Raw genomic sequence first — 55,137 nt, forward strand, 5'->3', positions numbered from 1 at the left:
GATCGGCCCCGGCTTCGGCCTCTCCCGGGCGTTCGACTGGTTCCCGCTGTGGCTGCCCGCCGCGGTCATCGGCCCGCTCGGCCTGTGGTCGGTGCTGATCGCGACCCCGGCGCGCTGGCGCCGCTGGGGCTGGGCATGGACGGGGCGCGAACTCCACGTCGCGTCGGGCTGGCTCGCCCGCCGCCACACCATCGTCCCCGCCGCGCGCGTCCAGCATATCGACGTGACGGTCGGGCCGGTCGAACGCATGTTCGGCGTCGCCACGCTGGTGCTGCACACCGCCGGCACCGCCAACAGCGAAGTGCATCTCCCCGGCATCGCCCGCGAAACCGCCGAGGAGATCCGCGACGCGATCCGCGACCAGCTCACGGTCGACCCGTGGTGAGCGCGGAGCTGCCCGAAGAGCTGGGGGACCACGAACCGCGCCGCGTTCACCCGCTGACCGTGGTGATCTGGTTCCTCAGAAAGGCGCCGCAGAATGTCGTCGGCCTGCCGGCGCTGGTCGGCATCACTTCGGGCCGGGGGCTGGGCTGGATCCTGCTGGCGGCGGTGGCGGTCGGTGCGGCCAGTCTGGTCTGGACCTGGCTCAACTGGCGGCGCTTCACCTATGCCGTCGGCGACAGCGAACTGGTGATCGAACGCGGCATCCTGAACCGGACCCGCCGCTCGATCCCGCTGGAGCGGATCCAGGACGTCGGCATCGAACAGGGGCCGCTGTCCCGCATCTTCGGCCTCGCCGAAGTCCGGGTCGAAACCGGCGGCGGCGACAAGGATGAAGCGGTGCTGGACAGCGTGACCCTGTCCGAAGCCGCCCGGCTCCGCGGCGCGCTGCGCGGAGCACCGGTGAAGCGGGCGCTGGTCGGCCTCGACACCGGCGACGATGCCCCGCCGGTCGAGGACGTTCTGACCGACGTGTTCGCCATGTCGCCGGGGCGGGTGCTGCTGCTGGGGCTGTTCAGCTTCTCGCTGGTCTGGATTGCAGCGCTGGCCACCGCGATCCAGTTTCTCGGCGACGCGCTGGGCTTTGGCTGGGACGAAGTCGCCGATCTGGCGAAAAGCGCCCGGGGCGAGGTGGAGAGCCGGTTGACCTACTCCACCGGCTTCGGCCTGTTCGGACTGGTGGTGCTGCTGGGGGTTGTGACCGGGGTCGGCCGGACGGTGCTGCGCGAATGGAATTTCAGGCTGCGTGCCGGGATCGGCCGGTTCCGCCGGACCCGGGGGTTGCTGACCCGCAGCGAAGTGGTGGTGGCGATGCGCCGCATCCAGCTGGCGCTGATCCAGCGGGGTCCGTTCCGGGGTCTGTTGGGCTGGAATGCCCTGAGTGTTCAGACCCTTGGCGGCAGCAACGATCCCAGCGGCCGTCAGGTCCTGGCCCCGCTGGCCCGCGAACACGAAGTTGCCGCCATCGTCGCCAGGGCCGGTCTGCCCCCGTTCGAACGCTTGCCGCTCCGCCCTGTCGCCCCGGCCCACATCCTCCGGGCGCTGGTGCTGGCGGTGCCGCTACCGCTCGGCATCATCGCCGCCGCCCTGCTGTTGACCCCGCTGGCATGGCTGGGCCTGATCCTGACCTTGCCGCCAGTGCTCACCGCCCTGCTGCAACGCAAATTCCACCGCTACGCCCTCCGCTCGGGAAGCCTGCAGGTGATGCGCGGGGTGCTTGCGCAGCGCGACTGGATCGTCCCGGTGGAGAATGTCCAGGTGGTAACCCTGACCCAGGGACCGATTCAGCGGCTGCTGGATCTCGTCACCGTCGATGTCGACACCGCCGGCGCCGGAATGGGCAGCAGCCCCGCCGTTGTCGATGTCGCCGCCAGCGACGGCGCGACGCTGGCCCGCGATCTCGCTGCCGCGATCAGCTCGTGACCGGGCTCGCTGCCGGAGTGGGCGACGGACCCGGCTTGCGCCGCACCCCGCTTAGCCCGTCCGGCCCGACCGGCGTTGCCGTCGGGGCAGGCGCCACCGCCGCCGCGATCGGCGTCCGCCGCATGCATTGGATCGGGCTGGGCCGCTTGAATTCCCCGCAATTCCACAACGCCTTGCCGAACCCCTGTTCCTTGTCCCGCAGATAGCTGAACGACATCGCCTCGATCTGCGATGGGGTCAGCGCCGCCCCGACCGCCGGCACCTTCGTCCGATCGGTCCAGCCGAGAAACTTGCAATAGGCCCGCTCACCGCAGGTCCGGATCGCCAGCGCCGCAAAGGCATCCGCGCCCAGTGCCTTGTCCAGCGCGACATGGAAGCTGTCGCCCCCGGCAGCCACTGGCTTGGGCACCGCCGACTCCGGGATGGTTGCCGGATCGAGCATCGCTGCCGGATCGACCGCAGCGGCCAACGCGACCTCACCGCCGCCATGAAAGGGGGACAGCGCCGCGAGCTTCGCCACCACGGGCTCCGCTCCGGCATAGCCGCGGCGGAAGGCGGGCGGTGTGCCCCACCAGCCGGTCCAGCGGAAGAAGAGATGGGTGTTCACCTCCGCCACCTTGTCGAGGCTGGAGCTCCAGTACGGCACGACCCAGTCGGTGTGATAATGCGTCGAATGCCCCACCTTGGCGAACACCGCACCGGTCAGCGCCTGCCGCGCGATCGTCTGGGCCCGGCCCCAGGCGGCGGGGGAGGGGGTCCGCCGCATTGCGCCGTCACAAGTGAAGGTGAATTGGCAGCCGGTGCGCCGCTCCTGCCCCTGGAATACCACACCGCACACCGATTTGGGAAAAGCGGGGTGCCGCATCCGGTTGAGCACGACCTGCGCGACGGCGCGCTGACCGACCGGATCGTCGCCCGCCTCGTACCAGGTCGCGGCCGCGAGGCAGTCCACCGCGCGCCCGAAATCCTCGGCCCCGGCGTCCAGGACCAGCGGCCGCGCTGCCGGATTGGGCGCGGTGGAAAACGGAATCGCAGCATTGAACGCCCGCGCATCGTCCGTCGATAGTGCTGCAAGGCGTACCGGTTCGACCTCGGGCAGTTCAGCGGCGGGTACCACGCGCTTGGGGCGCGCGATCTCGGCCAGGACGGGCGATGCGGCCGGGCGCGGGGCGAGCACCACAGCGACGGTCGGAAGCACCACTGCTGCGAATGCAATGATCAGCAGCACGATCCACAAGCCGGTCGAAGGGCCGCGCAGGGTTGCCGGAGCGGAAGATGAGTTCACGGGTAGCGCGCGATCCTGAAGCGGCAGCAAGCGCCGGTCACGCCGGCGCCCCGCCATTACCCGATCTGATGCGAACCGCAAAGTGCCGCGGCGCGACGCGTGCCAGCCTGTGGCCTACCGTTGACCTCAAGGCCAGCGGGTCATGGCCAGAATCCGGTCGCCTCGCACAAGTCCCATTGATCCGCGACTTTGACCCGGCAGTTGCTGTCGATGGCGTCGCACCGCGCATATTCGCGTTCGTAGCGCTTGAAGCAGCTCTCAAGCCGCTTTGCTTGTGGCGCGGTTGCCGGCCTCACACCGGTCTGAATTGTTCGGGTCCCGGCAGCGCTTGCCGCCGGCGCGGCAACCGCCGCAACCTTGGCGCCGGCGGCACGCACCGCCGACGCCTTGTCACTGCCGAACACCATCGGCCAGGCCAGAAAGATTGCGAGCATCACGCTCGCACAGATCATTGCATTTCGCACGACTTCCCCCCGGAATCCGCGTTCCCCGACTCAGGGTAGCCTATCCATTTTGGGGCGGATTGCGAGTCTTTCAGGCCTCCGGAAGGAAGTCCGGAACACTAAGATAGCGCTCACCTGTATCATAATTGAACCCGAGCACGCGCGAGCCGGTCGGCAGGTCCCCCAGCTTCTTGGCAATCGCCGCCAGAGTCGCGCCCGAGGAAATGCCGACGAGCATCCCTTCTTCACGTGCCGCACGGCGCGCAAAGTCCTTCGCGTCAGCGGCATCGACCTGAATCGCGCCATCGATCGCATCGGTATGCAGGTTCTTGGGGACGAAGCCTGCGCCAATGCCTTGGATCGGGTGCGGGCCCGGTTGTCCCCCCGAAATGACCGGCGACAGCTCGGGCTCGACCGCGAAAACCTTCAGCGACGGCCATTGCTGCTTGAGCGTTTCGGCGACGCCGGTGATGTGTCCGCCAGTACCCACGCCGGTGATGATCACGTCCGGCGGGCTGTCGGCGAAATCGCGCAGAATCTCCTGCGCGGTGGTGCGGACATGCACGTCAATATTCGCGGAGTTCTCGAACTGCTGCGGCATCCAGGCGCCGGGGGTGGCGTCGACGATCTCGATTGCGCGCTCGATCGCGCCCTTCATCCCCTTTTCGCGCGGCGTGAGGTCGAAACTGGCACCGTAAGCGAGCATCAGGCGCCGCCGCTCGATGCTCATGCTTTCGGGCATGACAAGAATGAGCTTGTAGCCCTTCACCGCGGCCACCATGGCAAGGCCGACGCCGGTGTTGCCACTGGTCGGTTCGACGATCGTTCCGCCAGGTTTCAGGCTGCCATCTGCCTCGGCCGCTTCGATCATGGCGAGTGCGATGCGATCCTTGATCGAACCACCGGGGTTGGTCCGCTCCGACTTGATCCAAACCTCGCTGTCGGGAAACAGCCGGCTCATGCGGATATGCGGCGTGTTGCCAATCGTTTCGAGGATCGAGTTCGCTTTCATGCCTTGATCTCCTCTGGCGGGGAATTGTCCAGTTGTGCGGGCGGATCAAAGGTCCGCGCCTGTCGCAGTTCCGGAAAGATACGTGCCCACAGCGCGGTTACCAAGATGGCGGCGATCCCGCCGCCGGCTGTCGCGACAATCGGACCGATCAGCGAGGCGAGGAATCCTGAACGCGCCTCGCCCAACTCGTTCGAGCTGGATATGAACAGGGTCGACACTGACCCAACCCGGCCGCGCATCGCATCGGGCGTGTGGAGCTGGATCAGCGACGAACGGACATAGACGGAAATCATATCGAACGCGCCCAAAGCGATCAGCGCAGCGATCGACACCAGCACCGCTGGCGCCAGTTCGCTGCCGACCATCGTCGGCCCGAACCAGCGCGTCATCACCGGACCGGCCCAGCCAAAGATCGTCGTCGCGACGCCAAAGCCGATGACGGCCCATAGCATCTTCACTCCGACATTGGTCTTGAGCGGTCGCCAGGAGAGGATCAGGGCAACTGCCACGGCCCCGACCGCCGGGGCGGCGCGCAGATGGCCGAGTCCGTCCGCGCCGATCATCAGGACGTCGCGGGCGTAGATGGGGAGCATCGCGGTGGCGCCGCCGAGGAGGACGGCGAACATGTCGAGCGATATCGCGCCGAGGACCAGGCGGTTGCGTCGGACATAGCGCAGGCCTTCGACCATTTGGACCATCGGATTGCCGACGCGCGCGATGGTGCTGCGCGCCACCGGGGTGACCAGCATCATCATCAGCAGTGCAACGCCGAACAAAGCGGTGGCCACCCAATAGGGCAGCGCCGGCCCCGCCGCGTAGAGATAGCCGCCCATTGCCGGGCCGCCGATCGACCCGACCTGCCATGCCAGCGCACTCAGCGCGATTGCGGTGGGCAGCGAGGCGGCGGGGACCAGATTGGGCGCAAGTGCCTGCTGCGCCGGGCTGATGAACGCGCGCGCGACCCCGAGCAGGGCGGCGATGGCAAACAGCGCGGGCAGGGTGATCGTGTCGGTCTGGGTCAACCAAGCGAGTGCAGCCGCGCAGCCAAGTTCGAGCGCGATCGCGGCACGCACAATCCAGCGCCGGTCGAGCCGGTCAGCAACCCAGCCGGTAACCAGCGTCAGCGCGAGCAGCGGGAGGAATTGGACCAGCCCGACCAGGCCGAGCTGCAACGCCGCCTCCCGGATCCCCATCGTCTCGCGGGCAATGTCGTAGACCTGCCACCCGATAACCACGACCATCGATAGCCCGGCCAGCGTCGAAGCAAGGCGGGCGATCCAATAGGCGCGGTAGTTGTGAATGGAAAAGGGGTGAGCGGCCATGTGATCCTGTCCGGCGGCGGGTCCCGATGACCCGGCGCCGGACCGGCCTTAAGCGGTGGCAACCGCCCTGCGCAATCAACTTATCCTTGCGGTCGATTGCCGCCGGGCAGCACCGGGTCAGGCGAGCGAGACATCGGCGACCTTGTCGCGATAGTCAGCCTTGGGATCTGCGCCGAGCAGCATCTTGACGCCAGCGAACAGGCTGTTTTCGTTGAGCCAGATCTGGCCATGCTCGGCATCGAGGCGAAGCAGCTGGAGCTTGGGGTCATCCTTGCCCCCTTCATACCAAGCCGCAATGAACGGGTTCCAGAGGCGATCGATGACCGCGCGGTCATTGTCGGCGACCAGGCTGCCATGGATCGTCGCCCACAGATCATGCCCCTTCGACACGAAATGCGCCATCGCGCGATTTCCTTCCGACAGGGCGGCGACGATGCCGTTATCCTTGGTCGTGAAGAACCAGATCGGGCCGCCATCGCGGTCGGTATCGCGCAGCGCGGTCATCGGCTGGGCGTGGCCGTCGCGCACCCCGTCGAGACCGAGAAACAGGGTGCGGTCGCTATCGAGTGCGCTCCAGAATTTGGCGGCGAGTTCCTGGGGGCTGGGCATTGGCTACTCCTCGGGATGTGTATTCCCGGAAGGAACAGTCGATGCGGCGGAGCGGTTCCGTCGTGCCCCGGTCAGCCTGCCATCGCGAGCGATGGCCGCGGTCGGATCAAGGCGGTTGTCGGGGCCGTTACCGGGAATCCGGCCTGTGCGAGGCGAGCGATCAGCACGCGCGCACGACCGGCCAGCGCCATGCGTGCTGCCACTGCCGCATCATCCGCCACCGGCGCGAGATGGCCGCCATCGCGTCCGACCAGCCCGCAAGCGACCAGCGCATCGATGTTGCGCGACGCCGTGGCGTAGGGAAGATCGAGCATGCGGGCGACATCGCTTGTCCGGATGACCTGGGACGGGGATGCGTCGAGCGCGGCGCGAAGGGCGGCGCGCTCAAGCGTGAGCAGCAAGGCGAGGCGCAGCGGGGTTTCCTCGCGCTGACCATGGCATTCGAGCGCTGCAAGCAGCAGGTCGAGGGCAAGGCCGATACCGACCCGTGGGTCATAGGCGATGCCCGGATGGGGACCGGGCAGCGTGTCGCCCAGATGCTGCGCCTGATCGACCAGCGCGACCATGCGGTCATGGCAGCAATCGACCAGCGCGGCGACGCGCGGTTCCACGACGGAATCGAGTGCGACGTACAGGCCATCGGGGCTGCGCGCGATCAGACCATCCTCGACCAGCGCATTGGCGTGACGGCGAACCGTTTCGAACGGGCGCCCCAGCGACGCTGCCAGCGCGTTGATGCTGACCGGTTGACGCCGTTCGCCGTTGGTGCCGAACGGCCCGCATGCCCGTGCCGTCGCCGCAAACAGGATCGCGCTGTTGAGATTGCCGAAGGCGGTCAGCGCCGACGCGATGGTGCCGACGGTGAAATCGAGGATCGCAAGATCGAACGCGGGCCCGGATGGCTCAACGTGCCGTTCGACACGAATAGCTGCGCCATGATCAGGCATGGTCGGCCCCGAAACCACCGACTGGTACTGTCTCGCGCAACAAAATAACAATATCCCCTCGGCGGGGAGATAAAGGCGGTTCGTTTCGAGCGCGCAACGCGACTGCTACTCATTTTGCGCGTAGCAAAGCGGCTGTCTGGCGAATCCAGACAGCCGCGGCGTAAATGCAACAATATTGGCGCGACGTCCGGCGCTCCGGCCGGCCCGACGCGCGGGGTCAGCCAAATGCCGGCGCGTGACCCGGAACCGGGGGAAGCCGGTCGGCGAGGCCGCCGAGCGGCGCGATCGCCACACGCCGCATCGGCTGCCAGAAGACGGAAAGCGTCAGCAGTGCCGATCCGATCACCAGTGCGGTCAGCGCCGCGCCCAGTTCAACGGCGCCTGCCGTCTGGAGCAGCGCGTACATCGCGTAGAGAACATAGGCGAGGCTGGAGACCAGCAGCGCGCGTCGATCCACGGCGAGGGCAACCAGCGCAAAGCCGACATAGAGCAGCATGACGACCGCCGCGATTCCTGGCTGGATCGCGCCGTCAAACACGCCCAACATCTGGAAGATCGGGTGCGCGATCATCGGCGCCGCAGCAAGGTGCAGCCAGAAGGCGACATCGGAGCGACGCGTCCGGCGTTCGCGGTCGGACATGTCCCAGCGCATCGCGAACAGGAACATCAGGATACCGCCGCCCAGTACGATCGGCAGCGACCATGTCTTGGCGTCGGGGATGGCGATCAGGATCAGCGCAATCAGCACGCCGACCACCGCAACTGCCCCCGCGGCCACGGTGATCGGAACCATGAAGCGCCGCCAGTGCAGCCACGCTGCCAGTGCGGTCGCCAGTCCGACGGTGGCGGCGATCCCCGCCGCAACCTGCCGCTGAAGCGTTTCATTGTCGGTGCCGACATAGGTTTCGAGCAGCGTGACATTGTCGGCGACAATTCCGACCAGAGTCGCGGCGACGCCGCCGACAAAGGCAAGCAGCAGCAGGATGCTGGGCAGCGCCATGCGGCGAACGCGGGTGAAATACTCGGCCAGCGCCCAGCCAAGGCCGGCGACCGCGATCCCGCCGAGCCATGGCCTGATCTCGCCCCCGATCTTCGCGACCGCGACAAGGATCAGCGTCGCGGCAATCGCGACAAAGATGTCGTTGAATCCGGTCAGCAGCCGGAAATGTTCCTCGTCCGCGATCGGCGCGGCGCGCACCGTTGCGATATGTTCGCGAAAGGCGGCGGCAGCTTCGGGGCTGATCGCACCCGCCTCCACCGCGCTGTTCAGATCGACTTCACTGTACATGGCAGTCCCTCCTGTACGGAGAGACTGCCATAAGTGTATTGCTGTTGCAATACGCTCGTGCACGCCATGCGATCAGCGTGGTGCGTGTGGCGAGGGTTCAGCCCTGCAGCTTTGCCATGATGGTCATCGCCTGTTCGCCGCCGGACTTGGGCACGATCTCACCCGTACGGTCCGTGATCTGTGCCCAATGCGCAGCAACCCCTTCCGGGCTCATCTCATCGCCGGACAGCCGGACGCCCTGGGTCAGCGTGACATAGGCCGCCTGGAACACGCCCGCGCCCGCGCCGACAATGGCGTTGGTCGGGGCGTCCTCGCTGACCAGGAATAGCGCCGCGGGTGCCACGCTCTCCGGGGTGAACGCCTTGAACGCGGCTTCCGGGAAGATGTCCTCGGTCATGCGCGTCCCGGCGGTCGGGGCGAGGGTGTTGACGCGGATATTGTACTTGGCGCCCTCAAGATACAGCGTCTTGGTCAGCCCCGCGAGGCCAAGCTTGGCGGCACCGTAATTGGCCTGCCCGAAATTGCCGTACAGGCCGGTCGAAGACGCGGTCATCAGGATGCGTCCGTAATTCTGGTCGCGCATCGTCGCCCAGACCGCCTTGGTCGCATTCGCCGATCCGTTGAGGTGGACGTCGACGACGAACCGGAAATCCTCCGGCTCCATGTTCGCGAAGCTCTTGTCGCGCAACACGCCGGCATTGTTGATCAGAATGTGGACGCCGCCCCACGCTTCGGTAGCGCGCGCGACCATTTCCTGCATCTGCGCATAGTCGGTAACGCTGCCGCCGTTGGACATCGCCTCACCGCCCGCAGTCTTGATCTCTTCGACCACCTTCTCGGCTGCGTCGGAGGCACCGGTACCGTCGCGCGATCCGCCCAGATCGTTGACCACGACGCGTGCGCCGCGCCGCGCCAGTTCGAGCGCATAGGCGCGACCCAGGCCGCCACCGGCCCCGGTGACGATCGCGACGCGTCCGGCAAAACTGATGCTCATAACCCCTCCAGCTTGACGTTTCCGTCAAGCTATGCGGCGCGCGTGCGCGGTTGGCAAGTCGGGCAAGGACCAGACCGGCCGGCAATCATATCGGTCGCTCGGCCCCTATCGCTCGGCTCGCCCACCCCGCGGCGGTCGCGCAGCGTGGATCGCGGGGGTTGGGTAGGGACGCGGACACGGGCCGGAGCCCGTGCCCGCTGGCGGTCAGCCGCCGCGCTGGCGACAATTGTCGTACTGACCCTTTTTGCAGATGGGATATTGCGCCATCGGTGCCGGGGCAGGGTAGGCGACGTCCGGCGCGGGCGCCTGCTGGAACACGATCGTCGCGCCGGGCTGGGGCGGGGTCGGCATCGGCGGGGTTGCGGGCTGATAGCCCCCCACGGGATCGTCGCCCGTCGGGGTTGCGGCCGGGGCCGCCGGCGCGGCGGGCATGGGCATATCCTGGGCGGCGGCGGTACCGGCGACGGCGAGCGCGGCCGCGAATGCGATCAATTTCATCAATCGTCTCCTGAAGACAGGGGTGGGATCGGGAGCAACTGCTCGATCCACCAACGCTTCAGGGGCGAAGACTTTCCATGCTGCCCGGCGACCGGCGCGTTCAGCCGACCCGCCGGGCGGGCCGGTCGAAACGAGGTTAGTTACCCGCGTCGAGCGAATAGCCGGCGGAGCGTACCGTCCGGATGATGTCGGGCCGGTTGCCGATGTTGATCGCCTTGCGCAGCCGCCGGATATGAACGTCGACCGTGCGGCTTTCGATATCGCTGTCATGGCCCCAGACCGCGTCGAGCAGACGCTCGCGCGAGAAGACCCAGCCGGGATGCTCGAGGAAATGCTTGAGCAGGCGGAACTCGGTCGGGCCGAGCGGCACGACCTCACCTCCGCGGCGCACCTTGTGCCCGACCGTATCCATCTCGATGTCGGCATAGGTCAGTGCTTCGCCCGCCAGGGCCGGACGCACCCGGCGCAGCACTGCGCCGACCCGCGCGACCAGCTCGCGCGGCGAAAAGGGCTTGGTCACATAATCGTCCGCGCCGGTTTCGAGCCCGCGAACGCGATCCTCTTCCTCGCCGCGCGCGGTCAGCATGATGATCGGCACATTGGCCGTCTCGCTCATCCGGCGCAGGCGGCGGCACACCTCGATCCCCGACAGGCTTTCGACCATCCAGTCGAGCAGGACGATGTCGGGCGGCGATTCCTGTGCGAGCAGCAACGCTTCCTCGCCATCCGGCGTGTGGCGGACATCGAAGTCCTCGCGCCGGAAATGATAGGTCAGGAGCTCGGCCAGCGCCGCGTCATCCTCCACCAGCAACATGCGCGCGCGGCTCATGATCAGGCCTCCGGTACCTCGACCGCGTCGCGATCGGCCATGTAATTGCCGGTCGCCGCGAAATACACCATCTCGGCAACGTTGGTCGCGTGATCGCCGATCCGCTCGATATTCTTTGCCACGAACAGCAGGTGGGCGACTTCGCTGATCGTCCGCGGATTTTCGACCATGAAGGTCACCAGGGTGCGGAAGATGCTGTCGTAGAAATCGTCGAGCCGGTTGTCGCGTTCGACCACCCGGATCGCCGCTTCGGCATCGCGTGCGGAAAAGGCGTCGAGCACGTCGTGCACCATCTCGGCCGCGAGTTGCGCCATGGCGGGAAGGATCGACACCGCCTCGATCCGCTCGGCGCCCTCGACATGAATCTTGGGGACGCGCTTGGCGATGTTCTTGGCATAATCGCCGATCCGCTCGACCACTGCGGCGATCTTGAGCGCGGCGACCACTTCACGCAGGTCGTCGGCCATCGGCGCGCGCAGGGCGATGACGCGAACGGCGAGCTTCTCGACCTCGGCCTCGATCGCGTCGATAACCTTGTCCTTCCGCCGCACTTCGCGGGCGAGCGCCAGATCGTTGCGCTGCAGCGCGGTCATGGCGTCCTGGATCGCCTCTTCGGCGAGACCGCCCATTTGCGAAATCAGCGCACGCAGCTGCTTGATGTCGGTGTCGAATGCCTTGACCGTATGTTCCTGGCCGCTGACCATTAGCCGTACCTTCCGGTGATGTAATCCTTGGTGCGCTCCTGCCGGGGTGCAGTAAAGATCTGGTCGGTCTCGCCATATTCGACAAGGGTGCCGAGGTGGAAGAAGGCGGTGCGCTGGCTGACGCGGGCTGCCTGCTGCATGTTGTGCGTGACGATCACGATCGCGTAGCGGCCGCGCAGTTCGTGGATCAGTTCCTCTATCTTGGCGGTCGCGATGGGGTCGAGTGCCGAGCAGGGTTCGTCCATCAGGATCACTTCGGGATCGACCGCGATCGCGCGGGCGATGCACAGCCGCTGCTGCTGGCCGCCCGACAGCGCAGTGCCGCTGTCGTTCAGGCGATCCTTGACCTCGTCCCACAGGCCGGCGCGCTTGAGCGAACGCTCGACAATCCGGTCCATGTCCGACCGCGACCGGGCAAGGCCATGAATCCGCGGGCCATAGGCGACATTTTCGTAGATCGACTTGGGGAACGGGTTCGGCTTCTGGAACACCATGCCGACGCGCGCGCGCAACTGCACCACGTCCATCGACCTGTCGTAGATGTCCTCGCCGTCGAGCGTGATCTGCCCTTCGACGCGCGCGCTGGCGACGGTGTCGTTCATGCGGTTGAGGGTCCGCAGGAAGGTCGACTTGCCGCAGCCCGACGGGCCGATGAACGCGGTCACATTCTCCATGTCGACATCGATCGACACGTCGCGGATCGCCTGCTTCTCGCCATAGAAGACGTTGACGCCGCGGGCGGCCATCTTGGGGATGGCATCGCCTTGCGCGGGCGCAGCGCTGTCGATGGCGGTTTGTGCGTAATCGGTTTGGGTCATCACCAGCGGGTCTCGAAACGGTTGCGGAGGTAGATCGCGATGGCGTTCATCGCGAGCAGGAAGATGAGCAGGACGATAATCGCTGCGCTCGTCTTTTCGACGAAGCCGCGGCTGACCTGGTCCGACCACAGGAAGATCTGGACGGGAAGGACCGTTGCCGGATCGAACACGCCGCCGGGCGGAGTGACGATGAACGCGCGCATGCCGATCAGCAGGAGCGGGGCGGTCTCGCCGAGCGCGCGGGCCATGCCGATGATCGTCCCGGTGAGGATGCCGGGCAATGCCAGCGGCAGCACATGGTGGAACACCACCTGAATGCGGCTGGCGCCGATGCCGAGCGCAGCGTCGCGGATCGAGGGCGGTACCGCCTTGATCGCATTGCGCCCGGCAATCACGATGACCGGCATGATCATCAGCGCCAGCGTCATGCCGCCAACCAGCGGTGCCGAGCGGGGCAGCTGCATGAAGTTGAGGAACACGGCGAGGCCGAGCAGACCGAAAATGATCGACGGCACCGCAGCGAGATTGTTGATCGACACTTCGATCAGGTCGGTCCAGCGATTACGCGGGGCATATTCCTCGAGATAGATCGCCGAAAACACGCCGATCGGAAAGGCGATCAGCAGCGTGACCAGCATGGTCAGCAGCGACCCCTTGAGCGCGCCCCAGATGCCGACACCGGTCGGGTCGGTCGCATCGGACCCCTGCAGGAAGTCGATGTTGAAGCCCTGGGTCAGCGTACCTTCGTCGCGCAGGCGCGTCGCGACCTTGATCACCTCAGGATCATTGCCATCACCCTTCGCCGCCAGCGCGATGGGCGAGGAGGCGGGGACGTCGATCGATGCGCGGCCCTGCAGCAGTTCGGGACGGTCCTTGAGCGCGTCGCGCACCGTGACCCATGCGCTTTCCGAAATATAGTCGGCGCCATCGGGCCCGAAGGCGGCGACGGCGGCGTCGGCCACCACGTCGTTGAGGCCGGCACTGGCCAGCGCCAGATCGGCGCCCTTGCCGCGCAGCTGTTCCGGAGTCACTTCGAGCGCCGCAGCCTTGAAGTCGATCGGCAGCGCGATCTCGGCGCGCTGGAACCCGCCGATGCCCTGCCACAGCATCGTGACGAGGAGAAAGGCGAGGAAGCTGGCCGAGCCGATGACAGCCGCGAGGCCCCACAGCCGGAAGCGACGTTCCTTGGCATAGCGGGCGCGAATACGCTTCTGCATCGCGTCGGTCTTCCAGCTGGTCGGCGCAACCGGCGCGGACGCATCCTGACCGGTGGACGGCTGGGGCATGAGAGGCTCACTCATAAGCTTCGCGATACTTTTTGACGACGCGCAGCGCGACGATGTTGAGGATGAAGGTGATCATGAACAGCGTCAGACCGAGCGCGAAGGCGGCCAGGGTCTTCGGGCTGTCGAACGCCGTTTCGCCGGTCAGCAGGTCGACGATCTGCTTGGTGACGGTCGTTGCCCCGTCGAACGGGTTGAGCGTGATGTTGGCGGCACCCGATGCGGCCATCACCACGATCATCGTCTCGCCGATCGCTCGGCTGACCGCGAGCAGGATACCTGCAACCACGCCCGGCAGTGCGGCGGGGATCAGCACCTTCTTGATCGTTTCGCTGGTCGTGGCGCCCATGGCAAGGCTGCCGTCGCGCATCGCGGTCGGCACTGCCGCAATCGAATCGTCGGCCATCGACGACACGAAGGGGATGATCATGATTCCCATGACCAGGCCAGCCGACAGCGCGCTTTCCGCCGAGGCGAACTGAAAGCCGAGCATGACGGCCAGGTCGCGGATCAGCGGCCCGACGGTCAGCGCGGCGAAATAGCCATAGACGACGGTCGGTACGCCAGCGAGAATCTCGAGGATCGGCTTCATCCACGCGCGGAAGCTGCGCGGAGCATATTGGGTAAGGTAGATCGCGCTCATCAGCCCGAAGGGGATTGCGATCAGCATCGCGATGATCGCGCCGATGAAGAAGGTGCCCCAGAACAGCGGCAACGCACCCAGATTGGCGCCGGGATCGTCGGCGCGGATGACCTGCGGGCTCCAGTTCAGGCCGAACAGGAAGTCGGTGACCGGCACGATCGAAAAGAAGCGCACGCTTTCGAAAATCAGCGACAGGAAGATGCCCAATGTCGTCAGAATCGCGATCAGCGATGCCACCAGCAGGACCATCATCACCGTGCGTTCGAACTTGGTGCGCGCGCGGAAATCCGGCTTGACCCGGGTGAAGGCGAGCGCGCCAAAGGCAAAGGCGAGGATCAGCGTGATGGCAGTGCCGATCCAGTCGTAGCGCGACAACGCCGTGGCATAAGCGGGGGCCAGCTGCTCGGCGAGCGGGTAGAAGGCGCCCTGGCTATAACCCTGCGCGAGGCTGCGCGCCTCGTTCAGGATCGTTTCACGCTCGAAGCCAAAGGCCGGCAGCTGGGCAGCCGCGGGTGTGGCGAGCACGGATTCGGTCACCAGCGCCGGGCTGACATTCGACCAGATCAGGACGAAGATCAGCGCGGGGATCACCGCCCAGGTCGCGACGTACCAGCCATGCTGGCTCGGCAGGCTGTGGAGCCGCTTTGCCGGAACTCCGCGCGCCATGCGCGCCGCGCGGGCACGCGCAGTCAGCCAGCCGATCAGGCCGAGGCCGAGGACGAGGAAGAGAAGAGCGAAGACGTTCACCGGTCGAGGCCGCCTGTCTGGATAGGGTTGGGTCGGTTCAAACTAGTCGAGGTCGCTGCGTTGCATCGTGCGCGCCTGGGCAATGGTGTCGGCGGCCTTGGTGCGATCCGCATCGGACGACGCGATCATCCCGCGCTTCGTCAGCGGCCCGTCCGGTGCCCACATCTTGGTATATTGCGTCAGGAATTCGTTGATCCCCGGCACCGCCTTGAGATGCTGTTTCTTGACGTACAGATACATGGCACGCGCGCCGGGATACTGACCCGACGAGATCGCTGCATAGCTCGGTTCGACGCCGTTGACCGGCACGCCCTTGAGCCGCGCGGCATTTTCCTCGAGATAGGAATAGCCGAACACGCCGATCGCATTGGGATTGGCGGTCAGCTTCTGCACGATCAGATTGTCGTTCTCGCCCGAATCGACATAGACCCCGTCTTCACGCACGCGGGTGCACAATTCCTTGGCCTTGTCCTTGTCGGTCTTTTCGATTTCCTTGACCTGCGGATAGGCCTCTTCACAGCCCGGATGCATGATCAGTTCGTGCAGCGAGTCGCGGGTGCCGCTGGTGGCGGGCGGGCCCATGACCGAAATCGGCACCGCCGGCAGCGACGGGTTGATGTCCGACCACAGGCGGGTGGTGTTGGGTTGCCCCATCGGCGTGGCGGCGAGGGCGCGATACGCCTCGGCCAGGGTCAACCGGATCTTCGGGCCGTTGATCGATTCGGCAAAGGCGATGCCGTCCATGCCGACCTGGACCTCCATGATCTCGGTCACGCCGTTGCGCTGGCACAGGTCGAATTCCGATCCCGTCATGCGGCGCGACGCGTTGGTCATGTCGGGATGCTGGGGCCCGACGCCGGCACAGAACAGCTTCATGCCACCACCGGTCCCGGTCGATTCGATCACCGGCGCCTTGAAGCTGCCCGAGTTGACGAACTGTTCGGCGACCATGGTGGTGAACGGATAGACGGTCGAAGATCCGACGATCTTGATCTGGTCGCGTGACGCCTGACCTCCGCCACCGCCGCAGGCAGACAGGGTGAGCGCCGAAAGCGCGATCAGAGACAGGCTACGCATTGAAAATCCCCTCGGCCATCTTCGAGTCGCGCGGCGGGGGCCGGTCCCGATCCGCGCAGGCGCTCTGTTTCAATTGCGTGACGCTATGATGACAGCGCCCCCGGAATCTCCGTTGCGGCGGGCAGCAGGACGGTGACGGTCGTGCCGGTCCCGACCACGCTGGCAATGTCCAGCCGGCCGCGATGCCGCTCCACGATATGCTTGACGATGGCGAGGCCAAGGCCGGTTCCCCCCGCAGCACGGCTGCGGCTCGAATCGACGCGGTAGAACCGCTCGGTCAGGCGCGGGAGGTGTTCGGGGGCGATGCCCTCGCTGACGTCGCGGACGGTCAGGCGCACCATCGCGGTACCGGCGGCATGCAGTCCGACCGTGACCGGCTGTCCCGGGCGGCCATATTTCATCGCATTGCCCACGACGTTGTGGAACAGCTGCGAGAGCTGCACCCGGTCTCCGCGTACTGCAGGCACGTCGCCGAGGTCGGCGACGATAGCAGCGGCGCGCGCGGGTGCCAGTGCCGATAGCTCGTCCCGCACCTGCGCAAACAGCTGAACCAGGTCGACCCGGTCATCGGGGGCGCGGTATTTCTCCGCCTCGATCCGCGACAGTGACATGAGGTCGTCGATCAGCCGCTGCATCCGGCGCGCTTCCTTGCCCATCACCGCCAGAAAGCGGGCGCGCGTTTCCGGATCGTCGGCCGCATCCTCCAGCGTTTCGATAAAGCCCAGGATCGAAGCAAGCGGGGTGCGCAGTTCGTGGCTGGCATTGGCGACGAAATCGATCCGGATCCGGTCCGCGGCATGCGCCCCGGTCCGGTCGCTCAAATGCACGATGCGCCCGCCATCGGCCATCGCGCGCACCCGCATCTCCCACCGTTGGTCCAGCGTGCCGAGGCCGACGAGATGGACCGGCGCGCCCGGCGTGCCCTCGTCGCTGCTGAGCAGGCGTTCGGCAGCGGCGGGATGGCGGATCGCGACCCGCACATCTTCGCCCAGAATATGCTCGCCGAGCAGCGTCCGCGCCGCGCGGTTGGCAGCAGCGACACGGTTGGCCTCGATCAGCAGGACCGGCTCGAAAATGGCTTCGATCGCTTCGCGCGCGCTCGTCTCCGTGCGTTCGGGCGGGGCTGGCGGTGCAGCCGGGGCGACCAGTTCCTCTGGCGGGGGCGACGCGATCAGCGCCGCAAGGCCCGCGCCGATCAGCGCGATGCCGCCCGCCTCGATCCCGGCGGTTGCCCAGGCGGCAATGGCGGTGACCAGGATCACGGCGAGCGCGACAAGGGTGCGCGGGATGGACAGGCTGCTCATTGCGCTAGGCTAGGGACCTGACCGACAAACGGCAATGACGCGATCAGGGCGGCTGGGCGCGCCGTGTACGGACCGGGCCGGGTTCGGCGCGGAACGGCCTTGCGCGCGATTCACCTTTGTGAAAGGCAGATAGGGCAGAAAAGGAACGCCATGGCCGACCTGACGCCCCCCACGGACCCGCTGCCAGCGGGACCCAGCCGCCGCGCATTGATGCTCGGAGCGGTCAGCGCGTCGGCGATCGTGTCGATCAAGCCGGCGCTGGCGCAGACCGCCGGATCAGTGCTGAACTGTGAAATCCCGGTGCCCGATGCGGGACGCGCGGGCAGTTACATCGCCGCCGACGGGTCGCTGGTTCCAGCCGGCACGCCCGGCGCCTTCCCGCCGGCCGGACGCAGCTTTCGGGGTGAGGATGTGAAGCAGGCGCTGAACGGCGCGAACCTGCCCGGCACCACCTATGACCAGAGCCGCGCCTATACCAATTACATTCGCCGGCTGCAGCGCGGGACGAGCGGCTTTACCTGTTTCGCATCGCTTCAGATGCCGCGCGGGTAAGGTTTTTCAGTGGTGCTGACTGGCGGTACCGGCCCGCTCCCCCACCCGGCCACCCATAGGATGCTGTCGCTGGGTGGCCGGGTGGGGGAGCGGGCCGGCACCGCCTTCGCTCAGCTATGCTGAGCGACAGTGGCGTGACCCGATATCGCGCCGCGCCCGCCGCGACGCTGCGGATCGAACCGCTCGATGCGCTGACGCTGATCTATCACCGCGCGTCGGGGATGACCCATCTGGTCGACTCGCCGGTGCCCGAGCTGCTCGCACTGCTGGCCGAGCCGTTGACGCTGGATCAGGCGCTGGCGGCGCTGACCGAGCGCTTCGATCTGGTCGATCCCGACCGCGACGCGCTTGCCGCGCGGATCGACGAGCTGGTCGAGTCCGGGCTGGTGGAGCGGCTGTGATGCGCCACGCGACGATGCTGCGGATCGGGCCGGTGGGGTTCCGCATCGGCAGCGACTGGCGCGCGCCGATCGCGGCGCTGGACGATCTCTACCGCGACTATCCCCAGCCGCAGGATGGCATTCCCGACTTCACCGTGCGCCTGTTCGCCGCGCGGCCGTGGCGGCGCTGGATCCGGCCGGCGGTGCATCTCGGCGGCGATTTCGTGATTCCCGAGGCAGCGCCGCTGCCGCTGGCGCAGGGGGTGCTGGCGGCGGAAATGGCGATGAACCTGCAGATGGCGCTGGGGCAGCGGCGGTACCTGTTGCTCCACGCGTCCGCAGTGGAGCGGGACGGGCGTGCGCTGGTGATGACCGGGGAGAGCGGGGCAGGCAAGTCGACGCTTGCCGCGTTGCTGATGGCGCGCGGGTGGCGGCTGATGGGCGACGAGTTCGCGCTGCTCGATCCGGCGACGGGAATGTTGCACGGCTTCCCACGGCTGATCAGCCTGAAGAATGACGCGATCGCGGTGATGGAGGCGGCGCTGCCCGATGCGCACTGGGGGCCGTTGCTCAAGGGGACGCCGAAGGGCGATATCCGCCACCTCGTCCCCGATGCCCGCGCGATTGCGGCGATGGATGCACCGGCAAAGCCCGCGCTGATCCTGTTCCCGGCGTTTGGCCACCAGGTCGCGGCGCGGGCGGTGGAACCGAGCGAATGCTTCGTGCGGCTGACTCAGGCATCGACCAACTATGTCGCGCTGGGCGAGGGCGGGTTCGATGCGCTGACCGGCCTTGTGCGCGGCGTGCCGGCGCGGGCGATCGACTATCCCGACACCGACGGCGCGATTGCGCTGGTCGAGCGGCTGTGGGGGGAACTGGCGTGAGTCTTCAGCCGTCACCCCGGCGAAAGCCGGGGCCCATCTCCTGCAATTGCCAAGCTTCGCCACAGCTGTGGAGCGCGTGGGTAGTCCGGGAGATGGGCCCCCGCGTTCGCGGGGGTGACGAGGGGGTGGTGACGTGAGCGGGGCGCTGGTTGCCCGCGCGCTGCGCGATCCGGCGTCGGTGCTGGCGCTGGATGCAGCGGGTTGGACGGCATTGCTGTGCGCGGCGCGGGCCGAGACGCTGATCGGCAGCCTGGCGCATCGCGTCGAGGGGCTGGCGATCCCCGAGGCGGCGGCGCGGGTGTTGGCAGACGCGCGCGCGGCGGCGGAGCAGGGGCGGCTGGCGGCGCTGTGGGAGGCGGAGATGGCGCGGCGGGTGCTCGCCCCCAGCGGCATGCCTGTGGTGCTGCTCAAGGGCACCGCCTTTGTCGCAAGCGGCCTGGCGGCGGGGCAGGGGCGACAGATCGGCGATCTCGACATCCTCGTGCCGCGCGAGCGGATCGCGGAGGCGGAGGCGCTGCTGCTCGCCGCCGGGTGGGAGTGGGTCAAGCCGGATCCCTATGACGACGCCTATTATCGCCACTGGATGCACGAGTTGCCTCCGCTGATCCACCGGACACGCGACCGCATGATCGACGTCCACCACACGATCCTGCCGCTGACCGCGCGGGTGACGCCCGATGCGGCGGCGCTGATCGCGAGCGCGGTGCCGCTGGGCAATGGCCTGTCGGTGCTGCCGCCGGAGGGGATGGTGGTCCATGCCGCCGCGCATCTGTTCGCCGACGGCGATTTGCAGGGCGGCTTGCGCAACCTGTGGGACATACACTGCCTGGTGGGAGAGTTTGGCGGGGAGGAATTCGACCGCGCGCTCGCGGCCTGCGCGGTGCGGCATGGCCTGACCCGCGAAGTCGAGCGGGCGCGGCGGCTATCGGCGCACCTGTTCTGCGAAGGTGCCGCGCTAACGCTGGCGGATCGCGTTTACGTCCGCCGCCTGCTTGCCTGCGATGGCTGGGGCCAGCGGACGCGCAAGCTGACCGAGTTCGCCTTCTATCTGCGCGGCCATTGGCTGCGCATGCCGCCGCTCATGCTGGCGCGGCATTTGTGGACGAAGTGGCGGAAAGGCTATCGCCCAGTCGGATGAGCGTGGGCACCAGTTCGGCATAGCTATCGATCACCGCATCCGCGCCCAGTTCCTCCACCGGCTGCATCAGGAAGCCGAAGCTGACCGCGATGCTCGGAATCCCGGCATTCTTCGCGGCCATGATGTCGTAGATCGAATCGCCGATAAAGGCCGCGCGGCCGCCGCCGCAGCGCGCGATCATTTCGTGGATCGGGGCGGCAGAGGGCTTGGCGTTGCCGCGCCCCATCGTGTCGCCGCCAATGACGCAGGCGAAGCGGTGATCGATGCCGACTTCGCGCACCAACCGGGTCGCGAACCGCTCGAACTTGTTGGTGACGATGGCGAGCCTGACACCGCGCGCCTGCAGATCGTCCAGCGCTTCCCTCAGCCCCACAAACGGCACGGTGCCGGTGGAGAGATTGTCGCCGTAGAATTCGAGCAGCGCCGGATAGGCCGTCGCCATCACGGCATCGTCATAGCCACCCGATTCCGCGAGCCCCTGTTTGAGCATGTTCTTTGCGCCGCCGCCGATCATCGACTTGATCCGATCGGGGGCGAGGGTGGGGCGATCGACCAGCGCCAGGGCATGGTTGGTCGCGGCGAGCAGGTCGGCGCTGGTGTCGAGCAATGTGCCGTCGAGGTCGAACCCGACGATATCGAACGGAAAATCGGTCATCGCGCCAAATGGCCGTGCCGCTATGGAAATTGCAACATGATCGTGGCAGGGCCGCGCCTGAGGGGAGCTGTCTGCCGATGACCAAGCCGATTTCCGCGATCATCCTTGCCGCCGGAAGCGGGACGCGGATGAAGTCCGACACGCACAAGGTGCTGCACAGAATCGCGGGCAAGCCGATGCTGCTGCACCTGACCGATGCCTTTGCGGCGGCGGGTGCGGCAGAGAAGGTCGTCGTGGTCGGCGCGCGGCGCGAGCAGGTCGAGGCGGCGGTCGCGCCGCTCGGCGTGAAGATCGCACATCAGGCCGAGCAGCTCGGCACCGCGCACGCCGCGCTGATGGCGCGCGACGCGCTGGCCGGGTTCGACGGCACGGTGATCGTCGCGTTCGGGGACACGCCGTTCCTGTCGGCACAGACGATCGCGGCGATGGCGGCGCGGCTCGATGCGGCGGATGCGCCGCGCGTTGCGGTGCTCGGCTTTCGCCCCGACGATGCCAAGGCCTATGGCCGGATCATCGCCGATGCCGATGGCGCAATCGCCAAGATGGTCGAGTTCAAGGACGCGACAGCCGAGGAGCGCGCGTTCGACCTGTGCAATTCGGGCGTCACCGCCGTGCGCGCGGCCGATCTGTGGCCGCTGCTCGACCGGGTCGGTAACGACAATGCGGCGGGCGAATATTACCTGCCCGACATCGTCATGCTTGCGCTGGCCGATGGCGATCGCGCGGTGGTGGTCGAGACCGATGCGGACGAGGTGATCGGAATCAACAGCCGCGCCGAACTGGCCTATGCCGAGGATCGCTGGCAGGCGGCACGGCGGGCGCAGGCGATGGCCGATGGTGCGACGCTGATCGCGCCCGACACCGTGTGGTTCGCGCATGATACCGTTCTCGGCCGCGACGTGACGGTCGAACCGAATGTGGTGTTCGGTCCCGGCGTGAGCGTCGCGGACGGCGTCACCATCCGTGCCTTCTGCCATATCGAGGGTGCGACCATCGCAAGCGGCGCCGAAGTCGGACCCTATGCCCGGCTGCGCCCCGGCACGGTGCTGGGCGAGAAGAGCAAGGTCGGCAATTTCGTCGAGACCAAGAAAGCGGTGCTGGGCAAGGGCGCCAAGGCCAACCATTTGACCTATCTGGGCGATGCGCAGGTGGGTGAGGGCGCGAACATTGGCGCGGGCACGATCACCTGCAATTATGACGGCTTCTTCAAATATCCGACGGTGATCGGGGCGGGGGCGTTTGTGGGGTCGAACAGCGCGCTGGTCGCACCGGTCAGCATCGGTGAGGGCGCGATCGTCGGCGCGGGATCGGTGGTGACCAAGGATGTGGAGGCCGACGCGCTGGCGCTGGTCCGCCCCGAACAGACCGCCCGCGCCGGCTGGGCGAAGCGGTTTCGTGCGGCGATGGCGGCACGAAAGGCAGCGAAATGAGCGATATCTACGAAGGCAAACCATTCCTGAAGCTGCTCGACGCTTATGTCCTCGACGCGATCGGCGCGCTCGATGCGGACAGCGATGCGGCGCTGACGGCGATGGAGCCCAAGTTTCGCGAACTATTCGGCGGGACGGGTGACTGGCGAACGATGGTCGCCGAACGCATGCAATTCCCGGACGGCATGGCGGGAGCGATCAACGAAGTTTGGACCAAGGGCCGCGTCAAGTTCATCGCTGCGCAGGGGCATGAGCCCGATCCGGTCGAATTCATGCGCAGCTTCGTCGACAGCCACTTCCCGCATTGACATGATATCATGATATGATATCAGTATATCAATGACCCGCATCCTTGCCGATCTGCCCGATGAGGACATCAAGTGGCTCGACCAGCGCGCTGCCGAGCTGGGCAAGTCGCGCGCGTCGGTGCTGCGCGAAGCGGTGGCAGCGTACAAGGCCGAGGCGCCGAAGGACTGGCTCGATATCGGCTTTGGTGCCTGGGCGCGGCACGGCATCGCGGCTGATCCGCATGAATATGAGCGGCATCGGCGCGCCGAATGGACACGGCCATGGGACGATGATTACGAAGAGGTGCGTGCGGAGTCGCCGGAATGCTTCGACGAATATGACGACAAGGAACGTGCTCACTATCTCGCACTGACGCGCAGGGCCGAGGCTGAACGCGACAAGGGCGATGCATGAGCGGTTATAGCCTGGACGCCAACATCGTCATCGACGCCCTGCTGAACCACGAACCCGCACACCACGAATTGCGCCGGATCGCGCAAAGCGGAACGCGCATGTGGATCAGCAGGATGGCGTGGATCGAGGTGCTGTCAAAGGGCAGTGATGCCGCCGTGCGTGACGTGATGACCTTTGTCGACCGCTTCGGCTTGGACGAGATCGACGAGGAAATTTCCCACCGCGCGGCTGCGCTCCGGCGCGAACGTCCGCGCCTCAAATCGCCCGACGCGATTATTCTTGCGACCGCCCAGATTCGCGGTCGCGTCCTTGTTACCCGCAACACCAAGGATTTCCCGGCGAACATGCCGGGGATTCGCGTCCCCTACACCCTCTAGCGCTGAGAGCAGACCCATGTGTGGAATCGTTGGAATCCTGGGCAATGACGCCGTTGCCGACCGGCTGCTCGATGGCCTGAAGCGGCTCGAATATCGCGGCTATGACTCGGCCGGCATCGCCACCATCGTCGATGGCGGGATCGCGCGGCGCCGCGCATCGGGCAAGCTGGTCAACCTTGGCAAGGTGCTGGCCGAGGACCCGCTGCCCGGCACGGTCGGCATCGCGCATACCCGCTGGGCGACACATGGCGGCCCGACCACCAGTAACGCGCACCCGCACGCAACGGGCGAGGTGGCGCTGGTCCACAACGGGATCATCGAGAATTTCAAGCCGCTGCGCGAGGAATTGCTGGCGCGTGGTCGGGTATTCGAGAGCGAGACCGATACCGAAATCGTCGCGCATCTGGTGAGCGAGCAGGTCGAGGCCGGGCTGGACCCGGTCGCCGCGGTCAAGGCGGTGCTCCCGCGCCTGCATGGCGCGTTCGCGCTCGCCATCCTGTTCCGCAGCCATCCCGACATGCTGATCGGTGCGCGGCTCGGCTCGCCGCTGGTCGTCGGTTATGGCGAGGACGAGACCTATCTCGGCTCCGACGCACTCGCGCTCGCGCCGCTGACCCAGCGCATCTCGTATCTTGAGGAAGGCGACTGGGTTGTCCTGACCCGCGACGGCGCGCAGGTCTATGACGTCGAGAACAACCCCGTCGAGCGGCCGATCGTCAATTCGGGCGCATCGGGCCAGCTGATCGACAAGGGCAATCACCGCCACTTCATGGCGAAGGAAATCTACGAGCAGCCGATCGTCGTGGCGCAGACGCTGCGCGGCTATCTCCAGCGGCTCGAAGAGGAAGTGACGCTTCCGATCCCCGAATTCGACCTGTCGAGCATCCGCCGCGTCACCATCGTCGCGTGCGGAACCAGCTATTATGCCGGGATGGTCGCGAAATACTGGTTCGAGCAGTTTGCGCGCGTCGCGGTCGACATCGATGTGGCGAGCGAGTTCCGCTACCGCGCGCCGGTGATGGAGCCGGGCGGGCTGATGATCGTCATCAGCCAGTCGGGCGAGACCGCCGACACGCTCGCCGCGCTGCGCCACGCCAAGGCCGAAGGGCAGACCATTGCCGCCGTCGTCAACGTGCCGACCAGCACGATGGCGCGCGAGGCCGATCTGCTGCTCCCCACCCATGCCGGGCCAGAAATTGGCGTCGCATCGACCAAGGCGTTCACCTGTCAGCTCGCGGTCCTGGCCGCGCTCGCCGCGAACCTCGCCAAGGCCAAGGGGCGGATGACGCGCGAGGAGGAGAAGGAGATCGTCCTCCACCTCGCCGAAGCCCCCGCCGCGCTCAACGACGCGCTGAGCCGCGACGAGGCGATCGAGGCGATGGCGGGCAGCGTCGCCGGTGCGCGCGACGTGCTCTATCTCGGTCGCGGCACCGACTATCCGCTGGCGATGGAAGGCGCGCTGAAGCTCAAGGAAATCAGCTATATCCACGCCGAAGGCTATGCCGCAGGGGAGATGAAGCACGGCCCGATCGCGCTGATCGACGAAAACGTCCCTGTCATCGTCATCGCGCCGAGTGGCCCGCTGTTCGAAAAGACCGTCAGCAACATGCAGGAAGTGCAGGCGCGCGGCGGAAAGGTGGTACTGATTTCCGATGCTGAGGGGATTGCTGCTGCGGGCGACAATTGCCTCGCGACGATCGAGATGCCCCGTGTCCACCCGCTGATTGCGCCGATCGTCTATGCCGTGCCGGTGCAGCTGCTCGCCTATCATGTGGCGGTGGCGAAGGGGACGGACGTCGATCAGCCGCGCAACCTCGCCAAGTCGGTGACGGTAGAGTGAATGTGGCGTGACGGGGCGGGGGCAGCAACGCGCCCCCGCCGTCATTATTACTTCGGCATCCCGCTATATCCCGCCGCCTTGCGCAGTTCGGCGGCGTCCATGACATAGCCGTCGCTGACCACGGTGACGACGCGGCGCAGTGCGCCCAGCTCGGTCGACGGGTCGCCATCGACCAGCACCATATCCGCCTCCTTGCCGACCGCGATCGATCCGGTGCGCTGGTCGGCGCCGACCACGCGCGCGGGGACGATGGTTGCGCTCTGCAATGCTTCGGCCGCGCTCAGCCCGGCCTGCTGGTAGATTTCCAGCTCGCGCACCAGTTCGATGCCCCAGCCATCGGTACCCGCGACCACCGGCACCCCGGCCTTGTGCAACCGCCCGACCAGCTCGACCATTTTCGCATAGCTTTTGCGGTAATCGTCGCGCGTCAGTCCTTCGATCAGCGGATAGCCGCCGCTCGTAAACACCGATCGCTCGATCACCGGCGAGATAATACCCATATAGGGGGCATAAGCGGGGTGCGGCGTGCCGCCGTCCTGGGTCAGCATGCCCTCGAAGATGACGATCGTCGGATCCACCACGGTCTTGCGCCGCGCGAGATCGGCGACGAAGCGGGTCATCAGCGGCGCGTTCAGGTCGACATCCTTGAAGTAGCGCGCCGGCCCCTCCATCCGCTGCCGCGTATTGGCCTTGTCGATCACCTCTTTCGGCATCGACTCCATCACCACGAAGTTGAGATGGGTCAGTTCGTCATAGCCCGCCGCGACCGCCTCGCTCGGCTTCATTGTCGCCGGGACATGGCCATGGACATGCAGCCCCAGCCGGTGCGCCTCGGCCGCCGCGGGCGCGATCCACGCCGGGTTCATTGAGGTGTAGAATTTGACGCCCCACAGCCCCGCCTGCTTGATCCGGCGCACGGTGGCGATGGTCTCCTCGACGCTGCTGACCACTTCGGCGCCCTGTGCTGCCAGCGGATCCTTCTTGTCGATGATGACCGAGATGAACGGCTCGCCCATCAGCAGCGTGCCGTCGTTGCGGCGCTTCGTCGCCTCGACCGCGCGGTCGAAATTGGTGCCCGGGCTGCGGAAGCTGGTGATGCCGTTCGCCATGTTCGACAGCACGCTCCAGTCGTCGCCGATATGGAGGTGGCTGTCCCAGATGCCGGGCACCAGCGTCTTGCCGCGCCCGTCGATGGTGCGTGCGCCGGCGGGTGGCTTGACCGTACCCGCCGCGCCGATCGCCGCGATCTTGCCGTCCTGTGCCAGCACCGCGCGGTCGGGCAGGAACACGCCTTTGTCCGCGTCGAACAGGCGCACATTGTCGAACAGCACGGGCGCTTTCGCGGCAGGGGCGAGGAAGCGCTCGGCGATGGTCGTCACCGACTGCGCGGTCGCGGCATCCTGCGCATCGCGCAGCTGCTTGAGCGCGCCCTCATACCCTTTGGGGATAACCGAGATGAACCCGATATCGGCGAAATAGCGCTTCGCGTCATCCAGCCACACCGGAACGGGGGAGGGCAGGATGCCACTGATGAAAGCGAGCTGGACGGTCTTCGGCCCGCCGGGTCCCTGGATCACCTGCTTGCCTGCCAGCGTCATGCGCCCGCGCCCGCCCGGCAGGAAGGCGAGTCCGCTATCCCCGGCAGCGGCGAGCGCATCGATCAGCGGTGCGTTGGCGATGCCGACCCCGCCCGCCGGGATGTACCAGCCACCGGCGGGTGCTTCCCCCGCATCGGTCGCAGTCTTCCAGATGGCCCGGCCGCCGGATACGCGATACTCCTCCGCCGCATCGCCGGACATGGTCACGCCACGCACGGTCAGCGCCGCGATGCTGCCATCGCTGGCGAAGGTCGTGACCTGATCCATCTCGGTGATCCAGCCGCGCAGCTCCTGCGACCAGCGATAGGCGACGCGGCCGTCGGGCAGCTGCCAGCGCCACTGGCTGCCATGCTGGCCGGCTTCGGACACGACGACATATTCGGCGGCCCCGGCAGGCGGCTTGAGCAGGTCTTCCTTCGCCACCGGCTTCGACTGGGTCGGCGGGGCGGGGTCGGGGTGCAAATGCGCCAAGACCGGAGCGGTTGTGGCCAACAGTGCCGCGAACAGGACCGTGCGCATCGTCGTCTCTCCCCCAAGTTCGATACTTGGTAGGAGCAATAGCGCCAGCGATGCAAGATTGGAGCGGGTGAAGGGAATCGAACCCTCGTCGTGAGCTTGGGAAGCTCCTGCTCTACCATTGAGCTACACCCGCGAGGTGCGCCGAAATCGAAGGTTTGCGGACCATTGTCAAGCAGGATCGCACCGCCAGCAGGTGCGCGACACTGGCGCGTTATCCATTTTGGGTAACACTTTGCTGTCACCTGAGGTGCTTTATGGCTGACCTTGGTGCGACATGAGGCCGGAGCTGGAGCTGCGAGCACTCTTTCTTCGGCAGGACGCTGCTCGCTGGGAGCGTTGCCCGTGGATACTGGCTGCGTGTCGGAGACGGCACTGCGGGGTGGCGAGGATCGCCGCGCGGATCATCGAACGACCGCCCTGTTTCAGGTTGCCCGGCTGGTCACGGCGGACGGGGCACAGCAGCTGTGCCTGATCCGCAATATCGGACCAGGCGGAATGATGGTCGAACTTTATGCGCCGCTGGAGCCGGGCATGCGGGTGCGGATCGAGCCCAAGCTGTGCGATCCGCTCGACGGCGCGGTGCGCTGGGTGCAGGAACAACAGGCGGGGATCGCGTTCGACGACCCGATTGACGTTGACGCCTATCTGCACGTCCACACCGCACTGCTGCCTGATCAGCTGCCGCGCTGTCCGCGCGTCTCGACGCGGCTGCGGGCGCGGCTGCGGATCGGTGCGGTGTGGCACCTGGTCCCGCTGATCGACCTGTCACAGGGCGGGGCGAAGGTCGAAACCGACCTGCCGATCCCGCTCGGGCACCGGGTCGATATCGATATCGCCGGCATCGGTACTCTCGGCGCACATGTCCGCTGGGTCCGCGGCGAGCGGGTCGGGCTGGTGTTTACCTGCCCGCTGCGGCTCGCCGTGGTCGCGCGCTGGATCGCCATGCAGGACAGCCCCGGCCGTGCCGGATGACGCGCGTCAGTCGATCGTGCGGGCGAGTTCGCGGTTGAGCCACAGCGCCACCAGCGTGCCGATCGCGCCCGACAGCAGATAGGCACCGGCGGCTAGCAGGCCGAACTCGGACGACAGCCAGAGCGCAGCGAGCGGCGCGAAACCGGCGCCGAACAGCCAGGCGAGATCCGCCGTCAGCGCCGACCCGGTGTAGCGGTGGCGCTGCTGGAAGCTGGCCGACAGCGCGCCCGACGACTGGCCGAAGGTCAGGCCAAGCAGCACGAATCCGAGCAGCATGAACGCGGCCTCGCCAGCTTCGCCCATCTCCAGCAGCTGCGGCGCAAAGCCGCTGAATGCGGCGATGGCGGCAGCAGTGGCGGCGAGCACGGTGCGGCGCCCTACGCGGTCGGCGAGATAGCCCGACGCGATGATCGCGCCCACGCCGAGCGCGGCGGCAACCGCCTCGATCGCGAGGAAGCGGACCGGCGATTCCTCGGTGTACAGGAACACCCAGGACAGCGGGAACACGGTCACCATATGGAACATGGCGAAGCTGGCCAGCGGGGCGAACGCGCCGAGGATGATCGTGCGCCAGTTCGACCGGATCGTTTCGGTCATCGGCGCAGGCTGAAGCTCGCGCCGTTCGAACAGAGTCGCATATTCGGGCGTCACCACGATGCGCAGGCGCGCAAACAGCGCCACGACGTTGATCGCAAACGCCACGAAGAACGGGTAGCGCCAGCCCCAGTCGAGGAAATCCTGCGCGGGCAGGGCGGCGATCAGGAACATGAAGAGAAGGCTGGCGACGATCAGGCCGAGCGGCGCGCCCAGCTGCGGAATCATCGCATACCAGCCGCGCTTGCCGGCCGGCGCATTGAGCGCGAGCAGCGAGGCAAGCCCGTCCCACGATCCGCCCAGCGCCACGCCCTGGCCCATGCGGAACAGCGCGAGCAGCAACGCCGAACCGATACCGATCGAGGCGTAGCCGGGCAGGAACGCGATCGCGGCGGTCGAGCCACCGAGCAGGAACAGCGCAATGGTCAGCTTTGCCCCGCGGCCATAGGCACGGTCGATCGCGGTGAAGATCATCGTGCCGACCGGCCGCGCCACGAACGCGAGCGCGAAGATTGCGAACGACCACAAGGTCCCCTGCAGCGGATCGAGGTGCGGAAACACCAGTGCCGGGAACACCAGCACCGACGCGATGGCGTAAACGAAAAAGTCGAAAAATTCGGACGTGCGGCCGATGATCACGCCGATCGCAATCTCGCCGGGCGCGATCTTGTGGCCGTCCCGCGGACCATCGGAATTGACCGCGCGCGCATCGCGCTCGGCTTGCGTGGTGGGGACGGTATCGGCGCTCATTCGAGTCTTCCCAGCTTGCCGCCCATGCGCGGCGCGAATCACCATGGCGGGCACCATGCCGGCCCGCGCGATGAAAACGCACTGCTGCATTGATAAGGATCAAGGGATTGGACAAAATGTCCTATGTGCGCGCCGGAGGTGCGGGCGTAGGCGCGGATCATGGCCCAGAACCCTGTCCGATTCCGCCATCGCCTCCGCCCCCTGCTGGCGCTTGCTGCGCTGCCGCTGCTGTCCGGCTGCGGGCTGATCGTCCTCGACCCCGCCGGTGAAGTCGCGCGGCAACAGGGCAATCTGGTGATGATCTCGACTGCGCTGATGCTGCTGATCATCGTTCCGGTGATGGCGCTGACGGTGTTCTTCGCGTTCAAATATCGCGCGGCGAACCAGGACGCGACTTATGACCCCGAGTGGGACCATTCGACCCAGCTGGAGCTGGTGATCTGGGCCGCGCCGCTGCTGATCATCATCTGCCTGGGCGCGCTGACCTGGGTCGGCACGCATCTGCTCGACCCCTATCGCCCGCTCGCCGCGCCCGAGGCCCGCGGGCCGGGTGCGCCCGAGACCGACCGCGAAAAGCCGCTGGAGGTGCAGGTCGTCGCGCTCGACTGGAAGTGGCTGTTCATCTACCCGGAGCAGGGCATCGCCACGGTCAACGAGTTCGCGGCCCCCGTGGATCGCCCGATCCGCTTCCGCATCGCGTCGTCCTCGGTGATGAACAGCTTCTACATCCCGGCGCTCGCAGGGCAGATTTATGCGATGCCCGGCATGGAAACCAAGCTGCACGGCATTTTCGACCAGACCGGCGAATTTGTCGGCTTCTCCGCCAACTATTCGGGGGCGGGTTTCTCGAACATGCGCTTTGCCGCAAAGAGCATGGAACGCGGCGCGTTCGATGCCTGGGTCGCGCAGGTGAAGGGGACGGCAACGCCGCTCGACCGCGTGACCTATCTCAAGCTCGAACGCCCGAGCGAAAAGGAGCCGGTCCGCCGGTTCGCTCAGGTCGAGCCCAATTTGTTCGACCGCGTCGTCAACCTGTGCGTCGAGCCGGGCAAGATGTGCATGCACGACATGATGGCGATCGATGCCAAGGGCGGCCTTGGCCTTGCCGGCGCCTATAATGTCCGCGACCTGGCCTATGACAAATTCGCCGCGCGCGGCACGCTGTCGAACCTCGACACGCGTTATGTCGCCGCCGTGTGCACCACGCCGATGGTGTCGGTGAACGCGCCCGACCCCGAACCGGTCGACAACAGCCCGCTGACCGGCGCCGGCCTGTCACGCGTGCGCCAGTCGACCCCGCCGATCGCGCGTACCGCGATGACCGACATTCCCGCCCTTCCGGAAAGCTGAGTAAGCCCGTGTCCGATCCTACCGCGCATCCCGCTCCGTCGGTCGACCCGATTTTCGGTCGCCTGTCGTTCGATTCGATCCCGCTGCACGAACCGATCCTGATCGTCACCTTTGCGGTGGTCGCGATCGGCGGCATCGCGATGCTGGCGCTGCTCACCAAATATCGCCTGTGGGGCTATCTGTGGAAGGAGTGGTTCACCAGCGTGGACCACAAGAAGATCGGGATCATGTACATGGTCCTTGGCCTCATCATGTTCCTGCGCGGCTTTGCCGATGCGATCATGATGCGCCTGCAGCAGGCGATGGCGTTCGGCGGGAACGAAGGCTATCTGAACGCGCATCACTATGATCAGATCTTCACCGCGCATGGCGTGATCATGATCTTCTTCGTGGCGATGCCGTTCATCACGGGCCTCATGAACTATGTCGTCCCGCTCCAGATCGGCGCGCGCGACGTCAGCTTCCCGTTCCTCAACAATTTCAGTTTCTGGATGACCGCGGCGGGCGCGGCGCTGACGATGGTGTCGCTGTTCGTCGGTGAGTACGCCCAGACCGGGTGGCTCGCCTATCCGCCGCTGTCCGGGATTACCTACAGCCCCAATGTCGGCGTCGATTATTATATCTGGTCGCTACAGATAGCGGGCGTCGGGACGACCTTGTCCGGCATCAACCTGATCGTCACCATTCTGAAGCTGCGCGCGCCGGGCATGGGCTTGATGAAGATGCCGGTGTTCACCTGGACCTCGCTGTGCGCCAACATCCTGATCGTCGCCAGCTTCCCGGTGCTGACCGCGGTGCTCGCGCTGCTCGGGCTGGATCGGTACGCCGGCACCAACTTCTTCACGAACGACTTCGGCGGATCGTCGATGATGTACGTGAACCTGATCTGGATCTGGGGTCATCCAGAGGTTTACATCCTGATCCTGCCGCTGTTCGGCGTGTTCAGCGAAGTGACCTCGACCTTCTCGGGCAAGCGGCTCTTCGGCTATACCTCGATGGTCTATGCGACGGTGGTCATCACCATCCTGTCCTACGTCGTGTGGCTGCACCACTTTTTCACCATGGGGTCGGGGGCGAGCGTCAACAGCTTCTTCGGCATCACCACCATGGTGATTTCGATCCCGACGGGTGCGAAGCTCTTCAACTGGCTGTTCACCATGTATCGCGGGCGCATCCGGTTCGAGCTGCCGATGATGTGGACCATCGCGTTCATGCTGACCTTCACCATCGGCGGCATGACCGGGGTGCTGCTCGCGGTGCCGCCGGCGGACTTCGTGTTGCACAATTCGCTGTTCCTGATCGCGCACTTCCACAATGTGATCATCGGCGGCGTGCTGTTCGGCCTGTTCGCCGCGATCAATTACTGGTGGCCCAAGGCGTTCGGGTTCAAGCTCGACAAGAAGTGGGGCCTGGTGTCCTTCTGGTGCTGGGTCGTGGGCTTCTGGCTCGCCTTTGCGCCGCTCTATGTCCTCGGCCTGATGGGCGTGACGCGCCGGATGCGGGTGTTCGACGACCCGTCCTACCAGATCTGGTTCATCATCGCCGGCATCGGCGCGGCGACGATCGCGGTCGGCATCTTCGCGATGCTCGTCCAGTTCGCGGTCAGCATCTGGAAGCGCGAGGAACTGAAGGTCGATGGCGATCCGTGGAACGGTCGCACGCTGGAATGGGCGACCAGCTCGCCCCCGCCGGAGTACAACTTCGCCTTCACCCCGCGCATCCACGACCTCGACGCATGGTATGACATGAAGAAGCGCAACGCCGTGCGTCCGGTCGAGGGCTTCCGCGACATCCATATGCCACGCCCGACCGGTGCCGGCGTGATCCTGTCGGGCATCAGCCTGGTGTTGGGCTTCGCGCTGGTGTGGCACATCTGGTGGCTGGTCATCGCGGCATTCGTCGCGCTGCTCGGCGCCGCAATCATCCACACCTTCAACTATAACCGCGACTACCACATCCCGGCGGCAACCGTCGCCGCGGTGGAGGACGCGCGCACCCGCCAGCTGGCCGCCGGAGCCGCCGCATGACCGCCGTGACTGCAGACCCCAACACGCCCCCCGTCTTCTACGAGCTGGAGGAGCATCCGCACCCCGAGGGGCACAGCACGATGCTGGGCTTCTGGATCTATCTGATGAGCGACTGCCTCATCTTTGCGATCCTGTTCGCCTGCTACGCGGTGCTGGGTGGCAATTACGCCGCGGGGCCGGGGCCAAAGGACCTGTTCGACCTCAAGCTGATCGCGCTCAACACCGCGATGCTGCTGTTCTCGTCGATCACCTATGGCTTTGCCATGCTGTCGATGCAGCTGGGCAAGGTCCGCGCGACGCAGGGCTGGCTGGCCGTCACCGGCCTGTTCGGCGCGGCGTTCCTGGCGATCGAACTCTATGAGTTCGCCCATCTGATCCACCTCGGCGCGACGCCCCAGCGCAGCGCGTTCCTGTCGGCCTTCTTCACCCTGGTCGGCACGCACGGCCTGCACGTGACCTTCGGCCTGATCTGGCTGGTGACGCTGATGGTTCAGCTGGGGCGCAAGGGGCTGATCCCTGCCAATCAGCGCCGGGTCGCATGCCTTGGCATGTTCTGGCACTTCCTTGACGTCATCTGGATCGGCGTCTTCACCTTTGTCTATCTGATGGGGATGCTGTGATGAGCGCGCATCATGACGAGCACCACGCCGTTGCCGAACTGCCGCACGCGACGCTGCGCGATTATGTGATCGGCTTTGTCCTGTCGGTGATCCTGACCGCGATCCCGTTCTGGCTGGTGATGACGATGCCGCTCAGCGCCGGGGTGACGGCCGCCGTCATCATGGGCTTTGCAGTGGTGCAGATCATCGTTCACATGATCTTCTTCCTGCACATGAACCCCAGGTCCGAAGGCGGCTGGACGCTCACCTCTTTGGTGTTCACCGTGATCGTGATCTTCATCATGCTCGCTGGTTCGCTGTGGGTCATGCACCACCTCAACAGCAACATGATGCCGCAGCATCTGGAGCAGCAGGTCCCGTGAAGCTCCGGCGCGCCGTTCCAGCGGCGCTGCTGCTGATGCTCGCCGCCGGCTTCGTGGCGCTGGGCATCTGGCAGGTCGAGCGACGGGCGTGGAAGCATGCGCTGATCGACGCGGTCGAAACGCGCAGCACCGCCGCGCCGGTCGCTGCCCCGGCGCCGGGCGTTCCGGTCAGTGCCGAGACCGACGCCTATCGCCGCGTCCGTGTTGCCGGCAGGTTCCTGCACGACCGCGAGACGCTGGTGCGTGCGGTCAGCGATCTGGGCAGTGGCTATTGGGTCGTCACCCCGCTCGATACCGGGCGCTTCACATTGCTGGTCAATCGCGGCTTCGTGCCCCCCGACCTGCGCGAGTCCGCAAGCCGCACGGCGGGCAATGCGGCGGGGCAGGTGACCGTCACTGGCCTGCTGCGCGTCACCGAGCCGGGCGGCGGGTTCCTGCGCAGCAACGATCCCGCAGCGGATAACTGGTATTCGCGCGATGTCGCCGCGATCGCCGCTGCGCGTGGCCTCAACAACGCCGCGCCCTATTTCATCGACGCCGACGCCGCGCCCAACCCCGGCGGATGGCCGCGCGGCGGGCTGACCGTGCTGCGCTTTTCCGACAATCATCTGGGTTATGCGCTGACCTGGTTCGCGCTGGCGTTGCTGTCGCTGGTCGGCATCTGGCTGGTGTTGCGCAAAGCGGCGGTTGCGCCCAACAAGGAGTCGTGAACCGGCAGATCCTTGAGCCCGCCTTTCAGCCGGCGGATGCGGGGCGGCGCAACATGCTGCTGCTCACGCAATTGCGCTGGCTGGCGGTGGGCGGACAGCTGGTGACGGTCGCCGTGGTGCAGGTCGCGCTCGGCATCGACCTGCCGATGACGCAGCTGCTGATGTCGACCGCGACGCTCGCCGCGCTCAACATCGCCAGCCATGTGCTGATCGCCAGCGGCGCGCGCTTCACCGACGGCGCGCTCGCCGCCGCCTTGCTGTTCGATGTCGGCGCGCTGACGGTGCAGCTCAGCCTGTCAGGCGGCATCACCAACCCGTTCGCAGCCTTGTTCCTGCTGCACATCGTGCTCGGCGCGGTGCTGTTGCGGCCCTATTATCCCTGGGCGATCGTCGCGGCGACGCTGATCGCGCTGGGCATCCTGGCGCTTGATCCGACGCCGCTGGTGCTGCCCGCCGATCTGCCGGTCGATCCGGTCAATCTCTATCTGTTCGGCGGACTTGTCTGCTTCGTGCTGATCGCGGTGCTGCTGGTGGTGTTCATCGGCCAGATCAGCCGCAATCTGCGCAGCCACGACGCCGCGCTCGCTGCCGTGCGCCAGCGCGCGGCGGAGGAGGATCATATCGTCCGCATGGGCCTGCTCGCCTCGGGCGCCGCGCATGAGCTGGGGACGCCGCTGTCGCTGCTGTCGGTCGCGATCGGCGACTGGCGCGCAATGCCCCGGCTGAAGGACGATGCCGAGCTGCAGCAGGAACTGGCCGAGATGGACGGGGCGGTGCGCCGCTGCAAGGCGATCGTCAGCGGCATCCTGATGTCGGCGGGCGAGGCGCGCGGCGTGGCGCCCGAAGTGACCAGCGTGCGCCGCTTCCTGACCGAAATCGTCGCGGAGTATCGCGCCAGCCTGCTCCCCGGCACGCTCGACTTCGACGACCGCTTCGGCGCGGACGTCACCATCGTGTCCGACCCGGCGCTGCGCCAGGTCATCGGCAACGTCATCGACAATGCGATCGAGGTATCGCCCGGCACCGTGACCCTCACCGCACTGCGCGAGGAGGACGCGCTGGTGATCGAGATCGCCGATCGCGGCACCGGCTTCGCGCCAGAAATCCTCGCCACCTTCGGCCAGCCCTATCGCACGACCAAGGGCAAGCCGGGCGGGGGGCTGGGCCTGTTCCTGCTGGTCAATGTCCTGCGCAAGCTGGGCGGGGAGGCGAGCGCGGAGAACCGGCTGGACGGCGGCGCACGGGTGCGCATCGTCCTCCCGCTCGCCGCGCTGGCGCTGGCGGCACCGCGATGAGTGCGCGGCTGCTGATCATCGTCGAGGATGACGAGGCGTTTGCGCGGACGCTCAAACGCTCGTTCGAGCGGCGCGACTACACTGTGCTATGGGCGGCGAACCATGACGAGCTGGCGGCGCTGCTGGCCGACCATGCGCCGGATTTCGCGGTGGTCGACCTGAAGCTCGGCGGTGCATCGGGGCTGGCGTGCGTTCAGACGCTGCGGGCGAGCGATGCGGAGATGAAGATCGTCGTCCTCACCGGCTTCGCCAGCATCGCCACGGCGGTCGAGGCGATCAAGTTGGGCGCGAACCACTATCTCGCCAAGCCATCGAACACCGACGATATCGAGGCCGCGTTCGCCCGCGTCGACGGCGATGTCGACGCCCCGGTCGACGGCCGCACCTCATCGATCAAGACGGTCGAGTGGGAGCATATCCACCAGACCTTGGTGGAGACCGACTTCAACATCTCCGAAGCTGCGCGGCGGTTGGGGATGCACCGCCGAACGCTGGCGCGGAAGCTGGAGAAGCGGCCGGTGCGGTAGGGGGCTATCGACAAATTACCGTTGGCGCGATCTCTGACCGGGTTGAATTGGGGTTCAGCCGCCGTTTCGAGCAAGATGCTCGGAGTAATCTTCAATCCACATGCGCTCGCACCAAGCGTTCTCACCGTGCCGTTCAATTTCTGACTTCGCCTGCGCCAGCGGGATCGCCTTTGCCCAAGGAAGAAAGTGAACTTCGACATGTTCGGAAATGCGATTCAATTTTTCGATTACTGATTCATCGTCCGCATTATCCCAGTGTAGTCGCTCGTATTGGTAGTTCAGATTCTGAGGCCGATAGATCGGTCGCTCTCGCCCATCCTCAAGCGGCTTGAACTTGTAAGGATAATCGAAAACTTCATCTGGAAAACCTATTGGGACTGTCTCGGACCTGTCCCGCAAAATGGAATGCCGGAAACAAAGTACATGCGCGATCGAACCCGGACTACTCATCCGACCGCCGAGCCGGAAAAGCGAAAGCACTAGGCTTTCGTCGCAAAACGCGAGCGACTTGCCCTTAGACACGAAGCCGACCCGAGCCAATCGTTGCGCCACGCGCTCCTCGAAAAGCGCATCGAATGCTTCTTTATTCATCATTCTATTCCGCAGCTCCAGCAGGGTCTGTCAATATCCGCAAATTGGGTTGGTTGGAGCCTGGCCGCATTCTGAGACCGGCACCCAAAACTCCCTATCTCTAGCAAGGGAGGATAGATGCCACCCTTGCCGTCAGCGCGCGGCAAAGGCATGGCGCGGGGCACGAGAGAGGAAATCCGATGCGCCTGCGTTCGCTGCTGTTCGTTCCCGGTGACCGGCCCGACCGGATGGAAAAGGCGCTGGCCAGCGGTGCCGATGCGCTGATCCTGGACCTTGAGGATTCGGTGACGCCGGAGCGCAAGGGCGACGCGCGCGAAGCAGTTGCCGCGTTCCTCGCCAAACAGCATGGAGGCCCGGCGCTCTGGGTTCGCATCAACCCGCTCGACAGCGGCGTGACGCAGGACGACCTTGCCGCCGCGCGCGGGGCGGACGGGATCGTGCTGCCCAAATCGGCAAGCGGGCAGGATGTCGCCGCGCTCGACGCGATGCTGGCCGGGGTCGCCGCGCGCATCCTGCCGATCGCGACCGAAACGCCCGCCGCGATCTTTGGCTTGGGCAGCTATGCCGGCTGCTCGCCGCGCCTTGCCGGCATCACCTGGGGGGCGGAGGATCTGCCCGCCGCGATCGGCGCGCAATCCTCGCGTGAGGCGGACGGGCGTTACACCCCGCCCTATGAGATGATCCGCGGCCTCACCCTGTTCGGCGCGCACGCTGCGGGGGTCGCGCCGATTGAGACGGTCTACCCCGATTTCCGCAACCTCGACGGTCTCGCCGCCTATTGCGCGCGGGCGATGCGCGACGGCTTTACCGGCATGATGGCGATCCACCCGGCGCAGGTCCCGGTGATCAATGCCGCCTTCACCCCGTCCGAAGCCGCCATCGCGCATGCCCGCGCCGTCGTCGCCGCCTTCGCCGCCAATCCGGGCGCGGGCGCATTGCAGCTTGACGGCAAGATGATCGATGCGCCGCACCTCAAACAGGCGCAGGCGCTGCTCGCCCGTGCGGGAGCGGCATGACGCCAGGCTTTCACCACGACGATCTGAACCGGCTGGAACGGGCAGGGCGGCTGCGGTCGCTCAGCCCGCGCACCGGGCGGGATTTTGCGTCGAACGACTATCTCGGCCTCGCCAGTGACCAGCGGTTGCGCGATGCCGTGGCTGACGCGGTCGCGCGCGGCGTCGCGGTCGGATCGGGCGGTTCGCGGCTGCTGCGCGGCAATGATCCCGAGATTGCGGCGCTGGAGGCTGAGGCCGCCGCGTTGTTCGGTGCGGAGGCGTGCCTGTATTTCGCGACCGGCTTTGCGGCCAATGTCGCGCTGCTCGCGACGCTGCCGCAGCCGGGCGACCTGATCGTCCATGACGCCATGATTCATGCCAGCATGCATGACGGCCTGCGCCTCGCCCGCGCTCCGGCAGTGGCGGCCGGGCATAACGATCCGCAGGCAGTGGACGACGCGATCCGCGCCTGGCGCGCGCAGGGCGGGACGGGCACGCCCTGGATCGCGTTCGAAACGCTTTACTCGATGGATGGCGATTGCGCGCCGGTGGCCGACCTCGCAGCGGTGGCGGCGCGGCATGACGCCATGCTGCTGATCGACGAGGCGCATGCCACCGGCGTATGGGGCGCGCATGGGCGCGGCCTCGCGGAGCAGCTGGAGGGCGCGGAGAATGTCATCGCGCTCCACACCTGCGGCAAGGCGCTGGGCTGTCAGGGTGCGCTGGTGACCGGCCCGCGCGTGCTGATCGAGTTTCTGATCAATCGCGCGCGTCCGTTCATTTTTTCCACCGCGCCGTCGCCGTTGCTCGCCAGCGCGGTCCGCACCGCGCTGCGCATCGTGGCGGAGGAGCCGGAGCGGCGCGCGCGGCTCCACGCGCTGATCGCCCATGCTGAAACCGTGCTGGTCCCGCATGGCGTGACCGCGACGGGGACGCAGATCCTGCCGCTCATCATCGGCGACGACACGGCGACGATGGCGCGCGCGGCGGCGGTGCAGGCGCGCGGGTTTGATGTGCGCGGGATCCGTCCGCCCACGGTCGCGCCCGGCACCGCGCGGCTGCGGATCACGCTGACGCTCAACGTCACCCCGCAAGACATTGATTCACTGGCAGAGGCACTCGCATGATCGTCGTTACCGGCACCGATACCGGGGTGGGCAAGACCGTCGCGTCGGCGGCGCTCGCGTGGCGGTTGGGCGCAACCTATTGGAAGCCCATGCAGGCCGGACGCGAGGAAGCGGAGAGCGACCGGGAGGCGGTCGCGCGCCTCGCGGGGGTGGAAACGCTGCCCGAAGCCTATTTCCTTGAAACCCCCTGCTCCCCGCATCGCGCGGCAGAGATCGATGGCGTCACCATCGACTCCGCGCGCCTGACGCCACCAGCCGGGCGGCTGGTGATCGAGGGGGCGGGGGGCGCGCTGGTGCCGGTGACCCGCGACCTGCTCTACGCCGATCTGTTCGCCCGCTGGGGACTGCCGGTCGTCATCGTCGCGCGCACCGCGCTCGGCACGATCAACCATAGCCTGATGACCATCGAAGTACTGCGCGCGCGCGGCGTGACTGTGGCGGGCATCCTCTTCTCCGGCGACGAAGTGCCCGACAGCCAGGCGACGATCTGCGCAATGGGGCAAGTCGCCTCGCTCGGTCGCCTGCCGCGCCTCGATCCGCTGACCCCGGACAACCTGCGCGCCGCAGCCGCGACACTCGATCTCGGGCCGATCGCATGACGTCGCCCGTCTGGCATCCCTTTACCCAGCATGGTCTCAATGAGCCGGTGCCGCTGGTCACGCGTGCCGAGGGCGCGATCCTGCACACCGCCGATGGCCGTCGCGTGATCGACGCCATTTCGTCCTGGTGGGTCACGACGCACGGCCATTGCCACCCGGCCATCATGGCGGCGATCCGCGCGCAGAGCGAAAAGCTCGATCAGCTGATCTTCGCCGGCTGGACCCACGAACCCGCCGAAACGCTGGCGCGTGACCTCACCGCGATCATGCCGCCCGCGCTGACCCGCGTGTTCTTCTCCGACAGCGGATCGACCAGCGTCGAGGTCGCGCTGAAAATGGCGCTCGGCCATTTCGCCAATCGCGGCGAGGACCGTAGCCGGATCATCGTGATGGAGGGCAGCTATCACGGCGACACGATCGGCGGCATGTCGGTCGGCGCGCGCGGCGTGTTCAACAAGAGTTACGCGCCGCTATTGTTCGACGTCGACGTCATCCCCTTCCCGGAACGCGGGAAGGAGGCGCAGACGATGGCGGCGCTGGAGCACTATTGTTCGCAATCGCCGCCTCCCGCCGCGCTGATTGTCGAACCGATGATCCTCGGCGCGGGCGGGATGCGCATCTATCTGCCCGGCGTCCTGCGCGCGATGCGGGACATCTGCGCGGCGCATGGTGTGCTGTTCATCGCGGACGAGGTGATGACCGGCTGGGGCCGCACCGGCGCGCTGCTGGCGTGCGAATGGGCGCAGATCGTCCCCGACCTGCTGTGCCTGTCAAAGGGGCTGACCGGCGGGTCGCTGCCGCTGGCGGTGACCATGGCGACCGAAGAGATCTTCGCGTCTCATCTGTCCGAAGACCGCTCGCGCATGTTCTTCCATTCGTCGAGCTACACCGCCAACCCGATCGCCTGCGCGGCAGCGGTGGCCAATCTCGCCATCTGGCGCGATGAGCCGGTGCTGGAGAGGATCGACCGGCTGGTGCTGCGCCAGACCGATCTCAGCGCGCCGTTGCGGGACAAGGTGTCCAACCTGCGCCAGCTCGGCACGATCGTCGCGATGGAGCTGGAGGATCGCGCGGGCAGCTATATGTCGGCGCTCGGCCCGCGATTGATGGCGTTTTTCCGCGAGCGCGACGTGCTGCTGCGCCCGCTGGGCAACACGGTCTATGTCATGCCGCCCTACAGCATTGCGGACGATGATCTGGCGCGGGTCTATGCCGTGATCGGCGAGGCAATCGCGGCGCTTTAGGCCGCGCGCAGATCGGCGAGGAAGTTGCGCACCGCGCCGTCCAGCGCAGTGGCCTCGGCGTGAATGCGCGTGGCGAGCCCGTTCATTTCTTGCGCGCTTTGCGTTGCCGATCCGGCACTGCCGCTGATGGCGGACACGTCGTCGGCAATCAGCGCGCCGGCGCTGACGGTTTCATCGACCGTTGCCGCGATCAGGCGAGTCGTTTCGCTTTGCGTGGCGACCGCGTGTTCGACCGTGTCGCACAGCCGTGCCATCGCCGCGATTGCGCATTCGACCTCTTCATGCCCGCCCGCCACCTGGGCGATGCCGTCGCAGATTTCGGCAACATGGGTGGTGATGCGTCCCGCGGCATGGCCGGCCTGCGTTGCCAGTGCCTTCACCTCGTTGGCGACCACGGTGAAGCCGCGCCCGGCCTCACCCGCGCGGGCGGCCTCGATCGTTGCGTTAAGCGCGAGCAGGTTCACCTGACCCGCAATCTCGCCGATCAGCGCGATTACCGAGTCGATCGATTGTGCCGAGCGCATCAGCTGACGCATCCGTGCGCCGCCTTCGCCGACCAGTCCCACCGCATGTTCCGCCGCGCTCTTTGCCCGGACTGTATCGGCGTTGATCGTGGCGAAGGCGTCGGCCAGCATGCGCCCGCGTTCGGCAATGCCGTGCATGCCAAGGCTGGTCTGCGACGCGGCAGCCGCGACGGCGGCCGCGCGATCTCCTGTATCGGCGGCGCGCGATGCGGTCGCGCCGGCATGCGTGCCGATTCGCTGCGACAGCATACCCAGCGTGTCCGCAAGGGCCGCGACCTGCGCCTCGAACTGGGCCGACGCCGCTTCGATCCGGCTGGAGCGGCGCAGCTGCGCGCGGGCATGGACCAGTTCACGCTCGACCGCCAGACTTACGATCCGGCGGTTGGCGACGACGGCGAACAGCCGTCCGCGATGCGTCAGGATCATGCCTTCCTGACCGCTGGCGGCGCGATAGGCATCAAGCACCGCGCCGATGTCCTGATCGACCTCGGCCTGGGGGCAGGGGCGGATATGCGCCGCAATCGCGCTGCCATAGGCCGGATTGCGCATCAGCGCATGGCCGAACGGATTGAGCAGCAGCCGCCGCACGTCCTTCTCGAACAAGGCGCCGATCGCGCGATGGCCGGCATCGACCACCGGTAGCAGCCGCAGTTCCATGTTGGTCTGGAACATTTCGGTCGCGGTGAACAACGTGTCGGTTTCGCGCAGATAGGGCGGGTTGCGCTCGGCCGTGGTCAGCCACTCGCGCGCGCTGGCAGGCGCGGGGGTGGCAGCGGCAGTGGCTGGATCTGCGAGCGCGAACATGGCGATCGTGATAGGGAGCGGACGGTAAATGCCGCGTTATCCGGGCGTGACACTTCCGTTACAAAGGCCGGATTTCTGCGATTTTCCATATGTGCCTGCGATGAACCGGTAACAATCGTAACTTGTGGGCTTGCCGCCCATGGGGTGGGAGGTGCATGAGCGCGGCAACAAGGAGAGGCATCATGGCGACGGCAGTTCGCGAGATCACCCATTTCATCGGCGGCGCGGCAAGCGCGGGCACCGGCACGCGCCGGTCGGACGTGTTCGACCCCAATAGCGGCGCGGTGCAGGCGCAGGTGACGCTGGGCAGCCCCGCCGATCTCGACACGGCGATGCACAAGGCGCTGGCCGCGCAAGGCGCATGGGCCGCCACCAACCCGCAGCGGCGTGCGCGCGTGATGTTCGCGTTCAAGGCGCTGGTCGAGAAGAACATGGACGAACTGGCGCAGCTGCTGTCGTCCGAACATGGCAAGGTGATCGCGGATTCGAAGGGCGACATTCAGCGCGGCCTTGAGGTGATCGAGTTCGCCTGCGGCATCCCGCATGTGCTCAAGGGCGAGTATACCCAGGGCGCCGGCCCCGGCATCGATGTCTATTCGATGCGCCAGCCGCTGGGCGTCGTCGCGGGCATCACCCCGTTCAATTTCCCGGCGATGATCCCGATGTGGATGTTCGGCGTCGCCATCGCCTGCGGCAACGCCTTCATCCTCAAGCCCAGCGAGCGCGACCCCAGCGTGCCGGTGCGCCTCGCCGAACTGATGCAGGAAGCGGGCCTGCCCGACGGCATCCTCCAGGTCGTTCAGGGCGACAAGGAAATGGTCGACGCGATTCTCGACCATCCCGAGATCAAGGCGGTAAGCTTCGTCGGATCGTCCGACATCGCCCATTATGTCTATCGCCGCGGTGTCGAAGCCGGGAAGCGCGTCCAGGCGATGGGCGGCGCGAAGAACCACGGCATCGTCATGCCCGACGCGGACCTCGATCAGGTCGTCAATGACCTTGCCGGTGCCGCGTTCGGTTCGGCGGGCGAGCGCTGCATGGCGCTGCCGGTCGTCGTGCCGGTGGGTGAGAAGACCGCAATCGCGCTGCGCGAAAAGCTGTTGCCCGCGATCCGTGGCCTGCGTGTCGGCGTGTCGACCGATGCCGAGGCGCATTACGGCCCGGTGGTGACCGCCGCGCACAAGGCCAAGATCGAATCCTATATCCAGATGGGCGTCGATGAGGGCGCGGAACTGGTGGTCGATGGCCGCGGCTTCACGCTGCAGGGGCATGAAAGCGGCTTCTTCGTCGGCCCGACCCTGTTCGACCGCGTAACGCCCCAAATGCGCAGCTATCAGGAAGAAATTTTCGGCCCGGTCCTCCAGATGGTGCGTGCCGACAGCTTCGAAGAGGCGCTGCGCCTGCCGAGCGAGCATCAGTACGGCAATGGCGTCGCGATCTTCACCCGCAACGGCCATGCCGCGCGCGAGTTTGCCGCGCGGGTTAATGTCGGCATGGTCGGCATCAACGTGCCGATCCCGGTGCCGGTCGCCTATCACACCTTCGGCGGGTGGAAGCGCAGCGCGTTCGGCGACACCAACCAGCACGGCATGGAAGGGGTCAAGTTCTTCACCAAGGTAAAGACGATCACCCAGCGCTGGCCCGACGGGTCGGTCGATGGCGGGAACGCCTTTGTCATTCCCACCATGGGGTAAGGCGCATGGGTGGCGCAGGTCGTCTATCGTGCGCGATCATGCTATCGCTTCGCCCCGGTCTGCGGGGGAAGCGGCGTGATCTGGCTGGTGCGGATAGGGTTGGCGGTCGCTGCGCTGCTGTTCATCGCGCGGGCAGCACCGGTCGCGCTGTCGGCGGGGGAACCTGAGCGCGTGGACAAGCGCATCGCCATCACCTTCGACGACACCCCGCGCGGGGCGGGGGCGTTCCTGACGCTGGAAGAGCGCGGTCCTCGACTGATCGCGGCGCTGGCGGCGGCGGGCGTGCGGCAGGCGGCGTTCTTCGTCAACCCGTGCCGGATCCAGAGCGACCGCGACGGGGCGCTGGTTCGCGCTTACGAGACGGCGGGCCATGTCATCGCCGATCACACCTGTACCCATCTCGGTCTGTCGCGGGTCAGCGCCGCATTCTACCTTGCCGATATCGACCAGTCGCAGGCGCGACTGCGCGGCCGTCCGACCTATCGCCCGTGGTTCCGCTTTCCGTTCCTCGACGAGGGCGGGAGCGACCTCGTAAAGGCGCAGGCGGTGCGCGATGGCCTCACCGCGCGGGGGCTGATCAACGGCTATGTCACCGCCGATGGCTATGACTGGAACATGGAGCGGCTGACGATCGCGGCGAAGCGCGCGGGGCGGACGATCGACATGGCGCGGCTGCGCGACCTCTATGTCGAAACCCATGTCGGCGCGGCCGAGTTTGCCGATGCCCTCGCGCTCCGCGCCACCGGCCGCCACCCGGCGCAAGTGCTGCTGCTCCACGAAACCGACCTTGCCGCGCTGTTCCTCCCCGACATGGTCGCTGGGCTGCGCAAGGCCGGCTGGACCATCGTGACGGCGGACGAGGCGTTCGACGACCCGATCGCCCGCCGCACGCCGCGGGTCGATTTCGCCAACGGCACCCGCATCCAGATGCTCGCCTGGGAAAAGGGGCTGGAAGGGTCGCGCTGGTACGACCGCACCGACGGCCCGGTCGCCGACCGGCTGTTCGAGGAGCGGGTGATGCAAGGGGCAAGCGTCCAGTGAGGATCGTCGCGGCCCTGCTCGCCTGTCTGCTGCTCGCGCTGCCCGCCGCCGCGCAGAAGCGGATTGCGCTCAGCTTCGACGATGCGCCGCGCGGGGCTGGGGCGTTCCTCGATCCCGACGACCGCGCGAAGAAGCTGACCGCCGCGCTGCGCAAGGCAGGCGTCAAACAGGCGGTGTTCTTCGTGAACCCGGGCAATATCGGCCAGCCCGGCCATGGTGACGGCATCGCCAATCTCGACCGGTACGTGAAGGCGGGACACGTCCTCGCCAACCACAGCTGGTCGCACCCCCGGCTCGGCAGCACCGACGCCGACGCCTATCTCGCCGATCTCGACCGCGCCGAAGTCTGGTTGAAAGCGCGCCCCGGCTATCGCCCCTGGTTCCGCTTCCCGTTCCTGGACGAGGGCGGCACGGACAAGGTCAAGCGCGACGCGATCCGCGCGGGGCTGAAGGCGCGCGGGCTGATCAACGGCTATGTCACCGCTGAATCCTCCGACTGGAACATCGAAAGCCTGACCATCGCCGCAAAACAGGCGGGGAAGCAAATCGACATGCAGGCGCTGCGCGACCTCTATGTCGAAAGCCATGTCGAGGCGGCGGAGTTCTACGACGCGCTCGCCGTCAGGACGCTCGGCCGCTCGCCCGCGCATGTCATGCTGCTCCACGAAACCGACATCGCGGCCCTGTTCATCGGCGATCTGGTCAAGGCGCTGAAGGCCAGGGGCTGGACCATCATCACCGTCGACGAAGCCTATGCCGACCCGCTCCGCGACGCTACGCCGGACACGCCGCATGCGCAGGGGACGCTGATCGAGGCGCTGGCGTGGGAAAAGGGCCTGCCCGCGCCGCGCTGGTACGACCGCAACGACCTGCGCATCTCCAACCCGCTGTTTGCGAAGCGCGTGCTGGGGGAGGGGAAGTGAGCACGCTACATCGGCTCCTGTCGCCCGCGCATGACATCCTCCACCGCGCGCTGCTGCGGCGATCCGTAGCGCGGCGTCTGGTCGCGCACGGTGCAGGACGCGCTTTGCTCACAGACCCCGGTGGCAAAGGTATTGAGTCCCTCGCCGGACATGCACGCCGAAGCGAGCAGCAGTGGCGCGACGAGCAGCAGACGAAGTTTCATGTGACGACCCCCGATTGATGCCACCCGGATCGCACGTCGCGGCGCGGCGTTCCTCCGACAGGATCAGACAGAGAGAATGATGGACCAGCAATTCGACCTCACCGACGACCAGCGCGCGATTCAGGAGATGGCGCAGCGCTTCACTGCCGACGCAATCACCCCGCATGCGGCGGAATGGGACGAGAAACATATCTTCCCGCGTGAGACGGTGAAGGCCGCCGCCGAGCTCGGCTTCGGCGCGATCTATGTCAGCGAAGAAAGCGGCGGGATCGGCCTCGGTCGGCTTGAAGCGGCGCTGATCATGGAGGCGATGGCCTATGGCTGCCCCGCGACCAGCGCGTTCATCTCGATCCACAATATGGCCGCGTGGATGATCGATCGCTTCGGGTCGCAGACGGTGAAGGACAAGTATCTCCCGCAACTCGTCACCGCCGACTGGCTGGCCAGCTATTGCCTGACCGAACCGTCCTCGGGCTCCGACGCCGCCGCGCTCAAGACCACCGCCAAGCGCGACGGGGATCATTTCATCGTCAACGGGTCGAAGCAGTTCATCTCCGGCGCGGGCGAGAATGAACTGTACGTCACGATGGTCCGCACCGGCGCCGATGGCCCCAAGGGCATCTCGTGCCTCGCCATCGAAAAGGACATGCCGGGCGTCAGCTTCGGTGCGAACGAGCGCAAGCTCGGCTGGCATGCGCAGCCGACGCGGCAGGTGATGTTCGACAATGTCCGCGTGCCAGTCGAAAACATGATCGGCGGCGAGGGCGAAGGCTTCCGCATCGCGATGATGGGCCTCGACGGCGGACGCCTCAACATCGGCGCTTGCTCGCTCGGCGGGGCGCAGCGCTGCCTCGATGAAGCAATTGTCTATACAAAAGACCGCAAGCAGTTCGGAACAGCGGTGGCCGAGTTCCAGAACACCCAGTTCATGCTCGCCGACATGGCGACCGAGCTGGAGGCGGCGCGCGCGTTGCTCTACCTCGCCGCCGCCAAGGTCACTGCCAACGCACCCGACAAGACCAAGTTCGCCGCGATGGCCAAGCGCTTTGCCACCGACACTGGATCGAGCGTGGTCGATCGCGCGCTGCAGCTGCATGGCGGCTATGGCTATCTGATGGATTACCCGATCGAACGCTTCTGGCGCGACCTGCGCGTCCATTCGATCCTGGAGGGGACCAATCAGGTGATGCGCATGATTGTCGGGCGGGAGCTGGTGCGCCAATGAGCCTGCACGCAAATGACGACGTCCTGATCTCCGTCGAGGGCAGGGTCGGTCGCATCCGCCTCAACCGGCCCAAGGCGATCCATGCGCTCAACACCGGCATGTGCGCCGCGATCCTCGAAGCGCTGACCGCGTGGCGCAGCGACACGGCGGTCGAGGCGGTGATGATCGACCATGCCCCCTCGCCGGATGGCGACCCCAAATACTCGCGCGGCTTCTGCGCGGGCGGCGACATCCGCATGCTCGCCACCAGCGGCGCGGACGATGGCGCGGCGGCGCGGGACTTCTTCCGCGTCGAATATCAGATGAACCACGCGCTGTTCACCTTCGCCAAGCCGATCGTCGCGTTCATGGACGGGATCACGATGGGCGGCGGCGTCGGCCTCAGCCAGCCCGCGCGCTATCGCGTCGCGACCGAGCATACCAAGTTCGCGATGCCGGAAACGGGCATCGGACTGTTCCCCGATGTCGGCGGCGGCTGGTATCTCTCGCGCCTGCCGGGTCGCGTCGGTCAGTATCTCGCGGTTACCGGCCACCGTCTCGGCGGTGCGGAGTGCGTCGCGCTCGGCCTTGCCACGCACTATCTGCCTGCGGAGCAGCTCGCGGATGCAAAGGCGCGGATCCTTGCCGATCCTCAGTTGATCGAACGCATTCTGGCCGATCTCGCAACGCCCGCGCCCGATGCCCGCATTCTTGGTGACCGCGACGCCATCGACCGCCTGTTCGCGAGCGACCGGCTCGAAGAGATCATCGCCGCGCTCGAAGCCGATCCGGGCGACTGGGCGATGCAGCAGCGCGCGACCATCGCGAGCAAATCGCCGCAATCGATGAAGGTCAGCCTCAAGCTGCTGCTCGACGGTGCGACTATGCCGACCTTCGAGGATGAGATGCGGCAGGAATATGCGGTCGCGACCCGCGTCGTGCAGCGCCACGACTTCATCGAAGGCGTCCGCGCGCTGATTATCGACAAGGACAACCACCCGCGCTGGAACCCCGCCACGCCCGAGGGGGTGAGCGATCACCTGATCGACCAGATCTTCGCGCCGCTGCCCGAGGGTGAGGCGTGGACGCCGCGACAACAGTGACGAACAGGACCAACGATGACCGACTACAACACCATCCTTGTCGAACAGCGCGGCGCCGTCACGTTGGTGACGCTCAACCGCCCGCAGGCGCTCAACGCGCTCAACAGCGAAGTCCTGTCCGAACTCCTCGCCGCAATGGCCGCATTCGACGCCGATCCGTCGCAGGGCTGCGCGGTTCTCACCGGCAGCGAAAAGGCGTTCGCAGCCGGGGCCGACATCAAGGAGATGCAGGCGCAGGGCTTTGCCGACATGTACGGCCATAACTTCTTCGCCGGCTGGGACCAGTTTACCCGCACGCGCAAGCCGATCATCGCCGCCGTCTCCGGCTTTGCGCTGGGCGGCGGGTGCGAGCTGGCGATGATGTGCGACTTCATCCTCGCCGCCGACACCGCCAAGTTCGGCCAGCCCGAAATCAAGCTCGCGGTCGCGCCGGGCATGGGCGGATCGCAGCGCCTGACCCGCGCGGTGGGCAAGGCCAAGGCGATGGAAATGTGCCTGACCGGCCGCATGATGGGTGCGGAAGAGGCGGAGCGCGCCGGCCTTGTCAGCCGCATCGTTCCCGCCGCCGAACTGCTCGACGAAGCGCTCAAGACCGCCGCGACGATCGCGTCGATGGCGCCGCTGGCTGTGCTGGCGAACAAGGAAATGGTCAACGCCGCCTTCGAAACCGGCTTGGCGCAGGGCGTCCAGTTCGAACGTCGCCTGTTCCACGGCCTGTTCGGCAGCGCCGATCAGAAGGAAGGCATGGCCGCCTTTGTCGAGAAGCGTCCGGGAAACTGGACGGGGAAGTAAGCATAATTTCCTCGCCCCTCCGCAGGAGGGGAGAGGGATGCGCAGACTTGGTCTCGCGAAGCGAGGCCTTAGTCGGAGCTGGGAGAGGGGTGGCGGCTGCATCGCAGCCGCGCGGAGCAAAGCTCCGCTCTACCCCTCTCCAAGCTGCGCTAGGCAGCAAGCTGCCAAGCTACGCTATCCTCTCCCCTATCAAGGGGAGAGGGGATTGTTTTGGAGAGGAGCGCCGCAATGGCCCGCGTAGGATTTATCGGTCTTGGCAATATGGGCGGCGGGATGGCCGCGAACCTGGCAAAGGCGGGACATGACGTCCGCGCCTTTGACCTGAGCGAAGAGGCGCTGGCCCGCGCCAAGGCCGCCGGGTGCCTGCCCGTCGCGAGCGCGGCGGAGGCGGCGCAGGGGGCCGAGGCGGTCATCACCATGCTGCCTGCGGGCAAGCATGTCGAACAGGTCTATTCCGACAGCGTGTTCGGCGCGGCGGATACCGGCGCGATCCTGATCGACTGTTCGACGATCGACGTCGATACCGCGCGCCGTGTTGCCGATGCGGCGGCGAGCAAGGGGCTGATGGCGGTGGACGCGCCCGTCTCCGGCGGGATCGCGGCGGCGAGCGCGGGCACGCTCACGTTCATGGTCGGCGGCAGCGATGCGGCGTTCGAACGCGCGGAGCTGTTCCTGTCCGACATGGGCAAGGCGGTGATCCATGCCGGCGCCAATGGCGCCGGGCAGGCGGCGAAGATCTGCAACAACATGCTGCTCGGTGCGACCATGGTCGCGACCTGCGAGGCGTTCCTGCTCGCGCGCAAGCTCGGGCTCGATCCGCAGACCTTTTACGATATCAGCTCGGTCTCGTCGGGGCAGAGCTGGTCGATGACCAGCTATGCGCCGCTCCCCGGCGTCGGCCCGAAATCGCCGGCCGACAATGACTATCAGGGCGGCTTTGCGGCTGCGCTGATGCTCAAGGATCTGAAGCTGGCGATGGAGGCGGCGGAAACGGTCCACGCCGACACGCCGATGGGCGCGCGCGCGGCGGAGCTTTACGCGAAGTTCGCCGACGAAGGCCATTCGGGCATGGATTTCTCCGGCATCATCACGATGCTCGAGGCACGCGATCGCAACTGATCGGGCCCGGTTGGAACATGGCCGCCCCGGTCAGCAAGGGGGAAGACCGGCGGCGGCCACGATCCGGGTCTGTTATAGAGCGGCGCGCAGCGCGCCGGTTTCGGTCCGCGCTTATTGCGTCAGACGGATCAGCGCGGCGGCGTTGTAGAAGACGCCATTCACCTGAAACGTCATGCCGGATGCGTCCTGCGCGACTTCCCTGACCAGCCCGCGTGCAGAGATCGACACGGGGACGCTGGCACCGGTGGTATCCTTTGCGGCGATTTCGAGCGTGTAGGCTCCATCCGGCGCGCGGGTGCCGTTGTCGAGCGTTCCGTCCCACACCAGGTCGCCCTCCGACCTGCTGAGGTTGACCGTGTGAACGGTGGCGCCGGATGCGTTCTTGATCGTCGCCACGACCGTTTCGGCCGGGCGCGTGGTGGCATAGGTCCATTGCGCGGGCGCCGTCGCGCTCAGCCCGGCCTGATCGCTGCCAAAGCTTGCCACCTTGCCGACGACCGAGGCTGCACCGACCAGATTGTCGGACGTGAGCGCGGTCAGGATCGACTTGAGCGACGCATTCTGCTGGATCGACTGTTCGATCTGCGAGAACTGGACCAGCTGCTGGGTATATTCCGACGTGTCCATCGGGCTCAGCGGATCCTGATTCTGCATCTGCACGGTCAGCAGCTTCAGGAACATCGTCGAGTCAGCCGTGAGCTTGGCGAGGGCGTTGCTCGAATTGCTCGTGGTGGCGGAGCTGGCGGCAGTGGCGGCGTCGACGGCCATGATCGGTTCCTTCAGGCGACGAGATCGACCCGGCCCGCGCTGCGGACCTGGACCGGGGAGAGGGTGGACTGGGCCGATGCGGCATCGGCATCGGCGAGATAGGCGCGGGTCGCGAGACGGCGGCCCTGTTGTGCCTGCTGTTCGCCCTGCCCGAAGCCGCGGCTGTCGAAGCGCAGGCTCTGGTCGTCGGCGCGGAAGCCGGCGTCGTTCAGCGCACGGGTGAGGTTGTCGGCATCGCGCCGCAACAGGTCGAGCGTTGCGGGTTGGTCGGCGGTCACTTCCGCGCTCAGCTGCTTGGCCTCATCCATGCGCAGGCGCACCTCGATCTTGCCGAGCTCGGCGGGGTCGAGGCGAATGATCAGCACATCGCCCGATCCACTTTCCGTGTGGCGCACGATCGCCAGCCCGACATCCTCGCCGATGGCTGCGGCGCGGGCACGATGGGTCGGTTCGCTGGCGTCGGTCGCCGGCGGGGGCGAAGCCTGTTCGAGTGCGGCGAGCATGTCGAACGGCTGCACCGGGCCTGCGACCGTCTGGGCCTGCCCCTGCACGGGCGCGGGCGCCGGTGCGGGCTGCTGACGATTGCTGTCGCGGTTCATGCCATCGCCGGCGAGTGCAGGCTCGCTGGTCGCGACGTCGGTCGGCGCCGCGTCGGCAAGGAGGGTGTTGTCCAGCTGGTGGGTGTCGAGCGGCAGGTCGGCGACAGGTTCCATGCGCTGCAGATCAGCCGCTTGCGGTGCCGGGGCAGCGCGCGGCACGGAGACGCGTGCGATTGGGTCCGTCGCGCGCGCCGGATCGCTCGGCGCGGTGTCGGGCATCGCGGGAGCCGGGGTGGCAGGCGCGACGCCGCTGGCTGCAGCAGCGGTCAGCACAGCGCCGCCAGGCGGGGTGGTCTCTGCTGCGGGCGGAGCGGCAGGCGCGTCGGGGTTGGCCGGCTGTTTGTCCAGCGGCGCAAGACCCTGGCCCGAAACTGCAGCCGCGACCGCTGGCGCTGAAAGCGGTTGCGCGTCCGGCAGTGGCGCTTCGTCCGTTGCGACCACGGGCGTTTGGACCGGCTCGGTCACGGTGACGCGACCCGGTTCAACCGCAGGCTTGGCGACCGCGCCGACAGGTTTGCGGGTGGGTTCGGTGACGGTGACACTACCGGGTTCGGGCGCCGGCTTCACGACTGCGCCGACCGGCTTGCGGGTGGGTTCGGTGACGGTAACGCTACCGGGTTCGGGCGCGGGCTTCTCGACCGCGGCGACCGGCTTGCGGGTCGGCTCGGTGGTGGTGACGCTGCCAGGCTCCGGCGTGGGCTTCACGACCTCCCCGACCGGCTTGCGCGTCGGTTCGGTAACCGTGACGCTGCCGGGCTGCGGTTCCGGCTTGACCGGAAGCGTGTCGTCCTTGCGGACCGGCTCGACCGTGGTGGCGATGCCGGCCGCCGGCGCGGCGGGCGGCTGCGCCCCATTGTCGGGGGCCAGCAGGTCGGGCTGGGCAAGGAGCTGCTCACCGGTCTGGAGCGCGCCGGCGGGAATCGCAATCGCCTCGGGCAACGGCGCGACGACCGGCGCGAGCGGCGCGCCATCGATCGCCAGTTCCTCCGGGAGCGGGGTTTCCATAGGCGCCGCAGAATCACCTTCGACGAGGCCCAGCAGCCGCGCTCCGGGCGCAGTCGCGCCAGCAACGGGGGGCACCGGCAGCAGGCCCGCCGGATCCGGCGCGGGCTTGAGCAACTCGGCAAAGCCGGCGCTTCCGGCGCCTCCGGCTGCGGCGGGGCCGCTCTTCGATGCGCCGGCACCGTTGGTCACGGATGCGGCAAAGGGCAGAAGGTTCGGCGCCATAGATGGTTCATAGAGGTGCGGCGCGGCGTTCGGTCGCATCGCTTAGCCAATCGTGCCGAGCGCGCGCACCCGGGCGCGGGCGTGGATTTCATTCTGCGACAGCACCACCGTTGCCGGGCGGACCCGTTCGATCACGCTGCGCACGAACGGGCGGATCGTCGGATTGGTGAGCAGGCAGGGGATTTCGCCGCTGTTCGCCATCCGGTCATAGGTGTCGCGCACTGCGGCAATGAATCCCTGAAGCATCGACGGCGGCATTGCGAGATGGCGCTCGTCGCCCTGGCCCATGATGTTCTCGGCAAAGGCCGCATCCCATTCGGGCGAGAGGGTGACGATCGGGATCGCCCCGTCGCGCGACTGATGCGCCGAAATCTGGCGGGCGAGCCGGGCGCGGACATGTTCGGTGATCTGGGTGAGGTTGGCGGTGATTGGCGCGGCTTCAGCGATACCTTCAAGGATCGTCGGAATGTCGCGGATCGACACGCCTTCGCCGAGCAGGTTCTGAAGGATGCGCTGCACGCCGGAGATCGAGATGCGCGACGGGATGATCTCGCCGACCAGCTTGGCCGAGTCGGTATGCACCTCGTTGAGCAGTTTCTGCACCTCGGTGTAGCTCAGCATGTCGGCGATATTGTCCTTGACCAGTTCGGTCAGGTGCGTGGTGATGATCGTGCCGGCATCGACGACGGTAAGCCCGCGGAAGCCCGCTTCCTCGCGCAGCTCGCGGTCGATCCACAGCGCCGGCAGGTTGAACACCGGCTCGCGCGTCGGTTCGCCGGGAATCCCCGCCGGGCCGTCACCAGGGTTGATCACCAGCAGGCGATCAAGGCGGATGTCACCGCGCGCTGCCTCGGTCTCCTTGATGTAGATGACATACTGGTTCGCCTGCAGGCCCATATTGTCGATGATGCGGACCGAGGGGAGGACGAAGCCATATTCGGTCGCCATCTGGCGGCGCAGCGCGCGGACCTGATCGTCGAGGCGCGGTTCGCGCGCGGCGTCGTTGATGATCGGGAGCAGGCCATAGCCGATTTCGATCCGCACCGCGTCGATGGCGAGCGTGCGGGCGATCGGTTCTTCGACGATCGCGGCCGCTTCCGCCTCGGCCACTTCGGCCTCGCGCGCTTCGACACGGGCGCGCTGCTTCGCCTTTTGCGACAGATACCAGGCGGCATAGCCCGAACTGGCGGCGAAGGCGAAGAACGGGATGAACGGCAGGCCGGGCATGAAGGCCAGCAGCCCCATCAGCACCGCGACCATGCCGAACGCCTGCGGGTAGCGGCCAAGCTGTTCGCCCAGCGCGGCACCGGTCTTGCCCGCCTGGCTGCCCTTCGACACCAGCAGGCCGGCGGCGGTCGACACGATCAGCGCCGGGATCTGGCTGACCAGACCGTCGCCGACGGTCAGCAGCGTATAGGTCTGGAATGCGGTGCCAAGCTCGACGCCGTGGATCGCAACGCCGATGATCAGGCCGACGATCACGTTGATCGCGGTGATCAGCAGGCCCGCAATCGCGTCGCCCTTCACGAACTTCGACGCACCGTCCATCGAACCAAAAAAGCCGCTTTCCGCTTCGACTTCCTGGCGGCGTGCGCGCGCCTGTTCCTCGGTAATCATGCCGGCCGACAGATC

Annotated in this window: 55 protein-coding genes and 1 tRNA gene (2 of these 56 only partly in view); 30 read left to right on the top strand and 26 right to left on the bottom strand. The window is 66.7% G+C overall.

What is annotated here, in order from left to right; translation table 11 throughout:
* Both J2Y54_RS14580 and J2Y54_RS14585 read left to right on the top strand, forming a co-directional pair.
* Window positions 1-385, top strand: the 3' portion of a protein-coding gene (locus J2Y54_RS14580) for a PH domain-containing protein (protein ID WP_310040763.1). The gene continues 101 nt to the left of window position 1, outside the view; 385 of the gene's 486 nt are visible here — the last part of the coding sequence; its start codon lies off the left edge, out of view; the stop codon is at window positions 383-385.
* Window positions 382-1,863 carry a PH domain-containing protein gene (locus tag J2Y54_RS14585; protein WP_310040764.1) on the top strand — a complete coding sequence of 494 codons (1,482 nt, stop codon included), beginning with the start codon at window positions 382-384 and terminating at the stop codon, window positions 1,861-1,863. Before J2Y54_RS14580 ends, J2Y54_RS14585 begins: the two co-directional genes overlap by 4 nt.
* Here J2Y54_RS14585 and J2Y54_RS14590 read toward each other — a convergent pair.
* The 16 genes from J2Y54_RS14590 to J2Y54_RS14665 form a co-directional block, all read right to left on the bottom strand.
* Window positions 1,853-3,148, bottom strand: coding sequence for a cell wall hydrolase (locus J2Y54_RS14590; RefSeq protein ID WP_310040765.1), 1,296 nt, complete (start codon window positions 3,146-3,148; stop codon window positions 1,853-1,855). The two genes, J2Y54_RS14585 and J2Y54_RS14590, sit on opposite strands and share 11 nt — an antisense overlap.
* A gap of 140 nt (window positions 3,149-3,288) precedes the next feature.
* Window positions 3,289-3,600, bottom strand: coding sequence for a hypothetical protein (locus J2Y54_RS14595; protein WP_310040766.1), 312 nt, complete (start codon window positions 3,598-3,600; stop codon window positions 3,289-3,291).
* Window positions 3,601-3,682: 82 nt separating this feature from the next.
* Window positions 3,683-4,603: a cysteine synthase A gene (cysK, locus tag J2Y54_RS14600; protein ID WP_310040767.1), complete on the bottom strand. Its 921-nt coding sequence runs from the start codon at window positions 4,601-4,603 to the stop codon at window positions 3,683-3,685.
* On the bottom strand, window positions 4,600-5,925 hold the full coding sequence (locus tag J2Y54_RS14605) for an MFS transporter (protein WP_310040769.1): 1,326 nt from the start codon (window positions 5,923-5,925) through the stop codon (window positions 4,600-4,602). Before J2Y54_RS14605 ends, cysK begins: the two co-directional genes overlap by 4 nt.
* A gap of 117 nt (window positions 5,926-6,042) precedes the next feature.
* A complete protein-coding gene (locus tag J2Y54_RS14610; protein ID WP_310040770.1) occupies window positions 6,043-6,534 on the bottom strand; it encodes a pyridoxamine 5'-phosphate oxidase family protein in 492 nt (163 codons plus the stop codon).
* A 71-nt stretch (window positions 6,535-6,605) separates the two neighbouring features.
* Window positions 6,606-7,481: a hypothetical protein gene (locus tag J2Y54_RS14615; protein WP_310040772.1), complete on the bottom strand. Its 876-nt coding sequence runs from the start codon at window positions 7,479-7,481 to the stop codon at window positions 6,606-6,608.
* Between the two features lie 217 nt (window positions 7,482-7,698).
* On the bottom strand, window positions 7,699-8,769 hold the full coding sequence (locus J2Y54_RS14620; RefSeq protein WP_310040774.1) for a hypothetical protein: 1,071 nt from the start codon (window positions 8,767-8,769) through the stop codon (window positions 7,699-7,701).
* Between the two features lie 97 nt (window positions 8,770-8,866).
* Window positions 8,867-9,763 carry an SDR family NAD(P)-dependent oxidoreductase gene (locus J2Y54_RS14625; RefSeq protein ID WP_310040775.1) on the bottom strand — a complete coding sequence of 299 codons (897 nt, stop codon included), beginning with the start codon at window positions 9,761-9,763 and terminating at the stop codon, window positions 8,867-8,869.
* A 204-nt stretch (window positions 9,764-9,967) separates the two neighbouring features.
* Window positions 9,968-10,261 (bottom strand): hypothetical protein, encoded by a 294-nt coding sequence (locus tag J2Y54_RS14630; RefSeq protein WP_310040776.1) that lies wholly within the window; start codon window positions 10,259-10,261, stop codon window positions 9,968-9,970.
* Between the two features lie 136 nt (window positions 10,262-10,397).
* Window positions 10,398-11,090, bottom strand: a complete 693-nt coding sequence (gene phoB / locus J2Y54_RS14635; protein ID WP_310040778.1) for a phosphate regulon transcriptional regulator PhoB — start codon at window positions 11,088-11,090, stop codon at window positions 10,398-10,400.
* 2 nt (window positions 11,091-11,092) lie between these two features.
* Window positions 11,093-11,794, bottom strand: coding sequence for a phosphate signaling complex protein PhoU (gene phoU, locus J2Y54_RS14640; RefSeq protein WP_310040779.1), 702 nt, complete (start codon window positions 11,792-11,794; stop codon window positions 11,093-11,095).
* Complete coding sequence (gene pstB / locus J2Y54_RS14645; RefSeq protein ID WP_405052922.1) at window positions 11,794-12,612, bottom strand: phosphate ABC transporter ATP-binding protein PstB; 819 nt, start codon at window positions 12,610-12,612, stop codon at window positions 11,794-11,796. Before pstB ends, phoU begins: the two co-directional genes overlap by 1 nt.
* Window positions 12,612-13,913 carry a phosphate ABC transporter permease PstA gene (gene pstA / locus J2Y54_RS14650; RefSeq protein WP_405052923.1) on the bottom strand — a complete coding sequence of 434 codons (1,302 nt, stop codon included), beginning with the start codon at window positions 13,911-13,913 and terminating at the stop codon, window positions 12,612-12,614. Before pstA ends, pstB begins: the two co-directional genes overlap by 1 nt.
* Entirely contained in the window at window positions 13,906-15,285 is a 1,380-nt protein-coding gene (pstC, locus tag J2Y54_RS14655) for a phosphate ABC transporter permease subunit PstC (RefSeq protein ID WP_310040780.1), read from the bottom strand. Before pstC ends, pstA begins: the two co-directional genes overlap by 8 nt.
* Before the next feature lie 42 nt (window positions 15,286-15,327).
* Entirely contained in the window at window positions 15,328-16,362 is a 1,035-nt protein-coding gene (locus J2Y54_RS14660) for a substrate-binding domain-containing protein (protein ID WP_310040781.1), read from the bottom strand.
* An 83-nt stretch (window positions 16,363-16,445) separates the two neighbouring features.
* A complete protein-coding gene (locus J2Y54_RS14665; RefSeq protein ID WP_310040782.1) occupies window positions 16,446-17,666 on the bottom strand; it encodes an ATP-binding protein in 1,221 nt (406 codons plus the stop codon).
* A 150-nt stretch (window positions 17,667-17,816) separates the two neighbouring features.
* Between J2Y54_RS14665 and J2Y54_RS14670 the strand changes: the two genes are divergently transcribed.
* From J2Y54_RS14670 to J2Y54_RS14685, 4 genes are all read left to right on the top strand, one after another.
* A complete protein-coding gene (locus J2Y54_RS14670; protein WP_310040783.1) occupies window positions 17,817-18,218 on the top strand; it encodes a hypothetical protein in 402 nt (133 codons plus the stop codon).
* A 116-nt stretch (window positions 18,219-18,334) separates the two neighbouring features.
* Window positions 18,335-18,619 carry an HPr-rel-A system PqqD family peptide chaperone gene (locus J2Y54_RS14675; protein WP_310040784.1) on the top strand — a complete coding sequence of 95 codons (285 nt, stop codon included), beginning with the start codon at window positions 18,335-18,337 and terminating at the stop codon, window positions 18,617-18,619.
* On the top strand, window positions 18,619-19,482 hold the full coding sequence (locus tag J2Y54_RS14680) for an HprK-related kinase A (protein WP_310040785.1): 864 nt from the start codon (window positions 18,619-18,621) through the stop codon (window positions 19,480-19,482). The genes J2Y54_RS14675 and J2Y54_RS14680 overlap by 1 nt, the downstream gene beginning before the upstream one ends.
* Window positions 19,483-19,615: 133 nt before the next feature.
* Window positions 19,616-20,620: a nucleotidyltransferase family protein gene (locus J2Y54_RS14685; RefSeq protein WP_310040787.1), complete on the top strand. Its 1,005-nt coding sequence runs from the start codon at window positions 19,616-19,618 to the stop codon at window positions 20,618-20,620.
* Here the strand turns inward: J2Y54_RS14685 and J2Y54_RS14690 are convergent.
* On the bottom strand, window positions 20,562-21,275 hold the full coding sequence (locus J2Y54_RS14690) for an HAD-IA family hydrolase (RefSeq protein ID WP_310040789.1): 714 nt from the start codon (window positions 21,273-21,275) through the stop codon (window positions 20,562-20,564). The genes J2Y54_RS14685 and J2Y54_RS14690 overlap by 59 nt on opposite strands.
* 77 nt (window positions 21,276-21,352) lie before the next feature.
* On the opposite strand from J2Y54_RS14690, the gene glmU reads away from it, so the two are divergent.
* Genes glmU through glmS form a run of 5 tightly spaced genes read left to right on the top strand, consistent with a single transcriptional unit; the run spans window position 21,353 to window position 25,624 of the window.
* On the top strand, window positions 21,353-22,705 hold the full coding sequence (glmU, locus tag J2Y54_RS14695; protein WP_310040791.1) for a bifunctional UDP-N-acetylglucosamine diphosphorylase/glucosamine-1-phosphate N-acetyltransferase GlmU: 1,353 nt from the start codon (window positions 21,353-21,355) through the stop codon (window positions 22,703-22,705).
* A complete protein-coding gene (locus J2Y54_RS14700) occupies window positions 22,702-23,013 on the top strand; it encodes a hypothetical protein (RefSeq protein ID WP_310040793.1) in 312 nt (103 codons plus the stop codon). The genes glmU and J2Y54_RS14700 overlap by 4 nt, the downstream gene beginning before the upstream one ends.
* Before the next feature lie 31 nt (window positions 23,014-23,044).
* Window positions 23,045-23,407 (top strand): ribbon-helix-helix protein, CopG family, encoded by a 363-nt coding sequence (locus J2Y54_RS14705; protein WP_310040795.1) that lies wholly within the window; start codon window positions 23,045-23,047, stop codon window positions 23,405-23,407.
* Window positions 23,404-23,784 (top strand): PIN domain-containing protein, encoded by a 381-nt coding sequence (locus J2Y54_RS14710; protein WP_310040798.1) that lies wholly within the window; start codon window positions 23,404-23,406, stop codon window positions 23,782-23,784. Before J2Y54_RS14705 ends, J2Y54_RS14710 begins: the two co-directional genes overlap by 4 nt.
* Before the next feature lie 16 nt (window positions 23,785-23,800).
* The gene (gene glmS, locus J2Y54_RS14715; RefSeq protein ID WP_310040800.1) at window positions 23,801-25,624 is read left to right on the top strand and encodes a glutamine--fructose-6-phosphate transaminase (isomerizing); all 1,824 of its coding nucleotides are present in this window, start codon (window positions 23,801-23,803) and stop codon (window positions 25,622-25,624) included.
* Window positions 25,625-25,671: 47 nt separating this feature from the next.
* Here the strand turns inward: glmS and J2Y54_RS14720 are convergent, their stop codons facing one another.
* The gene (locus J2Y54_RS14720; protein WP_310040802.1) at window positions 25,672-27,741 is read right to left on the bottom strand and encodes an amidohydrolase family protein; all 2,070 of its coding nucleotides are present in this window, start codon (window positions 27,739-27,741) and stop codon (window positions 25,672-25,674) included.
* Window positions 27,742-27,800: 59 nt separating this feature from the next.
* Window positions 27,801-27,874, bottom strand: a tRNA-Gly gene (locus J2Y54_RS14725).
* 209 nt (window positions 27,875-28,083) lie between these two features.
* On the opposite strand from J2Y54_RS14725, the gene J2Y54_RS14730 reads away from it, so the two are divergent.
* The gene (locus J2Y54_RS14730) at window positions 28,084-28,713 is read left to right on the top strand and encodes a PilZ domain-containing protein (RefSeq protein WP_310040804.1); all 630 of its coding nucleotides are present in this window, start codon (window positions 28,084-28,086) and stop codon (window positions 28,711-28,713) included.
* A 6-nt stretch (window positions 28,714-28,719) separates the two neighbouring features.
* Here J2Y54_RS14730 and J2Y54_RS14735 read toward each other — a convergent pair whose 3' ends face one another.
* Entirely contained in the window at window positions 28,720-30,057 is a 1,338-nt protein-coding gene (locus tag J2Y54_RS14735) for an MFS transporter (RefSeq protein ID WP_310040805.1), read from the bottom strand.
* 159 nt (window positions 30,058-30,216) lie between these two features.
* On the opposite strand from J2Y54_RS14735, the gene cyoA reads away from it, so the two are divergent.
* From cyoA to J2Y54_RS14770, 7 genes are read left to right on the top strand one after another with little or no spacing between them, the layout of a single operon-like run.
* The gene (cyoA, locus tag J2Y54_RS14740; RefSeq protein WP_310040807.1) at window positions 30,217-31,407 is read left to right on the top strand and encodes a ubiquinol oxidase subunit II; all 1,191 of its coding nucleotides are present in this window, start codon (window positions 30,217-30,219) and stop codon (window positions 31,405-31,407) included.
* Between the two features lie 8 nt (window positions 31,408-31,415).
* Window positions 31,416-33,434 (top strand): cytochrome o ubiquinol oxidase subunit I, encoded by a 2,019-nt coding sequence (gene cyoB, locus J2Y54_RS14745; protein ID WP_310040808.1) that lies wholly within the window; start codon window positions 31,416-31,418, stop codon window positions 33,432-33,434.
* Window positions 33,431-34,054, top strand: a complete 624-nt coding sequence (gene cyoC / locus J2Y54_RS14750) for a cytochrome o ubiquinol oxidase subunit III (RefSeq protein ID WP_310040809.1) — start codon at window positions 33,431-33,433, stop codon at window positions 34,052-34,054. Before cyoB ends, cyoC begins: the two co-directional genes overlap by 4 nt.
* The gene (gene cyoD / locus J2Y54_RS14755; protein ID WP_310040811.1) at window positions 34,054-34,416 is read left to right on the top strand and encodes a cytochrome o ubiquinol oxidase subunit IV; all 363 of its coding nucleotides are present in this window, start codon (window positions 34,054-34,056) and stop codon (window positions 34,414-34,416) included. The genes cyoC and cyoD overlap by 1 nt, the downstream gene beginning before the upstream one ends.
* A 35-nt stretch (window positions 34,417-34,451) precedes the next feature.
* Window positions 34,452-35,126, top strand: coding sequence for an SURF1 family protein (locus J2Y54_RS14760; protein ID WP_310041332.1), 675 nt, complete (start codon window positions 34,452-34,454; stop codon window positions 35,124-35,126).
* Between the two features lie 53 nt (window positions 35,127-35,179).
* On the top strand, window positions 35,180-36,421 hold the full coding sequence (locus tag J2Y54_RS14765; protein ID WP_405052934.1) for an ATP-binding protein: 1,242 nt from the start codon (window positions 35,180-35,182) through the stop codon (window positions 36,419-36,421).
* Window positions 36,418-36,948 carry a response regulator transcription factor gene (locus J2Y54_RS14770; RefSeq protein WP_257842801.1) on the top strand — a complete coding sequence of 177 codons (531 nt, stop codon included), beginning with the start codon at window positions 36,418-36,420 and terminating at the stop codon, window positions 36,946-36,948. Before J2Y54_RS14765 ends, J2Y54_RS14770 begins: the two co-directional genes overlap by 4 nt.
* 54 nt (window positions 36,949-37,002) lie before the next feature.
* Here the strand turns inward: J2Y54_RS14770 and J2Y54_RS14775 are convergent, their stop codons facing one another.
* Window positions 37,003-37,539 (bottom strand): hypothetical protein, encoded by a 537-nt coding sequence (locus J2Y54_RS14775; protein ID WP_310040814.1) that lies wholly within the window; start codon window positions 37,537-37,539, stop codon window positions 37,003-37,005.
* Between the two features lie 179 nt (window positions 37,540-37,718).
* On the opposite strand from J2Y54_RS14775, the gene J2Y54_RS14780 reads away from it, so the two are divergent.
* The 4 genes from J2Y54_RS14780 to J2Y54_RS14795 are packed head-to-tail and all read left to right on the top strand — an operon-like array spanning window position 37,719 to window position 41,504.
* Complete coding sequence (locus J2Y54_RS14780) at window positions 37,719-38,555, top strand: CoA ester lyase (RefSeq protein WP_310040816.1); 837 nt, start codon at window positions 37,719-37,721, stop codon at window positions 38,553-38,555.
* Window positions 38,552-39,661: an 8-amino-7-oxononanoate synthase gene (locus tag J2Y54_RS14785; protein ID WP_310040818.1), complete on the top strand. Its 1,110-nt coding sequence runs from the start codon at window positions 38,552-38,554 to the stop codon at window positions 39,659-39,661. Before J2Y54_RS14780 ends, J2Y54_RS14785 begins: the two co-directional genes overlap by 4 nt.
* Window positions 39,658-40,260, top strand: a complete 603-nt coding sequence (gene bioD / locus J2Y54_RS14790) for a dethiobiotin synthase (protein ID WP_310040819.1) — start codon at window positions 39,658-39,660, stop codon at window positions 40,258-40,260. Before J2Y54_RS14785 ends, bioD begins: the two co-directional genes overlap by 4 nt.
* Window positions 40,257-41,504 carry an adenosylmethionine--8-amino-7-oxononanoate transaminase gene (locus J2Y54_RS14795; RefSeq protein ID WP_310040820.1) on the top strand — a complete coding sequence of 416 codons (1,248 nt, stop codon included), beginning with the start codon at window positions 40,257-40,259 and terminating at the stop codon, window positions 41,502-41,504. The genes bioD and J2Y54_RS14795 overlap by 4 nt, the downstream gene beginning before the upstream one ends.
* Here the strand turns inward: J2Y54_RS14795 and J2Y54_RS14800 are convergent.
* Window positions 41,501-42,832: a methyl-accepting chemotaxis protein gene (locus J2Y54_RS14800; RefSeq protein WP_310040822.1), complete on the bottom strand. Its 1,332-nt coding sequence runs from the start codon at window positions 42,830-42,832 to the stop codon at window positions 41,501-41,503. The genes J2Y54_RS14795 and J2Y54_RS14800 overlap by 4 nt on opposite strands.
* Window positions 42,833-43,014: 182 nt before the next feature.
* On the opposite strand from J2Y54_RS14800, the gene J2Y54_RS14805 reads away from it, so the two are divergent.
* The 3 genes from J2Y54_RS14805 to J2Y54_RS14815 are packed head-to-tail and all read left to right on the top strand — an operon-like array spanning window position 43,015 to window position 46,490.
* Window positions 43,015-44,526 carry a CoA-acylating methylmalonate-semialdehyde dehydrogenase gene (locus tag J2Y54_RS14805; protein ID WP_310040825.1) on the top strand — a complete coding sequence of 504 codons (1,512 nt, stop codon included), beginning with the start codon at window positions 43,015-43,017 and terminating at the stop codon, window positions 44,524-44,526.
* Between the two features lie 9 nt (window positions 44,527-44,535).
* A complete protein-coding gene (locus tag J2Y54_RS14810; RefSeq protein WP_310040826.1) occupies window positions 44,536-45,567 on the top strand; it encodes a polysaccharide deacetylase family protein in 1,032 nt (343 codons plus the stop codon).
* Complete coding sequence (locus J2Y54_RS14815; RefSeq protein ID WP_310040827.1) at window positions 45,564-46,490, top strand: polysaccharide deacetylase family protein; 927 nt, start codon at window positions 45,564-45,566, stop codon at window positions 46,488-46,490. The genes J2Y54_RS14810 and J2Y54_RS14815 overlap by 4 nt, the downstream gene beginning before the upstream one ends.
* A gap of 5 nt (window positions 46,491-46,495) precedes the next feature.
* Here the strand turns inward: J2Y54_RS14815 and J2Y54_RS14820 are convergent, their stop codons facing one another.
* Window positions 46,496-46,693 (bottom strand): hypothetical protein, encoded by a 198-nt coding sequence (locus tag J2Y54_RS14820; protein ID WP_310040828.1) that lies wholly within the window; start codon window positions 46,691-46,693, stop codon window positions 46,496-46,498.
* A gap of 79 nt (window positions 46,694-46,772) precedes the next feature.
* On the opposite strand from J2Y54_RS14820, the gene J2Y54_RS14825 reads away from it, so the two are divergent.
* The 4 genes from J2Y54_RS14825 (at window position 46,773) to mmsB (ending at window position 50,911) form a co-directional block, all read left to right on the top strand.
* Window positions 46,773-47,918, top strand: coding sequence for an acyl-CoA dehydrogenase family protein (locus J2Y54_RS14825; RefSeq protein WP_310040829.1), 1,146 nt, complete (start codon window positions 46,773-46,775; stop codon window positions 47,916-47,918).
* Window positions 47,915-49,000 carry an enoyl-CoA hydratase/isomerase family protein gene (locus tag J2Y54_RS14830; RefSeq protein ID WP_310040831.1) on the top strand — a complete coding sequence of 362 codons (1,086 nt, stop codon included), beginning with the start codon at window positions 47,915-47,917 and terminating at the stop codon, window positions 48,998-49,000. The genes J2Y54_RS14825 and J2Y54_RS14830 overlap by 4 nt, the downstream gene beginning before the upstream one ends.
* A gap of 15 nt (window positions 49,001-49,015) precedes the next feature.
* Window positions 49,016-49,792 (top strand): enoyl-CoA hydratase, encoded by a 777-nt coding sequence (locus tag J2Y54_RS14835; protein ID WP_310040832.1) that lies wholly within the window; start codon window positions 49,016-49,018, stop codon window positions 49,790-49,792.
* Between the two features lie 228 nt (window positions 49,793-50,020).
* A complete protein-coding gene (mmsB, locus tag J2Y54_RS14840) occupies window positions 50,021-50,911 on the top strand; it encodes a 3-hydroxyisobutyrate dehydrogenase (protein ID WP_310040834.1) in 891 nt (296 codons plus the stop codon).
* A gap of 111 nt (window positions 50,912-51,022) precedes the next feature.
* On the opposite strand, the gene J2Y54_RS14845 is transcribed toward mmsB, so the two are convergent.
* The 3 genes in view from J2Y54_RS14845 to flhA are tightly spaced (at most 42 nt apart) and all read right to left on the bottom strand, a layout consistent with a single transcriptional unit that may run on beyond the window.
* Window positions 51,023-51,679, bottom strand: coding sequence for a flagellar hook assembly protein FlgD (locus J2Y54_RS14845; protein ID WP_310040835.1), 657 nt, complete (start codon window positions 51,677-51,679; stop codon window positions 51,023-51,025).
* An 11-nt stretch (window positions 51,680-51,690) separates the two neighbouring features.
* Window positions 51,691-53,505, bottom strand: a complete 1,815-nt coding sequence (locus J2Y54_RS14850) for a flagellar hook-length control protein FliK (protein WP_310040836.1) — start codon at window positions 53,503-53,505, stop codon at window positions 51,691-51,693.
* Between the two features lie 42 nt (window positions 53,506-53,547).
* Window positions 53,548-55,137, bottom strand: the 3' portion of a protein-coding gene (gene flhA, locus J2Y54_RS14855) for a flagellar biosynthesis protein FlhA (RefSeq protein WP_310040837.1). Its footprint extends 492 nt past the window's final position; 1,590 of the gene's 2,082 nt are visible here — the last part of the coding sequence; its start codon lies off the right edge, out of view; it ends in the stop codon at window positions 53,548-53,550.

The organism is Sphingomonas sp. BE123 (assembly GCF_031456015.1).
GTDB lineage: Bacteria > Pseudomonadota > Alphaproteobacteria > Sphingomonadales > Sphingomonadaceae > Sphingomonas.

What these genes read in the sequence shown, in the direction of transcription:
- J2Y54_RS14595 (WP_310040766.1), bottom strand. Translation starts at nt 3,600, where the DNA reads ATGATCTGTGCGAGCGTGATGCTCGCAATCTTTCTGGCCTGGCCGATG.
- cysK (WP_310040767.1), bottom strand. Translation starts at nt 4,603, where the DNA reads ATGAAAGCGAACTCGATCCTCGAAACGATTGGCAACACGCCGCATATC.
- J2Y54_RS14605 (WP_310040769.1), bottom strand. Translation starts at nt 5,925, where the DNA reads ATGGCCGCTCACCCCTTTTCCATTCACAACTACCGCGCCTATTGGATC.
- J2Y54_RS14610 (WP_310040770.1), bottom strand. Translation starts at nt 6,534, where the DNA reads ATGCCCAGCCCCCAGGAACTCGCCGCCAAATTCTGGAGCGCACTCGAT.
- J2Y54_RS14615 (WP_310040772.1), bottom strand. Translation starts at nt 7,481, where the DNA reads ATGCCTGATCATGGCGCAGCTATTCGTGTCGAACGGCACGTTGAGCCA.
- J2Y54_RS14620 (WP_310040774.1), bottom strand. Translation starts at nt 8,769, where the DNA reads ATGTACAGTGAAGTCGATCTGAACAGCGCGGTGGAGGCGGGTGCGATC.
- J2Y54_RS14625 (WP_310040775.1), bottom strand. Translation starts at nt 9,763, where the DNA reads ATGAGCATCAGTTTTGCCGGACGCGTCGCGATCGTCACCGGGGCCGGT.
- J2Y54_RS14630 (WP_310040776.1), bottom strand. Translation starts at nt 10,261, where the DNA reads ATGAAATTGATCGCATTCGCGGCCGCGCTCGCCGTCGCCGGTACCGCC.
- phoB (WP_310040778.1), bottom strand. Translation starts at nt 11,090, where the DNA reads ATGAGCCGCGCGCGCATGTTGCTGGTGGAGGATGACGCGGCGCTGGCC.
- phoU (WP_310040779.1), bottom strand. Translation starts at nt 11,794, where the DNA reads ATGGTCAGCGGCCAGGAACATACGGTCAAGGCATTCGACACCGACATC.
- pstB (WP_405052922.1), bottom strand. Translation starts at nt 12,612, where the DNA reads ATGACCCAAACCGATTACGCACAAACCGCCATCGACAGCGCTGCGCCC.
- pstA (WP_405052923.1), bottom strand. Translation starts at nt 13,913, where the DNA reads ATGAGTGAGCCTCTCATGCCCCAGCCGTCCACCGGTCAGGATGCGTCC.
- J2Y54_RS14660 (WP_310040781.1), bottom strand. Translation starts at nt 16,362, where the DNA reads ATGCGTAGCCTGTCTCTGATCGCGCTTTCGGCGCTCACCCTGTCTGCC.
- J2Y54_RS14665 (WP_310040782.1), bottom strand. Translation starts at nt 17,666, where the DNA reads ATGAGCAGCCTGTCCATCCCGCGCACCCTTGTCGCGCTCGCCGTGATC.
- J2Y54_RS14670 (WP_310040783.1), top strand. Translation starts at nt 17,817, where the DNA reads ATGGCCGACCTGACGCCCCCCACGGACCCGCTGCCAGCGGGACCCAGC.
- J2Y54_RS14675 (WP_310040784.1), top strand. Translation starts at nt 18,335, where the DNA reads ATGCTGAGCGACAGTGGCGTGACCCGATATCGCGCCGCGCCCGCCGCG.
- J2Y54_RS14680 (WP_310040785.1), top strand. Translation starts at nt 18,619, where the DNA reads ATGCGCCACGCGACGATGCTGCGGATCGGGCCGGTGGGGTTCCGCATC.
- J2Y54_RS14690 (WP_310040789.1), bottom strand. Translation starts at nt 21,275, where the DNA reads ATGACCGATTTTCCGTTCGATATCGTCGGGTTCGACCTCGACGGCACA.
- glmU (WP_310040791.1), top strand. Translation starts at nt 21,353, where the DNA reads ATGACCAAGCCGATTTCCGCGATCATCCTTGCCGCCGGAAGCGGGACG.
- J2Y54_RS14700 (WP_310040793.1), top strand. Translation starts at nt 22,702, where the DNA reads ATGAGCGATATCTACGAAGGCAAACCATTCCTGAAGCTGCTCGACGCT.
- J2Y54_RS14705 (WP_310040795.1), top strand. Translation starts at nt 23,045, where the DNA reads ATGACCCGCATCCTTGCCGATCTGCCCGATGAGGACATCAAGTGGCTC.
- J2Y54_RS14710 (WP_310040798.1), top strand. Translation starts at nt 23,404, where the DNA reads ATGAGCGGTTATAGCCTGGACGCCAACATCGTCATCGACGCCCTGCTG.
- glmS (WP_310040800.1), top strand. Translation starts at nt 23,801, where the DNA reads ATGTGTGGAATCGTTGGAATCCTGGGCAATGACGCCGTTGCCGACCGG.
- J2Y54_RS14720 (WP_310040802.1), bottom strand. Translation starts at nt 27,741, where the DNA reads ATGCGCACGGTCCTGTTCGCGGCACTGTTGGCCACAACCGCTCCGGTC.
- J2Y54_RS14735 (WP_310040805.1), bottom strand. Translation starts at nt 30,057, where the DNA reads ATGAGCGCCGATACCGTCCCCACCACGCAAGCCGAGCGCGATGCGCGC.
- cyoA (WP_310040807.1), top strand. Translation starts at nt 30,217, where the DNA reads ATGGCCCAGAACCCTGTCCGATTCCGCCATCGCCTCCGCCCCCTGCTG.
- cyoC (WP_310040809.1), top strand. Translation starts at nt 33,431, where the DNA reads ATGACCGCCGTGACTGCAGACCCCAACACGCCCCCCGTCTTCTACGAG.
- cyoD (WP_310040811.1), top strand. Translation starts at nt 34,054, where the DNA reads ATGAGCGCGCATCATGACGAGCACCACGCCGTTGCCGAACTGCCGCAC.
- J2Y54_RS14760 (WP_310041332.1), top strand. Translation starts at nt 34,452, where the DNA reads ATGCTCGCCGCCGGCTTCGTGGCGCTGGGCATCTGGCAGGTCGAGCGA.
- J2Y54_RS14765 (WP_405052934.1), top strand. Translation starts at nt 35,180, where the DNA reads ATGCTGCTGCTCACGCAATTGCGCTGGCTGGCGGTGGGCGGACAGCTG.
- J2Y54_RS14770 (WP_257842801.1), top strand. Translation starts at nt 36,418, where the DNA reads ATGAGTGCGCGGCTGCTGATCATCGTCGAGGATGACGAGGCGTTTGCG.
- J2Y54_RS14775 (WP_310040814.1), bottom strand. Translation starts at nt 37,539, where the DNA reads ATGAATAAAGAAGCATTCGATGCGCTTTTCGAGGAGCGCGTGGCGCAA.
- J2Y54_RS14780 (WP_310040816.1), top strand. Translation starts at nt 37,719, where the DNA reads ATGCGCCTGCGTTCGCTGCTGTTCGTTCCCGGTGACCGGCCCGACCGG.
- J2Y54_RS14785 (WP_310040818.1), top strand. Translation starts at nt 38,552, where the DNA reads ATGACGCCAGGCTTTCACCACGACGATCTGAACCGGCTGGAACGGGCA.
- bioD (WP_310040819.1), top strand. Translation starts at nt 39,658, where the DNA reads ATGATCGTCGTTACCGGCACCGATACCGGGGTGGGCAAGACCGTCGCG.
- J2Y54_RS14795 (WP_310040820.1), top strand. Translation starts at nt 40,257, where the DNA reads ATGACGTCGCCCGTCTGGCATCCCTTTACCCAGCATGGTCTCAATGAG.
- J2Y54_RS14800 (WP_310040822.1), bottom strand. Translation starts at nt 42,832, where the DNA reads ATGTTCGCGCTCGCAGATCCAGCCACTGCCGCTGCCACCCCCGCGCCT.
- J2Y54_RS14805 (WP_310040825.1), top strand. Translation starts at nt 43,015, where the DNA reads ATGGCGACGGCAGTTCGCGAGATCACCCATTTCATCGGCGGCGCGGCA.
- J2Y54_RS14820 (WP_310040828.1), bottom strand. Translation starts at nt 46,693, where the DNA reads ATGAAACTTCGTCTGCTGCTCGTCGCGCCACTGCTGCTCGCTTCGGCG.
- J2Y54_RS14825 (WP_310040829.1), top strand. Translation starts at nt 46,773, where the DNA reads ATGGACCAGCAATTCGACCTCACCGACGACCAGCGCGCGATTCAGGAG.
- J2Y54_RS14830 (WP_310040831.1), top strand. Translation starts at nt 47,915, where the DNA reads ATGAGCCTGCACGCAAATGACGACGTCCTGATCTCCGTCGAGGGCAGG.
- J2Y54_RS14835 (WP_310040832.1), top strand. Translation starts at nt 49,016, where the DNA reads ATGACCGACTACAACACCATCCTTGTCGAACAGCGCGGCGCCGTCACG.
- mmsB (WP_310040834.1), top strand. Translation starts at nt 50,021, where the DNA reads ATGGCCCGCGTAGGATTTATCGGTCTTGGCAATATGGGCGGCGGGATG.
- J2Y54_RS14845 (WP_310040835.1), bottom strand. Translation starts at nt 51,679, where the DNA reads ATGGCCGTCGACGCCGCCACTGCCGCCAGCTCCGCCACCACGAGCAAT.
- J2Y54_RS14850 (WP_310040836.1), bottom strand. Translation starts at nt 53,505, where the DNA reads ATGGCGCCGAACCTTCTGCCCTTTGCCGCATCCGTGACCAACGGTGCC.